Annotated in this window: 55 protein-coding genes and 1 tRNA gene (2 of these 56 running past the window's edge); 37 read left to right on the top strand and 19 right to left on the bottom strand. The window is 58.1% G+C overall.

What is annotated here, in order from left to right:
• Window positions 1-247, top strand: the end of a protein-coding gene (locus PH558_RS03775) for an EVE domain-containing protein (protein WP_285202255.1). It extends 326 nt beyond the left edge of the window; 247 of the gene's 573 nt are visible here — the last part of the coding sequence; its start codon lies off the left edge, out of view; it ends in the stop codon at window positions 245-247.
• Between the two features lie 118 nt (window positions 248-365).
• On the opposite strand, the gene carA is transcribed toward PH558_RS03775, so the two are convergent.
• Window positions 366-1,574 (bottom strand): glutamine-hydrolyzing carbamoyl-phosphate synthase small subunit, encoded by a 1,209-nt coding sequence (gene carA, locus PH558_RS03780; protein WP_285202729.1) that lies wholly within the window; start codon window positions 1,572-1,574, stop codon window positions 366-368.
• Between the two features lie 299 nt (window positions 1,575-1,873).
• Between carA and PH558_RS03785 the strand changes: the two genes are divergently transcribed.
• Entirely contained in the window at window positions 1,874-2,326 is a 453-nt protein-coding gene (locus tag PH558_RS03785) for a GatB/YqeY domain-containing protein (RefSeq protein ID WP_095435367.1), read from the top strand.
• Here PH558_RS03785 and PH558_RS03790 read toward each other — a convergent pair.
• Window positions 2,307-3,227: a hypothetical protein gene (locus tag PH558_RS03790; RefSeq protein WP_285202260.1), complete on the bottom strand. Its 921-nt coding sequence runs from the start codon at window positions 3,225-3,227 to the stop codon at window positions 2,307-2,309. The genes PH558_RS03785 and PH558_RS03790 overlap by 20 nt on opposite strands.
• Before the next feature lie 330 nt (window positions 3,228-3,557).
• Window positions 3,558-3,791: a hypothetical protein gene (locus PH558_RS03795; RefSeq protein WP_285202261.1), complete on the bottom strand. Its 234-nt coding sequence runs from the start codon at window positions 3,789-3,791 to the stop codon at window positions 3,558-3,560.
• Between the two features lie 569 nt (window positions 3,792-4,360).
• Between PH558_RS03795 and dnaG the strand changes: the two genes are divergently transcribed.
• Together dnaG and recQ are read left to right on the top strand one after the other, a co-directional pair.
• Window positions 4,361-6,346, top strand: coding sequence for a DNA primase (dnaG, locus tag PH558_RS03800; protein WP_285202262.1), 1,986 nt, complete (start codon window positions 4,361-4,363; stop codon window positions 6,344-6,346).
• 7 nt (window positions 6,347-6,353) lie between these two features.
• Window positions 6,354-8,234 carry a DNA helicase RecQ gene (recQ, locus tag PH558_RS03805; protein ID WP_285202263.1) on the top strand — a complete coding sequence of 627 codons (1,881 nt, stop codon included), beginning with the start codon at window positions 6,354-6,356 and terminating at the stop codon, window positions 8,232-8,234.
• A 38-nt stretch (window positions 8,235-8,272) separates the two neighbouring features.
• On the opposite strand, the gene PH558_RS03810 is transcribed toward recQ, so the two are convergent.
• A complete protein-coding gene (locus tag PH558_RS03810) occupies window positions 8,273-9,043 on the bottom strand; it encodes an SDR family oxidoreductase (RefSeq protein ID WP_285202267.1) in 771 nt (256 codons plus the stop codon).
• Window positions 9,044-9,305: 262 nt separating this feature from the next.
• Here PH558_RS03810 and PH558_RS03815 point away from each other — a divergent pair, with 262 nt between their 5' ends.
• From PH558_RS03815 to PH558_RS03860, 10 genes are all read left to right on the top strand, one after another.
• Window positions 9,306-10,493 (top strand): glycine C-acetyltransferase, encoded by a 1,188-nt coding sequence (locus tag PH558_RS03815; RefSeq protein WP_285202268.1) that lies wholly within the window; start codon window positions 9,306-9,308, stop codon window positions 10,491-10,493.
• Window positions 10,494-10,687: 194 nt separating this feature from the next.
• Window positions 10,688-11,725 (top strand): L-threonine 3-dehydrogenase, encoded by a 1,038-nt coding sequence (gene tdh, locus PH558_RS03820; protein WP_285202269.1) that lies wholly within the window; start codon window positions 10,688-10,690, stop codon window positions 11,723-11,725.
• A gap of 450 nt (window positions 11,726-12,175) precedes the next feature.
• Entirely contained in the window at window positions 12,176-14,236 is a 2,061-nt protein-coding gene (gene rpoD / locus PH558_RS03825; protein ID WP_095435359.1) for an RNA polymerase sigma factor RpoD, read from the top strand.
• A gap of 121 nt (window positions 14,237-14,357) precedes the next feature.
• The gene (locus PH558_RS03830) at window positions 14,358-15,137 is read left to right on the top strand and encodes an APH(3')-II family aminoglycoside O-phosphotransferase (RefSeq protein WP_285202270.1); all 780 of its coding nucleotides are present in this window, start codon (window positions 14,358-14,360) and stop codon (window positions 15,135-15,137) included.
• Between the two features lie 235 nt (window positions 15,138-15,372).
• On the top strand, window positions 15,373-16,758 hold the full coding sequence (locus PH558_RS03835; RefSeq protein WP_285202272.1) for a DUF930 domain-containing protein: 1,386 nt from the start codon (window positions 15,373-15,375) through the stop codon (window positions 16,756-16,758).
• Between the two features lie 135 nt (window positions 16,759-16,893).
• Window positions 16,894-17,871, top strand: a complete 978-nt coding sequence (locus PH558_RS03840) for a DMT family transporter (RefSeq protein WP_113408096.1) — start codon at window positions 16,894-16,896, stop codon at window positions 17,869-17,871.
• A gap of 92 nt (window positions 17,872-17,963) precedes the next feature.
• Window positions 17,964-18,770, top strand: coding sequence for an AraC family transcriptional regulator (locus PH558_RS03845; RefSeq protein ID WP_285202274.1), 807 nt, complete (start codon window positions 17,964-17,966; stop codon window positions 18,768-18,770).
• Window positions 18,771-18,851: 81 nt separating this feature from the next.
• On the top strand, window positions 18,852-19,583 hold the full coding sequence (locus tag PH558_RS03850) for a B3/B4 domain-containing protein (RefSeq protein WP_285202275.1): 732 nt from the start codon (window positions 18,852-18,854) through the stop codon (window positions 19,581-19,583).
• Window positions 19,584-19,677: 94 nt separating this feature from the next.
• Entirely contained in the window at window positions 19,678-20,907 is a 1,230-nt protein-coding gene (locus PH558_RS03855) for an MFS transporter (protein ID WP_285202276.1), read from the top strand.
• 288 nt (window positions 20,908-21,195) lie between these two features.
• Entirely contained in the window at window positions 21,196-22,122 is a 927-nt protein-coding gene (locus tag PH558_RS03860) for a LysR substrate-binding domain-containing protein (protein ID WP_285202277.1), read from the top strand.
• Between the two features lie 14 nt (window positions 22,123-22,136).
• Here PH558_RS03860 and PH558_RS03865 read toward each other — a convergent pair whose 3' ends face one another.
• On the bottom strand, window positions 22,137-22,529 hold the full coding sequence (locus tag PH558_RS03865) for a GNAT family N-acetyltransferase (RefSeq protein ID WP_285202278.1): 393 nt from the start codon (window positions 22,527-22,529) through the stop codon (window positions 22,137-22,139).
• A gap of 143 nt (window positions 22,530-22,672) precedes the next feature.
• Here PH558_RS03865 and PH558_RS03870 point away from each other — a divergent pair, with 143 nt between their 5' ends.
• From PH558_RS03870 to PH558_RS03885, 4 genes are all read left to right on the top strand, one after another.
• On the top strand, window positions 22,673-23,026 hold the full coding sequence (locus PH558_RS03870) for a DUF1428 domain-containing protein (protein WP_095435350.1): 354 nt from the start codon (window positions 22,673-22,675) through the stop codon (window positions 23,024-23,026).
• An 82-nt stretch (window positions 23,027-23,108) separates the two neighbouring features.
• A complete protein-coding gene (locus PH558_RS03875) occupies window positions 23,109-23,534 on the top strand; it encodes a secondary thiamine-phosphate synthase enzyme YjbQ (RefSeq protein ID WP_113408093.1) in 426 nt (141 codons plus the stop codon).
• Between the two features lie 178 nt (window positions 23,535-23,712).
• Window positions 23,713-24,018: a hypothetical protein gene (locus PH558_RS03880; RefSeq protein ID WP_285202283.1), complete on the top strand. Its 306-nt coding sequence runs from the start codon at window positions 23,713-23,715 to the stop codon at window positions 24,016-24,018.
• 249 nt (window positions 24,019-24,267) lie between these two features.
• Window positions 24,268-24,606 carry a hypothetical protein gene (locus PH558_RS03885; protein WP_285202285.1) on the top strand — a complete coding sequence of 113 codons (339 nt, stop codon included), beginning with the start codon at window positions 24,268-24,270 and terminating at the stop codon, window positions 24,604-24,606.
• Window positions 24,607-24,732: 126 nt separating this feature from the next.
• Here PH558_RS03885 and PH558_RS03890 read toward each other — a convergent pair whose 3' ends face one another.
• Window positions 24,733-25,476, bottom strand: coding sequence for an SIMPL domain-containing protein (locus PH558_RS03890; RefSeq protein WP_285202286.1), 744 nt, complete (start codon window positions 25,474-25,476; stop codon window positions 24,733-24,735).
• A 164-nt stretch (window positions 25,477-25,640) separates the two neighbouring features.
• Between PH558_RS03890 and PH558_RS03895 the strand changes: the two genes are divergently transcribed.
• Window positions 25,641-25,716: transfer RNA gene (locus PH558_RS03895), tRNA-Ile, on the top strand.
• 198 nt (window positions 25,717-25,914) lie between these two features.
• Here PH558_RS03895 and PH558_RS03900 read toward each other — a convergent pair.
• On the bottom strand, window positions 25,915-26,427 hold the full coding sequence (locus PH558_RS03900) for a GNAT family N-acetyltransferase (RefSeq protein ID WP_285202287.1): 513 nt from the start codon (window positions 26,425-26,427) through the stop codon (window positions 25,915-25,917).
• Window positions 26,428-27,870 (bottom strand): hypothetical protein, encoded by a 1,443-nt coding sequence (locus PH558_RS03905; protein WP_285202288.1) that lies wholly within the window; start codon window positions 27,868-27,870, stop codon window positions 26,428-26,430.
• 701 nt (window positions 27,871-28,571) lie between these two features.
• Here PH558_RS03905 and PH558_RS03910 point away from each other — a divergent pair.
• The 5 genes from PH558_RS03910 to PH558_RS03930 all read left to right on the top strand — a co-directional run bounded on the left by PH558_RS03910 (window position 28,572) and on the right by PH558_RS03930 (window position 33,966).
• Window positions 28,572-28,805, top strand: a complete 234-nt coding sequence (locus PH558_RS03910; protein ID WP_285202289.1) for a hypothetical protein — start codon at window positions 28,572-28,574, stop codon at window positions 28,803-28,805.
• 97 nt (window positions 28,806-28,902) lie between these two features.
• Window positions 28,903-30,663 carry an ABC transporter permease gene (locus PH558_RS03915; RefSeq protein ID WP_285202290.1) on the top strand — a complete coding sequence of 587 codons (1,761 nt, stop codon included), beginning with the start codon at window positions 28,903-28,905 and terminating at the stop codon, window positions 30,661-30,663.
• A gap of 21 nt (window positions 30,664-30,684) precedes the next feature.
• Window positions 30,685-32,016, top strand: a complete 1,332-nt coding sequence (locus PH558_RS03920; protein ID WP_285202291.1) for an ABC transporter ATP-binding protein — start codon at window positions 30,685-30,687, stop codon at window positions 32,014-32,016.
• A gap of 231 nt (window positions 32,017-32,247) precedes the next feature.
• On the top strand, window positions 32,248-33,312 hold the full coding sequence (locus tag PH558_RS03925; RefSeq protein ID WP_285202293.1) for a sensor histidine kinase: 1,065 nt from the start codon (window positions 32,248-32,250) through the stop codon (window positions 33,310-33,312).
• Window positions 33,313-33,315: 3 nt separating this feature from the next.
• Window positions 33,316-33,966, top strand: coding sequence for a response regulator transcription factor (locus PH558_RS03930; RefSeq protein ID WP_095435338.1), 651 nt, complete (start codon window positions 33,316-33,318; stop codon window positions 33,964-33,966).
• A 68-nt stretch (window positions 33,967-34,034) separates the two neighbouring features.
• On the opposite strand, the gene PH558_RS03935 is transcribed toward PH558_RS03930, so the two are convergent.
• The 3 genes from PH558_RS03935 to PH558_RS03945 form a co-directional block, all read right to left on the bottom strand.
• Complete coding sequence (locus PH558_RS03935; RefSeq protein ID WP_285202294.1) at window positions 34,035-34,448, bottom strand: nuclear transport factor 2 family protein; 414 nt, start codon at window positions 34,446-34,448, stop codon at window positions 34,035-34,037.
• A 29-nt stretch (window positions 34,449-34,477) separates the two neighbouring features.
• Window positions 34,478-34,966: a hypothetical protein gene (locus tag PH558_RS03940; protein ID WP_285202295.1), complete on the bottom strand. Its 489-nt coding sequence runs from the start codon at window positions 34,964-34,966 to the stop codon at window positions 34,478-34,480.
• A gap of 224 nt (window positions 34,967-35,190) precedes the next feature.
• Window positions 35,191-35,979, bottom strand: a complete 789-nt coding sequence (locus tag PH558_RS03945; RefSeq protein ID WP_113408092.1) for a LexA family transcriptional regulator — start codon at window positions 35,977-35,979, stop codon at window positions 35,191-35,193.
• A 158-nt stretch (window positions 35,980-36,137) separates the two neighbouring features.
• On the opposite strand from PH558_RS03945, the gene PH558_RS03950 reads away from it, so the two are divergent.
• From PH558_RS03950 to PH558_RS03970, 5 genes are read left to right on the top strand one after another with little or no spacing between them, the layout of a single operon-like run.
• Window positions 36,138-36,344: a hypothetical protein gene (locus PH558_RS03950; protein WP_285202296.1), complete on the top strand. Its 207-nt coding sequence runs from the start codon at window positions 36,138-36,140 to the stop codon at window positions 36,342-36,344.
• Window positions 36,341-36,643, top strand: coding sequence for a hypothetical protein (locus PH558_RS03955; RefSeq protein ID WP_095435333.1), 303 nt, complete (start codon window positions 36,341-36,343; stop codon window positions 36,641-36,643). Before PH558_RS03950 ends, PH558_RS03955 begins: the two co-directional genes overlap by 4 nt.
• Entirely contained in the window at window positions 36,640-36,924 is a 285-nt protein-coding gene (locus tag PH558_RS03960; RefSeq protein ID WP_095435332.1) for a hypothetical protein, read from the top strand. The genes PH558_RS03955 and PH558_RS03960 overlap by 4 nt, the downstream gene beginning before the upstream one ends.
• A gap of 54 nt (window positions 36,925-36,978) precedes the next feature.
• Window positions 36,979-37,395 (top strand): hypothetical protein, encoded by a 417-nt coding sequence (locus PH558_RS03965; RefSeq protein WP_095435331.1) that lies wholly within the window; start codon window positions 36,979-36,981, stop codon window positions 37,393-37,395.
• Window positions 37,367-38,035, top strand: a complete 669-nt coding sequence (locus PH558_RS03970; protein WP_285202300.1) for a DUF6362 family protein — start codon at window positions 37,367-37,369, stop codon at window positions 38,033-38,035. Before PH558_RS03965 ends, PH558_RS03970 begins: the two co-directional genes overlap by 29 nt.
• Before the next feature lie 31 nt (window positions 38,036-38,066).
• On the opposite strand, the gene PH558_RS03975 is transcribed toward PH558_RS03970, so the two are convergent.
• On the bottom strand, window positions 38,067-38,744 hold the full coding sequence (locus tag PH558_RS03975; protein ID WP_095435330.1) for a class I SAM-dependent methyltransferase: 678 nt from the start codon (window positions 38,742-38,744) through the stop codon (window positions 38,067-38,069).
• Between the two features lie 330 nt (window positions 38,745-39,074).
• On the opposite strand from PH558_RS03975, the gene PH558_RS03980 reads away from it, so the two are divergent.
• The 3 genes from PH558_RS03980 to PH558_RS03990 are packed head-to-tail and all read left to right on the top strand — an operon-like array spanning window position 39,075 to window position 42,011.
• Entirely contained in the window at window positions 39,075-39,422 is a 348-nt protein-coding gene (locus tag PH558_RS03980; RefSeq protein WP_095435328.1) for a hypothetical protein, read from the top strand.
• Window positions 39,379-40,863, top strand: coding sequence for a phage terminase large subunit (terL, locus tag PH558_RS03985; RefSeq protein ID WP_285202303.1), 1,485 nt, complete (start codon window positions 39,379-39,381; stop codon window positions 40,861-40,863). Before PH558_RS03980 ends, terL begins: the two co-directional genes overlap by 44 nt.
• 47 nt (window positions 40,864-40,910) lie before the next feature.
• The gene (locus tag PH558_RS03990; protein ID WP_483314117.1) at window positions 40,911-42,011 is read left to right on the top strand and encodes a DUF1073 domain-containing protein; all 1,101 of its coding nucleotides are present in this window, start codon (window positions 40,911-40,913) and stop codon (window positions 42,009-42,011) included.
• A 316-nt stretch (window positions 42,012-42,327) separates the two neighbouring features.
• Here the strand turns inward: PH558_RS03990 and PH558_RS03995 are convergent, their stop codons facing one another.
• The 3 genes from PH558_RS03995 to PH558_RS04005 all read right to left on the bottom strand — a co-directional run bounded on the left by PH558_RS03995 (window position 42,328) and on the right by PH558_RS04005 (window position 44,240).
• Window positions 42,328-42,534 carry a hypothetical protein gene (locus PH558_RS03995; RefSeq protein ID WP_095435327.1) on the bottom strand — a complete coding sequence of 69 codons (207 nt, stop codon included), beginning with the start codon at window positions 42,532-42,534 and terminating at the stop codon, window positions 42,328-42,330.
• Between the two features lie 309 nt (window positions 42,535-42,843).
• Entirely contained in the window at window positions 42,844-43,140 is a 297-nt protein-coding gene (locus PH558_RS04000) for a hypothetical protein (RefSeq protein ID WP_069612587.1), read from the bottom strand.
• 131 nt (window positions 43,141-43,271) lie between these two features.
• Window positions 43,272-44,240 carry a polysaccharide lyase family 20 protein gene (locus tag PH558_RS04005; protein ID WP_483314118.1) on the bottom strand — a complete coding sequence of 323 codons (969 nt, stop codon included), beginning with the start codon at window positions 44,238-44,240 and terminating at the stop codon, window positions 43,272-43,274.
• 333 nt (window positions 44,241-44,573) lie between these two features.
• Here PH558_RS04005 and PH558_RS04010 point away from each other — a divergent pair, with 333 nt between their 5' ends.
• Window positions 44,574-45,731, top strand: coding sequence for a GumK N-terminal domain-containing glycosyltransferase (locus tag PH558_RS04010; protein WP_285202307.1), 1,158 nt, complete (start codon window positions 44,574-44,576; stop codon window positions 45,729-45,731).
• A 7-nt stretch (window positions 45,732-45,738) separates the two neighbouring features.
• Here PH558_RS04010 and PH558_RS04015 read toward each other — a convergent pair whose 3' ends face one another.
• The gene (locus PH558_RS04015; RefSeq protein ID WP_285202310.1) at window positions 45,739-47,247 is read right to left on the bottom strand and encodes an oligosaccharide flippase family protein; all 1,509 of its coding nucleotides are present in this window, start codon (window positions 47,245-47,247) and stop codon (window positions 45,739-45,741) included.
• Between the two features lie 72 nt (window positions 47,248-47,319).
• On the opposite strand from PH558_RS04015, the gene PH558_RS04020 reads away from it, so the two are divergent.
• Window positions 47,320-48,279, top strand: coding sequence for an ATP-grasp fold amidoligase family protein (locus PH558_RS04020; RefSeq protein WP_244575207.1), 960 nt, complete (start codon window positions 47,320-47,322; stop codon window positions 48,277-48,279).
• A gap of 59 nt (window positions 48,280-48,338) precedes the next feature.
• Window positions 48,339-48,827: a heme-degrading domain-containing protein gene (locus PH558_RS04025; RefSeq protein WP_095435323.1), complete on the top strand. Its 489-nt coding sequence runs from the start codon at window positions 48,339-48,341 to the stop codon at window positions 48,825-48,827.
• Between the two features lie 42 nt (window positions 48,828-48,869).
• Here PH558_RS04025 and PH558_RS04030 read toward each other — a convergent pair whose 3' ends face one another.
• A complete protein-coding gene (locus tag PH558_RS04030; protein ID WP_285202311.1) occupies window positions 48,870-50,126 on the bottom strand; it encodes an AGE family epimerase/isomerase in 1,257 nt (418 codons plus the stop codon).
• 267 nt (window positions 50,127-50,393) lie between these two features.
• On the opposite strand from PH558_RS04030, the gene metH reads away from it, so the two are divergent.
• Window positions 50,394-54,170 carry a methionine synthase gene (gene metH / locus PH558_RS04035; RefSeq protein ID WP_285202312.1) on the top strand — a complete coding sequence of 1,259 codons (3,777 nt, stop codon included), beginning with the start codon at window positions 50,394-50,396 and terminating at the stop codon, window positions 54,168-54,170.
• A 130-nt stretch (window positions 54,171-54,300) separates the two neighbouring features.
• On the opposite strand, the gene PH558_RS04040 is transcribed toward metH, so the two are convergent.
• Window positions 54,301-55,065, bottom strand: a complete 765-nt coding sequence (locus PH558_RS04040) for a GntR family transcriptional regulator (protein WP_069612582.1) — start codon at window positions 55,063-55,065, stop codon at window positions 54,301-54,303.
• Window positions 55,062-55,946 (bottom strand): glucosamine kinase nucleotide-binding domain-containing protein, encoded by an 885-nt coding sequence (locus PH558_RS04045; protein WP_285202316.1) that lies wholly within the window; start codon window positions 55,944-55,946, stop codon window positions 55,062-55,064. The genes PH558_RS04040 and PH558_RS04045 overlap by 4 nt, the downstream gene beginning before the upstream one ends.
• Window positions 55,947-56,491: 545 nt before the next feature.
• On the opposite strand from PH558_RS04045, the gene PH558_RS04050 reads away from it, so the two are divergent.
• Window positions 56,492-56,727: the start of an ABC transporter substrate-binding protein gene (locus tag PH558_RS04050; RefSeq protein WP_095435321.1), read on the top strand. 1,024 nt of this gene lie beyond the right edge of the window; the window shows 236 of its 1,260 coding nt (coding positions 1-236); its start codon is at window positions 56,492-56,494; the stop codon falls past the right edge of the window.

Consider the following 56,727-nt stretch of genomic DNA (forward strand, 5'->3'; position numbering starts at 1 on the left):
TGAGGGCGAACCCTATCTTGCCGAGATGGGCTGCGGAAAAGCCTATCGCAAAGATGTAGACTGGCTTGATGCGCCCGAACAGCCGCTTCGGCCGCTCCTGGGCTGGCTCGATTTTACGCAGGACAAGAATTGGGGCTACAAGCTGAGATTCGGCCTCGTTGAGTTCGGGCAGTCGGATTTCGAGTTCCTCGAAGAAATCCTGATGAGCGAGCTCGAAGTGGTCAAGCAGCGCCGCCTGCAAGCCTGAGCTCCGGCAAGCATGAACATATATGACGAGAGACCTCCCAAGTTGACGCACAAAAAGAAAGCCTCGGATTGGCACCAATCCGAGGCTTTCTCATGCGATTGGATGGTCGTCGGCTTTATCAGGCGCGTTCGGCCAGGGCTTCCTCGCCCTTCTTCTCGCGCACTAGGTTGATGAAGCGGCGGAAAAGATAGTGGCTGTCCTGCGGGCCGGGCGACGCTTCCGGGTGATGCTGCACCGAGAAGACCGGTTTGCCCGATACGCGCAGGCCGCAATTGCTGCCGTCGAAGAGCGAAATATGAGTCTCCTCAACGCCGTCCGGCAGTGAGTTGGAGTCGACTGCGAAGCCGTGGTTCATCGAGACGATCTCGACCTTGCCCGTCGTGTGGTCCTTCACAGGATGGTTGGCGCCGTGATGGCCCTGGTGCATTTTTGCAGTTTTGGCGCCGAGCGCCAGACCGAGCATCTGATGGCCGAGGCAGATGCCGAAGAGCGGGATTTCGGTCTTCAGCAGGTCCTTGATGACCGGTACGGCATATTCGCCCGTCGCAGCCGGATCGCCGGGGCCGTTGGACAGGAAGATGCCATCCGGCTTCAGTCCAAGGACTTCGTCTGTCGATGCGGTTGCCGGCAGGACCGTGACCTTGCAATCGAGGCCGGCGAACAGGCGCAGGATGTTGCGCTTGACGCCGTAATCGAGGCAGACGACATGGTATTTGGCGTCATCGGCGCCGAGTTCGCCATAGCCTTCGTTCCAGACCCAGGGCGTCTGCGCCCATTGCGAGGACTGACCGGAGGAGGCGACCTTGGCGAGATCGAGACCTTCGAGACCGCTCCACGCCTTGGCGTCCGCCTTCAGCTGCTCGATGTCGAAGACGCCGTTCGGATCGTGAGCGATCACGCCATTCGGCATGCCGTTCTCGCGGATCCAGGCGGTCAGCGCACGGGTGTCGATGCCGCAGAGACCGATAATGCCGCGCGCTTTCAGCCACTGGTCGAGGTGCTTGGCGGCGCGGTAGTTCGAGGGATCGGTGATATCGGCCTTGAAGATGACGCCGACGGCACCGTGGCGGGCGGCCGGCGTCAGGTCTTCGATATCTTCATCGTTGGTGCCGACATTGCCGATATGCGGGAAGGTGAAGGTGACAATCTGGCCGAGATAAGAGGGGTCGGTGAGGATCTCTTCATAACCCGTCAGCGCTGTGTTGAAGCAGACTTCGGCCTGGACCTTGCCGGTCGCGCCGATACCCTTGCCTTCGATCACGGTGCCATCCGCGAGAACGAGGAGGGCGGTCGGCTTTTCAGTGGTCCATGGGGCTGTGGCGGTCATAGTCATCCCGTTTCCGGCGTCGGGCGCGGCCTTGAAGAGACCGGCGGTTCCGCCATGTTTGTAGCAAGGTGCAGCCGTCGACCGAGGTCGCGGCTTGAGATCTTCATATCGATCTAATGTGCAGGTGATGGACATAGCTAAACAAGGCGAGCCGGTCAATGCGCGCTTTCGCTTTCCTGATAGGGAATTCGGGCTCGCGGGCGCAATTGCGTTGATCGGCACTGTTGGTTTAAGAGACAGCAACATGACATAAGTGGCCGGGGCGATCGTCGCCGGCCTGCTTCAAGGAGTTTAGAGACATGATCCGCGAAACCCTTTCCAATGCCCAGAAGGACGCCATGAAGGCGAAGGATACGGCGAGGCTTTCGACCGTCCGTCTCATCCTTGCTGCGATCAAGGACAAGGACATCGCCAATCGCGGTCTCGGCAAGGAACAGGCGAGCGAGGATGAAATCCTGCAGCTGCTCGCCAAGATGATCAAGCAGCGCGAGGAATCGGTGAAGATCTACATCGACGGCGGCCGCCCGGAGCTCGCCGACAAGGAGCGCGAAGAGATTGCAGTCATCCAGGGCTTCATGCCCGAGCAGCTTTCCGAAGAAAAGGTGCGCGAGATCTGCGTTGCGATTGTCGCAGAGCTCGGCGCGCAGAGCCTGAAGGATATGGGCAAGTGTGTGGCCGCCCTGCGCGAGCGCTATGCCGGCCAGATGGATTTCGCAAAAGCTTCGGCCATCCTTAAGGAACTGCTGAAGTAAAACTCTGTTTCACCCTCGGCACGCGGACTGGCCGCGTGCCGAGGATAGTTTGCCAGGCGGCGTCTATGATGGCAAGCTTCCCCGCCTGATAGTTCCGATATTCCTCGATGAAAGCGGTGGAGAGCCAAAGCTGGCTCCGTCCCGGCGATCCCGTCCATCCGACGCTTTGCATCTTTATGGCCTTGTTCATGAGTCGCTTTGCGTTTGTTCTGGAGATGAGAAACCGGTTGCAGAGATCGGTAAAGGCTACCGGCCCAATAATCGCTTTCTTGGTCGCCGTGTTGATCGTCCCGATGCGGGAGATCAGATAATCCATGATGATGCCGCCCGAGTTCGCCCAGGTAAACAGGTCGAACGTTTCTCCCGGATTGCGCAGCTCGTCATTTTCTATGATGCCGACCGAGATCGGGGGCTGTAGCAGACCGATGAGCTCCGGTTTTTTGCTGAACAAGGCGTTGCGCTTGCCGCCATCCAATCGATCCAGCACGGAAAGATGCATGCTCAGCCATTGCGCAAGCTGCTTTGCGGCCTCCTCCGTGGGCTGCATCGGCCGAGCGCGCCGATCATTGGCTACGGGCAGGTAGCGCAGGAAACCGAGAGCAAGCATCTCCTGAATAAAGCTGAGTGCGGTGTTGTGGCTGGCGATTTCGTGTTCGACGATATAGTTGGCGAAGCGATTGGCGTGGATGCCCGGCGGTTCTCCGTCGATGCCGCCGCAATAGAGGGCGAAGCCGGCGAGTGCCATCAGCCAGCGTTGTTGTGAAGCAAAGACAGAGCATACGCGCTGATTCTCATCATAAGTGGATATAATCTCTCGTGTATAACCGAGGATTTCCGTGAAAAATTTGGGGTCTTGAACAAGTTCCTTCGCGGATAAAGACATGCAATCGTCTCCGATCAACTGAACAAAGTTTCAAATTGTCTGACGAGATAATTACTGAGATCGCATATACGTAGATAATAAAGGATATCGATCGATGTCGTTGCGTCAAGATACTCGCGGCGACGAACCAAAGATGGTCCGCAGCATGTGTGGATGCTCGTGTTGTCGCGAATTGGGGATGGCGCAAAATTAGAGAAGGCAGGAGCTGGGGGAGCTCCTGCCTTCTTGCGCTTTGCTGACGTTTGATGACGCAGGGTGGGGCCCAAAAATCAAACGTCTTTTGCAAAGGCACTCAGGTGGGGCGGCGCCGGGGGTAGGGATGGTGCCCCACCTGAGTATCTGCTGAACTTATCTGAAAATCCTGATCTGCTGGGGCAAAGCCAATGCCTGCGGCGGCAGTTCGGACATTTGAACCTTTACGCCTGCCGTAAGGGCAGGAACTTTCATATTCGCCGGCAACTGATATCCCGCACCGGCATAGAGCACATTCTTTTCGCCGGCGCCGCTGTCCATCGTGGCCGAGCTATAGGTAGCTGTGGCGAAGATGGCTGCTGCTGCCAAGGGTACGATCAGAACGCGCATTTCCCTCTCCTAAACAGAAAGCCCGTACCTGGTGGCTTCCGGTTCGTCAGGGCGTCTCGGCATGTCGCGTCGCAAAGAAGTTTCTTTGCCGGCTTGTCTCGCCCTGTGAGAAGAACGCTATTGCGACGCACACGAACAATCAAATTACAAAAAAATAATGTTTGGCTTACAAACCTTGCCGCAAATGCGCCGTCAGAGAGTGTCGCGCGAGCGCGGTTGCTTTGCAGCCATTGATTGTTCATGGCGGCGCTCTTGTTCGCGTTTGTCGACTATAGGCTGTGCAAGCCTTTGCTTTTTCGCGAATTTTCGCGGACGAAATAGTTACTCCTATGGACATGATCCTACCAGTTTCGGTCACGCCGACGCGATTTTTGAGCGTTTCAAGCCTGTCAAACGCAATCATGGATTTCGACGCGAATGCGGATAAATGTGTCGCCGCGTTCACGGAGTTGTGATCGACGGGCGAAAATGCAATCGCCGACAAAGGGCTGTGAATAGCGTGGGAGGCGGTCGGGTCGTCGTGGCAATGCCCGGCATTCCTGTTTATATGGGATGAGCCAGAGGTAGCCATGCGATTTTCCAGTACGTTTCTCGATGAGATTCGCGACCGCGTCTTGATTTCGGACGTGATCGGTCGTCGTGTGACTTGGGATCGGCGCAAGACAAATGTGCCGCGCGGCGATTACTGGGCCTGCTGCCCCTTCCACGGCGAGAAGTCGCCGAGCTTCCACTGCGAGGATCGCAAGGGGCGTTATCACTGCTTCGGCTGCGGCGTGACGGGCGACCATTTCCGCTTTCTGACCGAATTGGAAGGCTTGAGCTTTCCAGAGGCCGTGCAGCAGATCGCCGACATGGCCGGAGTTCCGATGCCCGTTGCCGATCCGATGGAGGCGAAGAAGGAGAAGGAACGTACGTCGCTGCTCGATGTCATGGAGATGGCGACTCAGTTTTTCCAAGATCAGCTGCAGACGGCGAATGGTGCGCGGGCGAGGGCTTATCTGCGTGATCGCGGGCTCAGCGGCCGCACCATCGAAACGTTCCGCCTGGGATATTCGCCCGATAGCCGCAACGCTTTAAAAGAGCATCTTGCCGGCAAGGGCGTGCTGAAGGAGCAGATGGAGGCTTGCGGCCTTGTGGTGCACGAGAATGTGCCGGTCTCCTACGATCGTTTCCGCGACCGCATCATGTTTCCCATCCTGTCGTCACGCGAGAAGGTGATCGCCTTCGGTGGTCGCGCCATGTCGCCGGATGCACCGGCGAAATATCTGAATTCCAACGAGACGGAGCTTTTTCACAAGGGCAACGTGCTCTACAATTTCACTCGCGCCCGCCGCGCTGCTCAAGGTGCCGACGGCGCCGGCACCATTATAGCAGTCGAAGGCTATATGGATGTCATCGCGCTGCATCAGGCCGGCGTGGAGAATGTGGTTGCGCCGCTCGGCACGGCGCTGACGGAGAGCCAGCTCGATCTCCTCTGGAAGATGACGCCGGAACCGGTGCTTTGCTTCGATGGCGATGGCGCCGGCATCCGCGCCGCCAATCGCGCCGCCGATCTGGCACTGCCGCATATCAAGCCGAACCGGACTGTGCGTTTTGCGCTGCTGCCCGATGGCAAGGATCCCGACGATCTCGTGCGGCAGGATGGGCGCGCGCCGTTTGACAAGGTACTGGCGCAGGCAAAGCCGCTGGCCGATCTGATATGGGCGAGGGAGGCCGGGAGTGGCACCTTCGAAACGCCTGAGGCGCGGGCGGAACTGGAAGCGCGGTTGCGGCGCATTGTTTCGGTCATCGGCGATGAAGATGTCCGCCGCCATTATCAGCAAAATATGCGCGAGCGGCTGAACGGGCTGTTTCAGCCGCAGTTCCAGCGGGGCGGCCAACGGGGGCGTGGTTTTTCCCGTGACGGCAATGGCCGTAACTTTGCAGGTCGCGGCGGGCAGGCACGTGCTGGAGCCGCGATGGCAACGACGGCATCCGACCGCCTGCAACGCTCGGCCATGATCAAGGGACATCAGGATATTCCGAGCCTTCGTGAAAGCGTGCTGGCTTTGACCATCGTCAACCATCCGGCGCTGCTGCAGGACGAATATGACGAGATTGCCGCGATCGATTATGACAGCCGTGAACTCCAACGGCTCTGGTCCGCAGTTCTCGGAGCGGCCGCAACTCTGGTCGGACCTCAGCTCGTCCGCGAGCGACTGGTCGAGCAATTGGAAGAACAGGATTTCGGCGCCTTGCTGAAGGGGCTGGAGCAGCAGATTCGCAATGCCCGCCTGTGGACGGCGACCGAGGAGGCCGCCATGGAGGATGCGCGCGAGGGGTATCGCCAGGCGCTCGCGCTCCACAAGCGTTCGAAAGCATTGCGCTGGCATAAGATCGAGCTGGAGGGCGCTATTGCAGAGGCAACTGAAGAAGGCGACGGTGAAGCGATCGAGCCGTTGATTCGCGCCTTGCAGGAAGTGCAACTCGAGGCGCTGCGTCTGGAAAATCAGGAAGCGATCATTGATGGCTTCGGCGTGCTCTCCGGCCGCGTCAAAGGTGCCGCTGGAAAATAGGGAATAGATGCCTCAGCCTGAAAGACAAGAGCCGCGATTTTCCGTAGACGACGCTTTGTTCGGTGAGCATACCGGTGCGCCGGCGCCGCTTGATGTCCTGAAGCGTGTTTATGGCTATTCCGCCTTTCGCGGCAAGCAACAGCAGGTGGTCGAGCATGTCGTTTCCGGCGGCGATGCGGTCGTGCTGTTTCCGACTGGTGCCGGCAAGTCGCTATGCTTCCAGATCCCCGCGCTTTGCCGCGATGGTATCGGCATCGTCGTCTCGCCGCTGATCGCCTTGATGCGCGATCAGGTGGAGGCGATGAAGCAGCTCGGCATCCGGGCCGCAGCCTTGAACTCCTCCCTGTCGCGCGAGGAGGCCAGTGATGTCTATCGCGCCATTTCCGCCGGCAAGCTCGATCTGCTCTATGTGACGCCGGAACGCATTGCGACGGAAGGCTTCTGCCAGATGCTCGGCAGAGCGAAGATCGCGCTTTTTGCGATTGACGAGGCGCATTGCGTCTCCCAATGGGGCCATGATTTCAGGCCGGAATATCGCGATCTCGGCAGACTTGCCGAGCTTTTTCCCGGCGTGCCGCGCATCGCGCTGACGGCAACGGCCGATCCGCATACCCGCGACGACATCATAGAGCGGCTGGCGCTCGGCGATGCCAAGGTCTTCACCACCAGTTTCGATCGCCCGAACATCACCTACGAGATTGTCGAGCGCGATCAGCCGCGCCAGCAATTGCTCCGCTTTCTCGACGGCCATCGCGGTGACAGCGGTATCGTCTATTGTCTCTCGCGTGCCAAGGTCGAGGACACGGCGGAGTGGCTGAACGGGCAGGGCATCCGCGCGCTTCCTTATCATGCCGGCATGGACCGGGCGCTTCGCGATGCCAATCAGGATGCTTTCCTGAAGGAAGAGGACCTTTGCCTGGTGGCGACGGTCGCCTTCGGCATGGGTATCGACAAGCCGAATGTGCGCTACGTCGCGCATCTCGATCTGCCGGGTTCGGTGGAGGCCTATTATCAGGAGACGGGCCGCGCAGGGCGCGATGGGTTACCCTCCAATGCCTGGATGGCCTATGGCATGGCCGATGTCATCCAGCGCGGGCGGATGATCGACGAGGGCGCCGCATCCGAGGAAATCAAGCGGGTGGAACGTGCGAAGCTCAATGCTTTGCTTGCGATCTGCGAGACGGCGGGCTGCCGGCGGCAGTCGATCCTCGCGCATTTCGGTGAGGCGCATGGCGGCGGTTGCGGCAATTGCGATACCTGCCTCAAGCCTGTCGAGACCTGGGACGGGACGGAAGCGGCCATCAAGGCGCTTGCGGCCGTCTATCGGACCGGCGAGCGTTTCGGCACCGGCCATGTCATCGATGTGCTGATGGGAACGGTCAACGAGAAGACCGAGCGCTTCGGCCACGTCGACATGCCTGTTTTCGGCGCAGGCAAGGATATTCCCTCCCGCACATGGCAATCGATCTTCCGGCAATTGCTGGCGAACGGCTTTATCAGCATCGACCACACGGCCTTCGGTGCCATGAAGCTCCAGGAACAGGCGAGGGCCGTCTTCAAGCGCGAGCGGCAGGTCTTTTTCCGCAAGGACCGGCCCGAAACGGGCCGTCGCGGCAAGAAGGCGGGACGACCGGAGAAGCAGGCACACGGGCTTGCCGGCGAGACACAGGCGCTGTTCGATGCGCTGCGGGCCGAGCGCACCCGGATCGCCAAGGAGTTGGGCGTGCCGCCTTACGTCGTTTTTCCGGATACGACGCTGATCGCCTTTGCGACAGAGCGGCCCAGGAATCACCGAGATCTTCTGGGGATATCGGGGGTCGGGCAATCGAAGCTGGACCGCTATGGAGACGCGTTCCTTGCCGTGATTTCGGAATTCGCTAACTGGTGACGTGTTGATGCCGTTATCGAAGCCCGGCTGCCGACACGCTACATGCGCACCGTCATTCCGCCATCGACGGTCAGGACGTGGCCGTTAACGAAAGAAGCTGCGTCGCTGGCGAGGAACAGCGCGGCACCCGCAATCTCGTCGGGACGTCCCCAGCGCTGAACGGGGATGCGCTGGCGCACGATGGGGATCAGGTCTTCGTTCGCGACCATGGCCGCGTTCGTTTCCGTCGCGAACCAACCTGGCGCGATGGCGTTGCTTGTGATGCCGTGAGGGCCAAATTCCACAGCCATGCTGCGCATAAGCCCTGTCAGCCCCTGCTTTGCGGCGGGATAGACACAGTCACCTGGCATGACGACCTGCCCGCTGATCGAAGTGACCGAGATCAGCCGCCCATGATTGTTTCGTTTCATCAGGCGTGCGGCATCGCGGGAGAGCATGATCGAGGCGGCGAGATCCGTGTTAAGCAAGGCGAGGATCGCCTCGTCGTCGAAGTCGGCCAGCGGGCGTCTGTCGCGGGCACCGACGTTGTTGATCAATATGTCGAGCCGGCCGTGATTTTTTTCGATGTCGTTTATTGCTGCATGCTGAGCGTCGCGATCGGAAATGTCGAAGGCGGCGGCTTCGGCGGAGCCACCTCTCGCCTGGATGATCCCGACGGACGTATTCAATGTCGCCGCAGTCCGCCCGTTGATGATGACGTGAGCGTCGGCATCGGCGAGAGCCTTTGCCATTTCGAATCCGAGCCCGCGTCCGCCTCCGGTGATGAGGGCAACCCGTCCTGCGAGGGAGAATCTATGGAATATGCTCATGGCTCTCCCTTATTTTCAGAGTAACGCCAATCTGCCGTGGAATATTGGACTGAGTCAAGTAATTTTTGCGATAGTCACCAATGAGGTCTGGCTGGAAAGTTGCGTGATTTCCCTCTGCTTCGACAGATCCTGTCGAAACTGTTGCCTGTCGCGCGGACGTCACCGCGTTGCGCATTTTTGCCGCTGCCGAATGCAGCAACAGGCCGGATCCTATGTTATTCCTTGATGAATTAGGCCCTTTGACCAGCATCGGAATGCGACCATGACTTCAGCGTTCATATCCCATTTGCGCAACGAGCTTCTCGGTCTGAAAGAAGCCGGCCTCTATAAGGCCGAGCGCGTTATCACCTCCAAACAGGCTGGCGAAATCGCCGTGCTGGGTGGCGCACGCGTCCTCAATTTCTGCGCCAACAACTATCTGGGACTTGCCGATAACGAGGAGCTCGCGGAAGCCGCGAAGAAGGCGCTCGATCGCTATGGCTACGGCATGGCCTCGGTACGTTTCATCTGCGGAACGCAGGAGGAGCATAAGCAGCTCGAGGCACGGATCTCGGCCTTTCTCGGCATGGAGGCGACGATCCTCTATTCCTCCTGCTTCGATGCGAATGGCGGGCTGTTCGAAACACTGCTTTCGGAAGAAGATGCCATCATCTCGGATGCCCTTAATCACGCCTCGATCATCGACGGTGTAAGGCTCTCAAAGGCCAAGCGCTTCCGCTACGCCAACAACGATATGGCGGCCCTGGAAGAAGAGCTGAAGAAGGCCGAAGGCAGCCGCTTCAAGCTGATCGCGACCGACGGCGTCTTCTCCATGGACGGCATCATCGCCAATCTGGGCGGCGTCTGCGACCTGGCAGAGAAATATGGCGCGATGGTCATGGTCGACGACAGCCACGCAGTTGGCTTCGTCGGCGCACATGGCCGCGGGTCGGCCGAATATTGCGGTGTCGAAGGCCGGGTGGATATCATAACCGGCACGCTCGGCAAGGCGCTCGGCGGCGCGTCCGGGGGCTATACGTCGGCGAGAGGCGAGATTGTCGAATGGCTTCGGCAGCGCTCGCGTCCCTATCTCTTCTCGAACACCTTGGCGCCCGTCATCGCCGCTGCCTCGCTAAAGGTCTTCGATCTGATCGAGAACGGCTCCGACTTGCGTGCGCGCCTTCAAGGCAATGCCGAACTTTTCCGGCGTGAGATGACCAAGCTCGGCTTCACGCTCGCTGGCGCCGATCACCCGATCATCCCGGTCATGCTCGGCGACGCAAAGCTCGCGCAGGACATGGCGGCACTCATGCTGCAGAAGGGCGTCTACGTCATCGGTTTTTCCTTCCCCGTGGTGCCCAAGGGGCAGGCGCGCATCCGCACGCAGATGTCAGCCGCCCATTCGAAGGCCGATGTTGAAAAGGCGATGGCAGCCTTTGCCGAAGCGGGCAGGGAGCTTGGGATTATTTGACGTAGTTGCCCCCTTCTCCCCTTGGGGAGAAGATGTCCGAAGGACAGATGAGGGGGAGGAGCGAAGCGACGCTCTGAATAGCATGAAGAGCAATTGATGGTGGGCCGCGTAGCCCCCTCATCCGCCCTTTCGGGCACCTTCTCCCCGCCGGGGAGAAGGGGAATTGGGCCGGCGAAAGCCAAAGGAAGATGCGAATGTCGAACATGATGAAAGCGTTGGTCAAATCCAAGCCGGAAGTCGGGCTATGGATGGAGCATGTGCCGGTTCCGGACGTCGGGCCGAACGATGTCCTGATCCGGGTCAAAAAGTCAGCGATCTGCGGCACGGATGTCCATATTTGGAACTGGGATCAATGGGCGCAAAAAACCATTCCCGTTCCGATGGTGGTCGGCCACGAATTCTGTGGCGAGATTGCCGAAATCGGTTCGGCGGTCACGAAGTATCACGTCGGCGAGCGCGTCTCGGGCGAAGGCCACATCGTCTGCGGCAAGTGTCGCAATTGCCGGGCGGGCAGGGGCCATCTCTGCCGCAACACGCTCGGCGTCGGTGTCAACCGTCCCGGCTCCTTCGGTGAGTTCGTCTGCATTCCGGAATCCAACGTCGTGCCGATCCCCGACGATATTCCGGATGAAATCGCCGCGATCTTCGATCCCTTCGGCAATGCCGTCCATACGGCGCTTTCTTTTGATCTGGTGGGCGAAGATGTGCTGGTGACCGGCGCGGGGCCGATCGGCATCATGGGGGCCATGGTCGCCAAGCGCTCCGGTGCGCGCAAGGTCGTCATCACCGATATCAATCCCACCCGGCTGGCGCTTGCCCGCAAGGTCGGCATCGATCATGTCGTCGACGCTTCCAAGGAAAACCTTGCCGATGTGATGAAGTCCATTGGCATGACCGAGGGTTTCGATGTCGGGCTGGAAATGTCGGGTGCGGCGCCCGCCTTTCGCGACATGATCGACAAGATGAACAATGGCGGCAAGATCGCCATTCTCGGCATCGCGCCGGCCGGCTTCGAGATCGACTGGAACAAGGTCATCTTCAAGATGCTGAACCTGAAGGGCATCTATGGCCGCGAGATGTTCGAGACCTGGTACAAGATTATCGCCTTCGTGCAAGGCGGTCTCGATGTATCGCCCCTCATCACTCATCGTATCGGCATCGATGATTTTCGCGATGGCTTCGAAGCGATGCGCTCAGGCAATTCCGGCAAGGTCGTGATGGACTGGAATTGATGCCATTCGGACACACTTCCGGCCTCGGTAATACCTGCCGATGCTGGAAATGTGAAGCTTTGCTCAGGATGCTCTTGTCATCGCGTGGGGACTTCCTAAATACGGGAAACATTAAATCGCTGCGTGCGGAGCCTGTGGATAAGGCTTTTTCGCGCATTTAACGGGCTTTTTTGCTGGAAAAGCTTGACGAGAACTAAAATTCTAGGAATCACCGTTTGACTTCGGAAAGAACGGTAAAACTGGATCAAGCGGATCACCTGATATCATGGCCGGAAATCCAAACGCAATCCAGCTTTGCACTCCGGTGGTGGTGATCGTGGTTAATCGGGCATTAAAGGTCATTCCGTTAGGTGTTCGTCGGTGAGTCGCGGCTGGTGCAGGGCGCGCCAGTCAGTGTGATTGTTTCACCGCGTGTAAGTTTGCAGCGTCAGGGAAAGCGACGATATAAAGATGGCAACAAAGGTCAAAGAGAACGAAGAAGCTGAAGTCGAGCGCGACGGCACCTCCGACGGCCCCCTTCTCGATCTTTCCGACGATGCGGTCAAGAAGATGATCAAGGCCGCGAAGAAGCGCGGCTACGTGACGATGGACGAGCTCAACGCCGTTCTTCCGTCCGAAGAAGTGACGTCCGAACAGATCGAAGATACGATGGCCATGCTTTCGGACATGGGCATCAACGTCATCGAGGACGAAGACGTCGAAGAGGCCGGCGCTGCGGCCAGCGATGACGACGATGCCGGCGGCGATGACGACAGCGAGGGCGGCGAACTCGCTCCCTCCACGGGTTCTGCGCTCGCCACCGCCAAGAAGAAAGAGCCGACCGACCGCACGGACGACCCGGTGCGCATGTATCTGCGCGAAATGGGTTCCGTCGAGCTTCTGTCGCGCGAAGGCGAAATCGCGATTGCCAAGCGCATCGAGGCCGGCCGCGAAACCATGATCGGTGGCCTCTGTGAGAGCCCGTTGACGTTCCAGGCGCTGATTATCTGGCGCGACGAACTCAACGAAGGCACGACGCTGCTGCGCGAGATCATCGACCTCGAAACCACCTATTCCGGTCCCGAGGCCAAGGCTGCACCGCAGTTCCAGAGCCCCGAGAAGATCGAGGCTGACCGCAAGGCCGCCGAAGAGAAGGAAAAGGCGCGCCGCGGCCGCTCTCCCTCCGGCGACGACGACATCACCAATGTCGGCGGCGAAGGCCTCCCCATCGAGGAGGAGGAAGAGGACGAGGACGAATCCAACCTCTCTCTCGCCGCGATGGAAGCCGAGCTTCGTCCGCAGGTGATGACGACGCTCGACATCATCGCGGAAACCTACAAGAAGCTGCGCAAGCTGCAGGACCAGCAGGTCGAACAGCGCCTGTCGGCTTCAGGTACACTCTCTTCGGCGCAGGAGCGCCGCTACAAGGAGCTCAAGGATGAGCTGGTCAAGTCGGTCAAGTCTCTGTCGCTGAACCAGAACCGCATCGACGCCCTCGTCGAGCAGCTCTACGACATCAACAAGCGCCTCGTGCAGAACGAAGGCCGCTTGTTGCGCCTTGCCGAATCCTATGGCGTCAAGCGCGACAGCTTCCTGGAACAGTATCAGGGCGCCGAACTCGATCCGAACTGGATGAAGTCGATCGGAAATCTGGCCGCACGTGGCTGGAAGGAATTCGCCAAGAGCGAAAACACCACGATCCGCGACATTCGCCAGGAAATTCAGAACCTTGCGACCGAAACCGGTATTTCGATCTCGGAATTCCGCCGCATCGTTCACATGGTGCAGAAGGGCGAGCGCGAAGCGCGTATCGCCAAGAAGGAAATGGTCGAAGCCAACCTGCGCCTCGTCATCTCCATCGCCAAGAAGTACACCAACCGCGGCCTGCAGTTCCTCGACCTTATTCAGGAAGGCAATATCGGCCTGATGAAAGCGGTCGATAAGTTCGAATATCGTCGCGGCTACAAGTTCTCGACCTACGCCACCTGGTGGATTCGTCAGGCGATCACCCGTTCGATCGCCGACCAGGCCCGCACCATCCGTATTCCGGTGCACATGATCGAAACGATCAACAAGATCGTCCGCACGTCGCGCCAGATGCTGCACGAAATCGGCCGCGAGCCGACGCCGGAAGAACTGGCCGAAAAGCTCGCCATGCCGCTTGAAAAGGTGCGCAAGGTGCTGAAGATCGCCAAGGAGCCGATCTCGCTCGAAACCCCGGTGGGTGACGAAGAAGATTCGCATCTCGGCGATTTCATCGAGGACAAGAACGCGCTTCTGCCGATCGACGCCGCCATCCAGGCGAACCTGCGTGAGACGACGACCCGCGTTCTGGCATCGCTCACGCCGCGCGAAGAGCGTGTGCTGCGCATGCGCTTCGGCATCGGCATGAACACCGACCATACGCTGGAAGAAGTCGGCCAGCAGTTCTCGGTGACGCGCGAGCGTATCCGTCAGATCGAAGCCAAGGCGCTGCGCAAGCTTAAGCATCCGAGCCGCAGCCGCAAGCTCAGAAGCTTCCTCGACAGTTGAGGTCTGGCGCAAGCCGACATCGGCAGTTTACAAAATATGGCCCGGTTCGCGAAAGCGAGCCGGGCTTTTCGTTGGCGATATCAAGATCAAAGGGGTGATCATGGCGAGCAAGCCGCAATTCATGGAAACATCTATCCCAATCCGGCTCCGCGATGCGTTGGCCGGATACGAATGGCGGCAGGATGGGCTTGGCCGCTCCTCGGCCCATGTCTTCCGGCTTGAGGCCGATGGACGCGCGCCGGTCTATCTCAAGACCGAGCTGGCCGATGCTTTGGGTGAATTGGCAGGCGAGGTTGCCAGGCTGCGATGGCTGGCCTCGCACGGCCTTGCCTGCCCGGAAGTCATTGCCTACGAGACCGACGGCGAACGCGAATGGCTTTTGATGAGCGCTCTTCCCGGCAGCGATCTCGTCAGCGCCGAGAGGGTGCAGCCGCTCGAGCGGGTACAGCTTTTGGCGGATGCTTTGCGGCGTTTGCACGCTGTCGATATCGCTGCTTGCCCCTTCGATCATCGGCTGGAGAGCAGGATCGGCACGGCAAAGGCACACTTGCTTGCCGGCCGCGTCGATGAGGACGACTTCGATGAGACCCGGTTGGGAAGGACGGCGGAGGATCTTTTCCGCGAGCTCGCGGAGACGAGGCCGCCCACAGAGGATCTGGTCGTCACCCACGGAGATGCCTGCCTTCCGAATTTCATGGCCGATGGTCCAAAATTCAGCGGCTATATCGATTGCGGTCGTCTCGGCGTAGCTGATCGCCATCAGGATATTGCGCTTGCCTGCGGCAGCATCGCGCACAATTTCGGAGAGGAATTGCTTGCGGAGTTTTTGAAAGCCTACGGCGATTTTGAGCCGCAAGAAGAAAAGATGGCATATTATCAGCTACTGGATGAGTTCTTCTGACGTGGATACGACCGCCTGGGCGAAGCGCGATCACGCAGGTTTGTTTTTGCGCCATTGCGGATCGCGCGGAGGCCTGACAAGTTCGATTTCGATAGATGCCTCTTTCGCGATGCGTGGTCGGGTACCATATGTCAGCGACCGGAAAGTCTTCTGATCTGTTTGCCGATAAGGATCGAATGAATCGATGCGTTGTTTTCGCCTGATTGCTTTCGCTTCGCGAGCTTTCCGCTGAACGATGGAAAAGGTTGCGGAAAAACGGGATAGGGAGATAAGGCCGGGCTTTGTCCTGTCGATCCTTCTGCACGTCCTGTTTGTCGCGATTTTTCTGCTGCCGCTATTTCCCGCGCCGCCGGAGGCAAAGCCCGAGCAGAGCGTCAATGTCGAGCTCGTGCCGCAACAGGAGGAAAAACAGGAGCTTGCGACGAAGGAGAATGAAAAGCCCGACCAGCCTCCCAAGCCGACGCCAAGACCTGACGAGAAGCCAGCCCAGGAGATGGCTCAAGCCCAGGACACGCCGCAGCAGCCGGAGGGAAAGAAGGCGGACGAACAGCCGCCAAAGCAATCCGATCCCAACGGCAAGAAGCAGGCGGAGAAGCCCGCATCCAAGCCGGATGAGGCCAAGGCCGATAAGCCGGTAGAGCAGGCGAAGTCGGAACCCAAACCGGATGATCCCGGCGCTGACAAGCCTGTCGAGAAGGTGGAACAGCTGCCCTCTGTCGTAGATGTACCTGTTCCAGACATGAACGGCGATCAGAAGAATCCGACCACAACACAACAGGCCGACACCTCGGCGCAGCGAAACAATACACCTCCGATGCAACCAAACAATGCTGCGGCCGAGCAACAGGCAGCCACTGAGGCGGCTGCTCAAGCGCAGGCAGCGCAACAGGCGCAAGATACCCAGCAGCGGACTGATGCCAAAGACCAGGTGACAAATGCGGCTGAGCCGCCGGCAAGCGACTCGACCACCAAGGCCCTATCATCGGCGCCCGACGTTCTTACGACCAAAGAGCCTTCGGATTTTCAAGTACAGCCGCCGCAGGCGGCGTCATCCGACCTGAAGCAGCAGGCTCCTGCAGAGCAGGTCAAGAATGAAACAAAAGATCCGCCACAGATTGTCGTTCCGACGGTAAAGCCCTCTCCCTCTCAGCAAAATTCTCAAGACCAATCCGCTTCGGGCATCCAAGGTAATCCGACTGGCGGCACTGCATTGGTCACTGAAGCGCAGCCTAAATCAGACACGACGAAGATGACTGTCCGCGCGAAAAAGCTTTACTCAGACGTCGAGATGGCTCGCCTGTCCAAGAGCAATTATGATGCCTGGAAGAAGATGCCACGTAGAGAACGTGTTTCGTATCTTTGCCGCAGTGAAGCTCTAGCTCAATTTGGGCATGAATTTAACGCGCCAAATTATGTCAATTCGGCATTCTCGCCCACTATGCTGAGTGATATTGGTGTCTCGGCCGACGGGGTAGCGGTTCCGACCTCAAAAGGTTGGTATCGAGTTGCCTTCAAGTGCCAAGTTGACGATGCAGCTTTGAAGGTTACGGCCTTCTCATATACGAACGATGGACGTGTTCCTAAAAATCAGCTTGAGAGGCTCGGTTTGCCTGCATTTTGATGATACGCACAGTTATGGCTGTAGGTTGAAACAATAGTTTATCCCCAACCCGATCGAAATTCGGTCCATTTCATCATACAACTGCCTGTATCTCCCCGATTCAGTGTCCTCCCATCGCACTTTCTGAAGATTCCGATGTCCTCGATTACAGCCGATTCCAGTTCCGCAGCCGCGGGCCGCTCCGCCCTGCGTGGTGTCCTCGTGGCATTCGCGTCCTATGCCGTCTTCGCCTTCAGCGATGCCTCGATCAAGATCCTGCATGGGGTGATCCCCTCCTATCAAGTCGCTTTCATCGGCGCGCTATTCGGCTTTGCCGCCGTGCCTTTCCTGAAGAAGCGGGAGGACGAGTGGCTTGACATGGTGAGGACGTCGAACCGTCCCTTGTGGCTGTTACGTTTCGTCTGCGGCGCGACGGGCGCCATCTCCTCCGTCATTGCCTTTACCAAGCTGCCGATGGCGGAAGCCTTTGCGTTGCTGTTCCTGCTGCCATCCTTTGTCACCATTCTTTCGGTGATCTTTCTCAAGGAGGATGTTCGCTGGCAGCGCTGGACGGCGGTCATCCTCGGTTTTGTCGGCGTATTGATCGTCCTGCGTCCGGGTTTTCGCGAGCTCTCGGTCGGTCATCTCTGCGCGGCGATCGGCGGTCTTGCGGCGGCGATCTCCATCGTCGTCAACCGCGCGCTCGGCTCGAAGGAGAAGCGTATTTCGCTCTATGGGGCAGGTCTTTTCGGAACGCTTATCGTCAGCGGTCTCCTCATGCTGTCCGAAGTCACCATGCCGACGCCGACGCAGTGGATATTCCTCGCAAGCTATGGCCTGCTTGGCGCGTGCGGCAGCGTCCTGCTCTTGACGGCCGCGCAGATGGCGCCTGCCAATCTGGTTGCGCCGCCGCAATATAGTCAGATGCTCTGGGCAATCGCCTTCGGCTATCTGCTGTTCAACGACAGCATCGATATGCCGATGGCCGTCGGCATCGTCCTCATCATCTTTTCCGGTCTGCTGACATTGGCGCGGGAGCGCAAGCGCGGCACGCCGCTGCCGACCGCCGTTGCCGGCAATACGCAGGCAGCATTGGTGACGGCCGAGGATGAAAAGGCAGCGGAAGGCGCTTGAGCCTTGTATCCCGACTGCTGGTGCGCAACATTGTCGCTCGTATGGGACGCCATAGCTGATATAGCGAACAGGCGGAATGAGAGGCACCAGCGATGAAGTCCGGTGAATTCAGGATATATCGTTCTCGCCTTGCCGGCATCAAGGCAGTTCGGGCCGAAACCGGCCATAGCTTCCCCAAGCACACGCATGACCAGTTCGGCATCGGTGTCATCGAGGCCGGCGCGCAGAGATCGCTTAGCGGGCGAGGGATGGTGCAGGCAGAGGCCGGCGACGTCATCAGCGTTAACCCGAACGAGGTACATGACGGCATGCCCATCGGCGAAAGCCGTGCGTGGTCCATGCTCTATTTCGATCCCCGGCTGATCGGCGATCTGTTGCGCGATGTCGGCGAAGGCAAGTTCGGTGCGGTGGAGTTCCCGTTGCCTGTCATCCGCGACGGGGGGATGGCCGGGCATTTCAGAACCCTGTTTTCGCTTCTGATCGAAGACGCGGCTGAGAAACTTCTCCTGCGGGAGGGGCTGCTGCTGTCGCTTCTTGCCGGGGTGATGCGCGAAGGGGCGGCCGGCTTGTGTGAGGATGCCGTTCCCGCTGATATCAACAGGGCGCGCGAGCTGATCGATGACGATCCCGCTGCGCCCCTGACCCTTGCCCAACTGGCAGAATTGTGTGGCTTGAGTCACTTTCGTTTCCTGCGTGCCTTCGCCAAGGCGACGGGACTGACGCCTCATGCCTACCTCATGCAGCGCCGCATTCACGAAGCGCGCCGGCTGATTGTGGCGGGCACGTCCCTTGCGGAAGCGGCCTTTGCCAGCGGTTTTTCAGATCAGAGCCATATGACGCGCCTCTTCGTCCGCAATTTCGGTGTCTCACCGGGCGCCTATGCGGCAGCCATAGGCTGAAGCTTCTGCAATTTTATTCAAGACCGGAGGATAATGACGGGGTTTTGTGCTGCGCCGCGCAGATGCCTATTAGGAGGTGCCATGTTTTTCTGCCATTCGAACGAGATGTGGAGCGAGTTTCCTGAGCTGGTTCCCGGCGTGTTGCTCGCCGAAGGGAATACCTCGACTGTCGATGTCAGCGATCGGATCGCCGGATATCATGCGACCGCCGCAGACCGGCTGATGCAGCATCCTGAAAGCGAGATGGCTGAAATACAGGCGTGGCGGCGGGCTTTCTCCAAAATGGGATTGAAGCCGACGCAATATCGCTGCGCCTCCGAAGCTTTGCTTCGCCGCTTTCGCCAGGAAGGATCGCTGCCACGGCTGCATCCACTCGTCGATCTCTGCAATGCCATCTCGATAGCTTTCGCGATTCCCGTCGCCGTTTTCGATCTTTCGAAAATCTCCGGCAATCTCGAAGTGCGGCATGCAAGCGGCAGCGAATCCTATTTGACCTTTTCCGGCGAGGTGGAGCATCCGGAGGCGAGGGAAGTGATCTTTGCCGATGCGGCTGGGCAGGCGCATGCCCGCCGCTGGACCAATCGGCAGAGCGGCCTGTCCGCAGTGCGTGACGACACACACTCGGTGCTTATCGTCGCGGAAGCGCTGCATGGTTCTGCGGCCAGCGATGTTCCCAAGCTGATCGATGCGATCGCTGTGGAGCTGGCGGCGATATGGTCGATCGAGGTCAGGCAGGGTGTTCTCAGCCCGTCTTCACCGCGATTTGATCTATCGTCCGCGATGAATTTGCAGCTGCAGCAAAAACAAGATTGACAGCAGGGCCATCGAGGCAGAGCAGGGAGGTGTAGAAAATTCGATTGTTGAGAAGCAAGTCTGCGAGCGCCCCTGCCGGCAGACGAAAAGGCCCATGGATACACTGCAGACTCTAGACCGGCCAAGCGTGCTCGGTCACTCCGGCTATCGTTCATTCGCTGCGTCGCGCGTCTTTTCTTCAGTAGGCTTTCAGTCTGTCACGGTTGCCATGGGCTGGATGATCTACGATCAGACCCATAGCGCCTTTTTTCTCGGCCTCGTCGGCTTCTGCCAGTTTCTGCCGATGGTCATTCTGACCTTTGTCGTCGGGCATGTCGCCGATCGGTTCGACCGCCGCCGTATCGGCCTTGCCTGCCAGCTGATCGAGGCGCTGACTGCGCTGGTTCTTGCCGTGGCCGTCTGGCAGCACTGGATAGGTCCCGCCGGCATTCTGGCCGCCGTTGCCGTCATGGGCGCAGCGACGGCCTTCGAGCGTCCGACCATGGCAGCGCTTTTGCCCAATATCGTGCCGTCTTCGCTGTTGCAGGTCGCCATCGCGACCTCTACCTCGATGATGCAGACGGCCTTCATCATCGGGCCGTCGCTTGGCGGTCTGCTTTACGGCGTCAGCCCCGTTGCACCATTTGCCGTTTCAGCCGTGCTTTATGTCATTGCAAGCATCAACGTCATTTCGATCCGCGTTGAACGGCTGCAGCCGTCGTCGCGCGAGCCGGTGACGCTGAATTCCGTCTTCGCCGGCGTTTCCTTCATCAAGAGCCGCCCGGTCATGCTGGGGACGATTTCGCTCGATCTCTTCGCGGTGCTGCTCGGCGGAGCGACGGCGCTGCTGCCGATGTTCGCGCGCGATATTCTGCATGCCGGACCATGGGGGCTTGGTTTGTTGCGCGCCGCGCCGGCAATCGGCGCGCTCGCCATGTCGATCTGGCTGGCACGCCGGCCGCTGCAGAGCGATGTCGGCAAGAAGATGCTGTTTGCGGTCCTCGTTTTCGGGATCGCCACCATCGTCTTTTCGCTCTCGAGCAATATCATCCTTTCGGTCGCAGCGCTCTTCGTCGTCGGCGCTTCGGATACGGTCAGCGTCGTCGTGCGCAGCTCGCTCGTGCAGCTCCTGACGCCGGATGCTATGCGCGGTCGGGTCAATGCCGTGAATTCGCTGTTCATCGGCACCTCCAATCAGCTCGGCGAATTCGAATCCGGCATGCTTGCCAGTGCACTCGGACCTGTTCTGACGGGCATCGTCGGCGGCGTCGGAACCATCGTCGTGGTGCTGCTCTGGATGCGCCTCTTTCCGGATCTGACCAGGGTGAAGACGCTCAGCGGTTAGCGATGTCCATCTTTGGATGGCTCTTTCGCGAGATCGCTCCGCCCGACATCCCGCAGCAAATGGTGGTTCGTCAGAGGCAGCATGTCTCGCTTTCGGCCACCTTCATCATGCGAGCGTCGTTCCAAAGCATCTTGCCGGATCAGGAACCGGGCGAACCATGTTCTCCAGCTTTCAACATGAAGAATATTCATCTATCCATGACCTCAAAATGGTTGACCAGTAGATAGATGCGCCTGGAATAGAGTGGTGTATAATGAATCCTTGCGCTTTAAAGCATGAGGGATTTTCATGGGAAAGAGGCCGTTGCCACCGCTCTCGACGCTTCAGACATTCTGCGCCATTGCCGAGACCGGCGGTTTCGGTCGTGCTGCCGAGCGGATCGGGCAGACACAGACGGCAGTCAGCCATCAGCTTGCGCAATTGGAAGGATGGATCGGCGGGCGCTTGTTCGACAGAGGCCGAAGTGGCGCGCGGCTGACACCGTTGGGCGCCCGTCTGCATCCTGCAATCTCAGGCACGATCGCCGAGCTGGAAACGGCGTTGTACCAGGCGCGCGCGAGTATTTCGGTTCGCAGCGTCGCGGTCTCCGTCTCGCCGGAGTTCTCCAGCCAATGGCTGGCGGCGCGGCTGCCGGATTTCTGCCAACGCTATCCGGAAATTGAGGTGAAGCTGGCCGTCGGCTACCAGCGCCCGGATTTTCAACCTGATGGCACCGATCTCTCCGTCTGGCTCGGCCGCGCCGATGCAGGTTTTACGCATGAAGAATTGTTGACGGACGAGGAGTTCGTCGTCAGTTCGCCGGAACTGGCTGAACGATTGCCACCGCGCTGGGCCATAAGAGCTGCGCCGCTTCTGCGCTATTCCGGCATGCGGCATACGATTCTCGATTGGCAGCGTTGGCATGAGCAAATTACCAGCGGGTTGGATGATGGGGCAGAACCGCATTTCGACATCGCTCGGGCGGTCGAGGAGGCTCTCTTATTCGATTCTTTCGCCGAAATGCTGGAGGCCTGCCGGCGGGGCCGCGGCTTCGCCCTAGTGCGAAGCTCGCTGGTGGCACGCGACCTCGCCGAAAAAAAGCTGGTCAGATGCTTCGTCGAGGTGCAGCCGGCTGCTGTCAGCTATAGCCTGGTCTATCCGCCGAATGCCTTGGTGAATCCGGCTGCGGCCCTGTTTCGCAACTGGCTGCTCTCGCAAGTTCATTCGCCGGGCTAGCGGGCGATGATCTGTCAATCGCGCAGCTGAATGAGGCCGGCCTCAGTGGGAACAAAACCGAGCCCTCGATAAAAGCCGGCGAGGTGTGGTTCGAAATCGACATGCAGCCATTCCGCGCCGCGTTCGCCGGCCAGGGTTCTCGCCCGCTCGACCAGAGCGCTTGCAATACCTCTTCGCCGAAATTCTGGATCGACGCAGGTGTCGAGAATAAAGGCATGAATGCCGCCATCCCACGCGACATTGACGAAGCCGACCAGTCTTGCGCCCGCGAATGCGCCCACATGCGCGAGGTTTCGGGAGAGAATGGGCTGGAAATCCCGCGGGGAGGAGCTGCCCCATGCGGTTGCCCATAGGGCATTGAGCGCCTCATTTTCGAGCTTGGGATCATTCTGGTATTCTATCGTCATTGGCGTCCCTCCGTGGGTCGTTCAGCGAATTCGCGGTCGTTTCCGACCAACCGGCAGGCGTCCGAAAAATATCTGTCGCCAATGTCGGATCTGATTGCCGTCACCCGTCTTTCAAAGGTGAACATAGAACAGAGGAGGCAGAAATGTCCTATGTCGATGGTTTCATCCTTGCCGTGCCGAAAGACAAGATTGAAGCATACAAGGCGCAGGCGCGCAGGGCCGGGGATGTCTGGCGGGAGCATGGCGCGCTCAGCTATGTCGAGGCCATAGGCGACGACGTGCCGTATGGCGAACTTACTTCTTTCCCGCGTGCCGTGCAGGCGAAGGAAGACGAGGTCGTTGTGTTCTCATGGATCACCTACGAATCGCGAGAGAGCCGCGACACAATATTGGCGAAGGTCATGGCCGACCCGCGTTTGAAGGATGACATGCAAAACATGCCCTTTGACGGCAAACGCCTGATCTATGGTGGTTTCAACATCATCATCTCGCTATAGGCTCAACGCGGTGGCCGGACTTGACATTCCGGCCACTCGCCCGACCTGATGCGGATCGCTATCGCCACGCCCGGAGGATGCCATGCCGCAAACAGTGATCACGCTTTCGACTCATGGCCAGGGGTTCTATGAATTTACCGATCAGGTGGCGGAATTCGTCCGCACCGCGGCCGCCGGCGGTGACGGGCTTCTGACCGTCTTCGTTCGCCACACCTCCTGTTCCCTCCTGATCCAGGAAAATGCCGATCCCGATGTGAAGACCGACCTCAAGGCCTTCTTCAGCCGGCTCGTGCCTCCATCGTCGGACCCTTCGATGCGCTGGATCGTGCACACGATGGAGGGGCCGGACGATATGCCGGCCCATATCAAGGCCGCACTGATGCAGGTCTCGATCGGCATTCCGGTGATGCACGGTCGGCTGGCACTCGGCACCTGGCAGGGCATCTACCTTTTCGAGCATCGCGACCGGCCGCATCGGCGCGAAATCGTACTGCATTTTTCTGCCTGAGCCGCGCGCCTTCTTGCGTCAATAGATTGTTAACCGTCGTGAATACAATCTGAACGGCCAGTTCGTGTTCGGTTCAGCTTGGCTGACCTAACGTGGCCCCAATCCCGAGGCATTGCCGATGGCGAGGCCAATAATGGGATTGCAACGATCCGCAGCAAGGATTTGAAGGAGAAACACCATGACCAATCTTTTCGCCAAGGCAGGTATTGCAGCTCTCATCGCGCTGGGCGCGATGTCCGCCACCACCGTCACTGCATCGGCCAACGATTTCCATCCTGGCATCCAGCAGGCTCGCTATGACCACGCGCGCGGTCGCATGTGCTCGCCGCGTCTCGCCGTCGAGAAAGCACGCGACATGGGTCTGCGCCGCGCCCGTATCGACAATGTCACGCCGCGCCGTGTCGTTGTCGAAGGTTTCGGCCGCCGTGGTCCGGATCGAGTTGTCTTCGCCAACGCACCGGGTTGCCCACTGATCCGCCGCTGATTGCAGCGCTTCCCCAAGTTTTCCACATCTATTCAATGGATTCAAAGTCGCCTCCGAAAGGGAGGCGGCTTTATTTATTATGATGTGCTATTATCGGCCATCTGGTTTCCCTTTAGCGTTCAATGTAGCTGAATAATGGATGAATGGCTGATTCTTAGCTCATTCAGCATAGCGCCGTTACCTCTTGGGCACTCGCTCAGCAAATATAGCAGGCGTGAGAAAGAAGCCCTCTGCTTCATGGAGAACATAATGAAACAAATGCTGGCAAAGTTGGGAGTCGCCGCCTGCGTCGCAGTGACCGCCCTGTCGGGCACGGCGGATTTTGCCTCCGCACAGGGTGTGGATATCTATGTCAATCCGGGCCGTCATCGCCCGCCGCCGGACTATGACCGTCCGCCGCCGCCGCGTTTTGACCGCCGTGGCTGCGATCCTCGTCAGGCCGTGGACGTTGCCCGCAGCTATGGCCTGCGTCGTGCCCGTGTCGTGGATGTGACGCCGCGTCGCGTCGTCGTCGACGGTTTCGGCCGCCGTGGCCCGGATACGATGATGTTTGCCAATGTTCGCGGTTGCCCGCTCCTGGGTCGCTGACAAGCAAAGCGGGCGCACGAGGCGCCCGTTTTCATTCTCTGACCTTTTCGTCTTTTTCGGCGGGGGCCGCGGAACCGCCCTTTGCTCGATCCGATTGGATCTGAGCGAAGGGCGGTTTTGTTTTGATTACTGCTGGATCGCGTAGGTGATGCTCACCGATGCGTTGTATTCGTTTTCTCCGGTGGCGACGGGAACTGCCTTGTCCATCGGAGCCGCCGCGGCCATGCTGCGCATATAAGGCTGCGGCGGGGCTGCAATGCCGCCTTCGTGGATCGCGATAACGCGGCCGAGCTTGACGCCGGCGGCATCCGTCAAGGTCTTTGCCTTGGCGGCAGCGTCGGCGACTGCCTTCTTGCGGGCCTCTTCGATCGTGGCATCGGGCTTGTCGTTGGTGAACTGGATATCGCCGCCCTGATTGACGCCGAGCTTGACCGCTTGGTCGAGCAGCCCGCCGAGCTTGGAGAGATCACGTACGCGAACGGTCAGGCCGTTCGTCACTTGATAGCCGTTCAGAACCGGCGGCTGATTGTGGCCGTCCTTGTCGTTCGGATAGGTATATTGCGGCTGAATGGAAAAGCCGGAGGTCTGCAGATCGCGCTCTGCAATGCCGCTTTCCTTCAGCGTTGCCAGCACGGCGCCCATGGCCTTGTTGTTCTGATCGAGTGCATCCTGGGCCGCCTTGGCCTGCTGAACGACTGCGAGCGTTACGACAGCCATATCCGGCGCGACGGAAGCATGTCCCTCGCCGGTGACAGTGATGACGGCTTCGCGCGGCTTGGCATCTTCGGCAAAGGCTGCGGTCGCAGGCACGAAGAAAGTGGCGCTGACAAGAGTGGCAAGAGCAAAATCTCTGGTTTTCGTCAGAAGCATGATTCGTTCCTTGGTTGATGATCCCTCGAGATCCGCTTTTGCGGATTGATTGTGAAGGTATTACGGCAGTCCCTTGTCGGAAAACAGAAATTGGGTTAGAGCCAAGTCGTCTTCGGGGAACCATTGCTCCGGAGTCGCAAGCGCGGAGTCTTTATCTTTGCGCCGGGCCTGTAGCTCAATGGTTAGAGCCGGCGGCTCATAACCGCTTGGTTGGGGGTTCGAGTCCCTCCGGGCCCACCATTTGTTTCTAGCTTCCAAAACTACGATGATCTCTGCGATGCGACTATCCAAGCGATGCAAGATCGCTTCAACAACCTGATCAACACTATTTCCTGCTAGTTCTCGTTCGCGTTAGGTCTTCCCCGCTTCCGGTGCCTGCTGCGGTTGTTAATAGACTGCCGCCTTCGGAGCCGCACCTCTTCTGAAGGCTCGGTTCTCCTACGCTGCGTCGAAGCCCGCGTGGAACACAACCGCCCCTTTTGGGGCTGGTCCCTTGAACACGATCCGCTGAAAATACTCGGCCGGTACATCAGCGTAATGAAGGGTTCCGTCGCTCGTGAAGCCGAAACGGGTGTAGTAGCGGGGATCGCCCAGAACCACGCAGCCGTTGGCGCCGCGCTCTCTCAGTTGCGCCAGTCCGTTTTCAATCAGAGCCTTTCCGATGCCTTTGCCCTGTTGGTCGGGGCGGACGGATACCGGGCCAAGGCCAAACCATTTTTCGGCTCCGGATTCGATTGTCACGGGCGAGAAGGCCACGTGACCGACGATCTCATCGCTCTCCACGGCCACGAGGGAAAGGGTCAGCGCACCGGCCATTCGCAGCGCATCGATGATTGCCGCCTCGGTGCCGGAACTATAGTTCTTTCCTTCGAAAGCGGCAGAGGTGATTGCATGAATGGCGTCGATATCTTTGGCTTCTTCTGCGCGAATGTGGGTCAACGATATCGCCATTCAAACCTCCCTCTTTTTCAGACCTTCGCGATATGGATCCGTGTGCCATTGCTCTTTGCTCGGAATGAGTGACTGCCATCTATCCGCATCGAAATCGGGATTGGCCCCGCGCACACGGCGTACGAGCGTGCGCGCCTCGTTCTGATGCCCCAGCATCGCCAAGCTTGCCGCCGCGAGCCTCCTGTCTGCAAGGCTGGGATCGATCATCCGGCCGATATAGTCGAGCGCGCCGACAAGATATTGATGGTCGGGGACGGGGTTGTCCTCGAAATAGGCACGCGCCATCTCATGCCGCTCGACTTCCGCGGCGGCGGCGAGCACGATCTGCCGCGAGATTTCGCGCTTATTGCATGCAAGATCCAGCGTGCCGAAATTGAAGCGCTCCGCCCACAGGATCTCGCTGCCCGGCAGGGAAATGAGCTGTGTGACGAGCGAAAGGTCGTCATCAGGCCCGCTCAATCGGGTTTCCAGGACATAGTTGATGTCATATCGCTCTAAAAGTGCGGCTTGATCCTCAGCTTGGCGGTCGATCTGGACAGTGGAGTAGGGGGCAATCACTCGCAGGCTGTACAGGGCGCAAAAGCCGAGAGTGATATCTTCTATGAGCGAGGAGACGATCATGGTCGCGGTACCATCGGGGCCGTCGTTGCCTGGCGGCAGCAAGGCGAGGCGAGGTATGCGCAAGACAGGTTGCGTGGCAGTATCCTGCTCGGATATGGCGGGCGAATGCGCGGGAGCAACTGGTGTCGGAGAGCGGGACGATGCGGCCAGGGTTGCTGGCCACGGCGAAACAAGATCCTTGCGCCGCGCGAATATGCGCTTGAGCTGGTCGATGCCGCCTTCGGCGTCAAAAGCCTTCAGCAATATACGGCGTGCGGTCTCGTCTTGCGGTTCGGCTTCAAAAAGAAGGAGGGCGGCCTCCTTGATAAGCGCGATATCGTCGGACGCGACTGGAATCGTCACCGCGGCATCCAGCGCTTCCTTTAACATGGCGAGGTGTCGCCTTCTTTCGCTCTCTCGCCAATCGATGAACGCTCGGGTTTGGCAGTTGGCTCTTTCCAGGAATTTTAACTGCGAGCGCTCCATCAAGGTGCGGAGATGCTCGGCTGGATTCCCGATCGTGCTTACCCGCGTCGGGACAATATCGCTCGTGAGCGAGTCATTTGCGATGTGAATGTCGGTATCATCAAAGGTCAGAAGCTCGACGTTCAAGTCCCATTGCCGGCTCTTGATACGAGAAACGAGCTTGCGAAGGTTTGTCAGCGAATTTGCCAAGTCACCTTCACCCCAAAGAAATCGCGCCATGTTTGTTCTGCTGACGGACTTGCTGTCACTCACGAGCAAATAGGCAATAATCAGAAGCGCCTTCTTCGGAAACGCTATTTGGTGTTCGTCGCTATTCAGAAGAGCGATTTCACCAAAAGTTCTGAGTAAAAATTTCATCGCGCCTTCTATATTTCTTTGGGTATATAATGGCCATCGTCCTTCGGTGTTCCGCCCGAATAAACGCCGAAATGACAGGGGAGTCGCTTATATATTTCTGATGCAAGGCATGAATATTTGCAAATTAACTATTCTCTTGCCTCCATTTTGAAAGTTATTGTTGCATAAAAGCTTGGTTTTTGGCTCCATTTCCGTGGAGCGTTATCAGGTTGTTTCACATCGGGTTTGCGGGGAAACGCTTCAGCTTGGTTGAGCAGTATCTTCCTCGATGAAGCTGGGTGATCGGAGAATGGATCGCTGCTGCAAGGCTCGGGGATTTGCGGATTTCCACATGCTCGCTGGCGGCCGTTGAATATAGGTTAGGTTCCCATTGTTTGCCGCCGAGCCGCCTGCTCATCGAGGCCGCACGTCATATACTTTGGTATAATGGCGGTGCACCATCGCCTGATTGACCGCTCTCCGCGGCTGTGACACTACGACCATGTCCTCGCAACATCATGCGAAGGCTTAGGAAACCAACAGATCAAGAAACCAATGGACAGCTACCCTAGTCGCTGTCCGGTTGTGGCGTCATGCCGCACCCGGACGGTCATCGCAACAACCTGGACCGCTGCCGGCATTCGCCGGGCGAGCGTCGGTCGGGCCTAGCCTGTCCGGCTCGCCTTCGGATCTGCCGTCAGGTAGGGCCGAAGAGGTGAGCCATGAACAACATCGTTCTTTTCCGCGGACGCAGGTTCGCAACCAAGTTTTCCGCCCCGAACGCTTTTGCCGTTTCGACCGGCAGCAGCCGTCCGGCTGAGCGTTCCGTATCGCCGCAGCGTCCGCGCCTGATTGCCACCTGGCACATCAATTCCCTTACGGGAAAGCTCGAGTGCTTCTGGACGACAGAAGGCGAGCCGGTCCTCGACGAGGATGGCAGCCGTCGCGCGGCCTGAGTGTCCTTTCTTAAACAAGCGCACCGGTGGCGTCGCGAATGCGGCACCATACCGACCGCGCCCTGGCCGACGACATCCTGTTTCAAAGGGTTATGACATGGTTTTTCTTGCTAACGATCGACGCGAGCGTAGCGCCGTTGCGGCGTTGGCCGGCTCGCGTATCCTGCCGAATGGCTATGATCTCGCCGCATTCGCCTTCATTGCGGCTGCCGCCTATCTCATGCTTCATGGTGTAGCTGAGATGCGCGCGCCGCTGGCCGGCCTGTCCACGGCACCTCTGTCGCTCGACCCGACCTATCTGCCCGAATATGCCCTGCGGACGACTTTGCGGATGATGGCGGCCATCGTGGCCTCCCTCATCTTCACCTTCGTCGTCGCAACGCTTGCGGCAAAGAGCCGGCGCGCCGAGAAGATCATCATTCCGGCACTCGATATTCTGCAATCCGTCCCGGTGCTCGGCTTTCTGACCTTCACAGTCACCTTCTTCATGGGGCTTTTCCCAGGAAGCCAGCTTGGCGCCGAATGCGCCTCAATCTTTGCGATCTTTACCAGCCAGGCATGGAACATGGCCTTCTCCTTTTATCAGTCGCTGCGGACGGTTCCGCGCGATCTCGATGAGGTCAGCCGCGGTTTCGGCTTGTCGAGCTGGCAGCGCTTCTGGCGGCTGGAGGCTCCCTTTGCGGCGCCCGGTCTCGTCTGGAATACGATGATGTCGATGTCCGGCGGCTGGTTCTTCGTGGTTGCTTCCGAAGCAATCACGGTGGGTAACACCACTGTGCAGCTTCCAGGTCTGGGTTCGTGGCTGGCGGTTGCCATCGACAAGCAGGATTTCGCCGCAGTGAGCTGGGCTGTGCTCGCCATGGCGGTCGTCATCTTTCTCTACGACCAGCTGCTTTTCCGCCCGATCGTCGCCTGGGCAGACAAGTTCCGCTTTGAGCAGACGGCCGGACAGCAGAGGCCGCGCTCCTGGGTTTATTCGCTGATCCGTCGCACGCGTCTCCTGAAATACGTGACCACACCTTTGGCCGCTGCATGGGGTCGGCTGATGCTCGTGCGGTTGCTGCCGATGTCGCGAGCCGTCGCAAGAGAGCGAGGCGGGCAGCGAGCCGTCAGCTGGGCTATCGATATCGCCTGGTATGCGCTGATCGCCGCCGTCGGCGCCTGGAGCGTCTGGGATGCGGTTTCCTATCTCAGCCAGACGCTCTCCTGGGCCGACGTCTGGATCGCCTTCGCCGGCGGGTTCGTGACGCTCATTCGCGTTGTCGTTCTTATTGCGGTCGCCAGTGTCATCTGGGTTCCGATCGGCGTCTGGATCGGCCTGCGTCCCGCTGTTGCCGAGCGCGTCCAGCCTCTGGCGCAGTTCCTGGCGGCCTTTCCGGCAAACGTGCTCTTTCCCGTTGCGGTGGTTGCCATCGTTGCGACGGGCGCCAGCCCGAACATCTGGCTGTCACCGCTGATGGTCCTCGGCACACAATGGTACATCCTGTTCAACGTGATTGCCGGTGCGAGTGCATTTCCTACCGATCTGCGGGAGGCATCCTCGGTCTACCGGCTGCGCTCATGGGCATGGTGGCGGCGCGTGATGCTGCCGGGAATATTCCCTTACTACATCACGGGTGCATTGACGGCGTCCGGCGGCTCATGGAACGCGAGCATCGTTGCTGAACTGGCGAGCTGGGGCAACACGAAACTGGAAGCCTTCGGGCTTGGATCATACATCGCGAAGGCGACGGAAGCAGGCGATTTTCCGCGGGTCATCCTCGGCATCGTTGTCATGTCGATCTTCGTGACGCTCTTCAACAGAACGCTCTGGCGGCCGCTCTACGTCTTCGCCGAACGCCGCATGCGTCTCGATTAATTTAAGATCGGAGAACCGAATATGGAAAACGCTGTCATCTCCAGGAAAATCGATATGGTAAAGAATGCGCCGCTGGTTCTCGCCAAGCAGGTGTGCCAGGCCTACGACAAGGGAGCGTCCGGCTCGCTCGTCGTACTCGAAAATGTCGATCTTCAGCTCTATCCCAATGAAATCGTCGGATTGCTCGGCCGTTCCGGCTCCGGTAAGTCCACGCTGCTGCGTGCGATTGCCGGCCTGATCCGCCCGAGCAATGGCGACATTACCTTCGAAGGCCGTCCGGTCGTCGGCCCCAACTCAGATGTCGCCGTTGTCTTCCAGAGCTTTGCGCTCTTTCCCTGGCTGACCGTATTGCAAAACGTCGAGCTAGGTCTGGAAGCGCAAGGTGTTGCGCCGTCCGAGCGGCGCAAGCGAGCGCTCGCTGCCATCGATCTCATCGGCCTCGACGGTTTCGAAAGCGCCTATCCGAAGGAGCTGTCAGGCGGCATGCGTCAGCGTGTCGGTCTTGCGCGGGCACTCGTCGTGCGGCCAAAGGTTCTGCTGATGGACGAACCCTTTTCGGCGCTCGACGTGCTGACGGCAGAAACGCTTCGCACGGATCTGCTCGATCTGTGGTGCGAGGGCCGGATGCCGATCGAGTCGGTTCTGATGGTGACCCACAATATCGAAGAAGCCGTGCTGATGTGCGACCGCATTCTGATCTTCGGATCGAATCCCGGCCGTGTGATTGCGGAGATCCATGTCGATCTGCCGCAGCCGCGCAACCGTCTCGATCCGGCCTTCCGCATGCTGGTCGAAGATATCTATACGCGGATGACGGTGAAGACCGGCGCACCGACGCGCGAGGGCCTTTTCCCCGGTACCGGCATTGCCATGGCGCTGCCGCGCGTGTCGACCAATTTGATGTCCGGTCTGATCGAAACGGTCGCCGCTGAGCCCTATCGCGGGCGGGCCGATCTGCCGCCGCTGGCCACCCATCTGCATCTCGGCATCGATGACCTCTTTCCGGTTGCGGAAACGCTTCAACTGCTGCGTTTTGCCGATCTGGAAGGGGGTGACATCAAGCTGACGGCACCGGGATTGCGTTTCTCCGACAGCGATGTCGATGAACGCAAGAAACTCTTCGAGCAGCATCTGGCGACCTATGTGCCGCTGGCTGCGCACATTCGCCGCGTGCTCGACGAGCGGCCGACCCACCGCGCGCTTGCACGGCGCTTCCGCGATGAGCTGGAGGATTACATGTCCGAGGATTATGCCGACACCACTCTCAAGGCTGTTACGAACTGGGCCCGCTACGCGGAATATTTCGCCTATGACGAAAACGCTGATCTGTTCACGCTGGAAAACCCGAGTTGAAACCTTGGGCTGGAATGAATGCGGAAGCCTCGCCGCCCATTGAGGCGGTGACCGGCGCCATGGGATTCCAAGGTCTGATGGTCGCCAAGGCAGGGCTTAGCGCATCAGATCCTACGGATCGCCAGCTTTGGCGGCACCGGAGAAAGCGGTTGTTGTCTTGCCGCTTCGGGTCAGGCAGTTTGCTGCTTCCGCACGCAATGCTGCGGAAGCGATGATGCAGGGATGCAAGGGATGAGGCGCGAATTTCTGAAGTATCTTTTCGAGATGCCCTTCCTTTGGCTCGGCATTACGATCCTCGCCGGCCTCATTTTCATCGGCGATACCATCACGGATCTGGAGATCGCCTTTGCCGTTCTCTATGTCTCGGTGATCTTGCTGGCGGTCTATTCCGGTCGAACCGGCGCTATCGCGGTGGTCGGGATTGCATGCGCCGCCCTGACGGTCATCAGCTATTTTTTGACGAGCCATGGCGCTTCGCAGGCCGGCCTGATCAACAGTACGCTTAGTCTGGTCGCGATCGGTGCGACCACTTACCTGGCAATCAGGATCGAAATGCTCGATGCCAGGGCGAGGCAGGCACAATCGGAGCTCGCGCGCATGTCGCGTCTCATGATCGTCGGTGAGTTGGGTACGTCGATAGCTCATGAGGTCAGCCAGCCGATCACTGCAATTGCCGCCAACGGCAGTGCCGCGCTTCGATGGCTTTCTGCAACACCGGCCGATCACGATGAAGCCCGCCGCGCCATCGAGCGAATTGTCGCGGATGCCGGGCGAGCAGGCGATGTCATTGGCCGTGTCCGCGGGCTTGTGGCGCGCTCGTCGCCATCCAGTGACACGATCGATCTGATCGAGGCGATCAATGATGTGCTGGAACTCGTACGTAGCGAGATCCGTCGGAATCAGATTCTATTCCGTACCGAATTGGCGGGCGATTTGCCGTTGGTGGCCGGAGACCGCGTCCAGCTTCAGCAGGTGATCCTCAATCTCGTCATGAATGCGATCGAAGCTCTGGCTGAGGTCGATGCGGAAACGCGCGAATTGCTCGTCAGCGCCGCCGCGGACGAACGGAAGGTGACCATCAGCGTGCGCGATACCGGTGGCGGCATGCAGGCCGAAATGCTCGACAGGATATTCGAAGCCTTTTACACGACGAAGCCGAAAGGCATGGGGATGGGACTTGCTATCAGCCGGTCCATTATCGATGCGCATGGCGGGACCATTTATGCGGCGCCGAATTTTCCGCACGGAGCCGTCTTCGGTTTTACCTTGCCGCTCGGCGCAAAGGTAAAGGGATAGGGAATGCAGGGCCAGCAGTCGACCGTTTACGTCATCGACGATGATCCATCCGTACGCGATGGACTGGACAGTCTATTGCGCTCCGTCGGCTATGATACGCATGGCTTTGCGTCGCCGCGGGATTTCTTGGCGTCCCCCCGGTCCGAAGGGCCAGCCTGCATCGTCCTGGACGTCAGGATGCCGGATGCGAGCGGGCTTGACTTTCAGGATGAACTTGCCCGGACGGGGTATGCAATCCCGATCATTTTTCTCACCGGACACGGCGATGTGCCGATGTCCGTCAGGGCGATGAAAGCGGGCGCGGTTGAGTTTCTTCTAAAGCCGTTTCGGGAGCAGGATCTGCTCGATGCCATCAGGCAAGCGCTCGAAATCGATCGCGCCCGCTTGCGCAAGCAGGCGGCGGAGGTCGATCTTCACGAGCGGTTTTCAACGCTTACGCCACGCGAACGTGAGGTGATGGCGCTCGTTGCGCGAGGCCTCCTGAACAAGCAGATCGCCGCCGAGATCGGCCTCAGCGAAATCACCGTCAAGGTCCATCGCGGTCAGGCCATGCGCAAGATGCGGGCCGACTCCGTTGCCGATCTCATTCGGATGGCGGATAACCTCGGCCTCACAGACGGTAAAGCCAACGATACGGCGCCTGGGCTCCGTTAAACTTAGCGCATTTACCCCAGTCGCAAGGATTTCATGGCTTGCAAATGCGGTGGCGCCAGGTTGTGGATTCAATCCTGCGAAACCGTGGGCGTTCCCTGATGAAAGATCATCTGCCAACGCCCATCGATGCGCTGCCAGATCGAGCTCCGTAAAGTATGCCGCTCCTGGTCATTCTCTCGAGCCTCTCGGATGCTTCGGTAAGTGACGAGAACGGCATCCGGTGAGATCGGTCGAAAGGCATAGTCGCGGGAAATAATGGGTGGAGCGCCTTCTTCCGATTTTTCCGCAGCCAGAAGGGAGATTAATTCATCTCTATCGTCATAGACCGTTCCGGAGCTGCCGAATTCAAGGAAGCCTTCCGCCAATAGTTCCGCCACGATCGCCGGCGATTGCCGGGTTTGAGGGAGATGCAGCTTCTGCTCCAGTAAGCGAATCTCTTCAAGCTCGTGTTGGGAAACATCCATGGTCTCGGCAACCTCCATTGGGTGTTGATGCTCGGCTGCAATGGGCCTCAATGTGTTGGTGCAAGCATCTCCAGGTTTCTTTCCTGTCTGATCTTGTGGCTTTGGTCATGGTCGGCTTGCCGGGATTGTTCCAATTCGATGGTAAAAACTTCGGCGGCGTGACGGCCCGCCTGTGTTCTGTCGTCTTCGATGACGGCAGCTATCCGCCGAAACAATTCAGACTCGAATCCCCCTGCATTGTTCGAGGCATTCGGCCGCGCAAGCCTTGCGCCGCCATCCAATCTGATTGCCGAAACGTAGAATTCATCCTCGTAGTCGGCACCTGCCGACGTCAATTCAGCGCGCCCATATAATAGCAATCCGGTTTCCCAACGATCGCATAGGCGGATACTGAGCTCATCAAACGAATATTCGCAGGAAAATTCCCGAACGTACACCGTCATTCTCCCGTCTTGGCGATCGGCGATCCCGGCAATACCGGTTTCTCTCAACGCATCGGTTGGTGCAAACATGAAAGCATTCGGCTTTCTCGGCATGAATGACACTCTCCTTCGATGGCCTTGCGGCCTTTTCAATCGTTGCGCCTGGTACGTCCGGTTTCGCTGACTTCGGGCGAGATCCTACGCCTGCCCGGGCTCATTCCAGTTAGGACCAATGGCTCTTATCGATGAAATTGCCATTCAACACGATATATGTCAACATAATTTGTGTTTATATGCGCAATTGGAACATCGAAGGTGTTTGCGCCTATATTTCCTTTTTATTTGCGGGCAATGTGGCCGCAGATTCTGCCGATAATGGTCAGTCGATCCAACTCGACGGTGAAGGTCTCCAGGGCTGGATTGTCGGAAATGATCTTGACCTGCCCCGGATGGGTGAAGGGAACTCGCTGCAGACGCTTGATTTGCGGTTCCGTATAACCGTCGCTGATCGCGTAGACGGTATCAGTGGTCATTTGGTTCTGTGAGAGATCGACGATGACGCGATCGCCAGGCATGTAGGTGGGCTGCATGGAATCGCCGACGACTTCCATGATGATCGTGTGGTTCGGCGAAGCCTTTGCTTCGTTTCGTAGATAGCCGGTGGGGATAAGCCATTCCGCGACGATCTTATGCCCGGCGACATTGCCTGAGCCGACGGGGAGGTTGATGACTTCGCCGACGATGCCGCTACCGGCGCCGAGCTTGACGTCCACCTCGGGCGTTGCACCTTCTATATGCGGCTTCCAGTGCTCGCGGCTGTAGCTGAGTTCGTCGTCACTCTCGGCAAATCCGTCCTGATCCTGCTCGTCCGGATCGAATGACATGACGATGTTCGGCGACGGACGTGCGGCTTTGCGCAGGCCTTCGCCAGTCAGCAGATAGGCCGCCGTCGTGCCGAATTTCTTCGCATAGCGATTGGCGACTTCGGCGCTGAATTCGTTTTGACCGTTTTCATGCGCGCGATAGGTGGACAGGCTCACACCTAACGCTTCTGCCGCCTTCGTGGCTGATGGATAATTTGCGGCTTCGCGGGCCGCTCTCAGTCGTTCGCCCATGGATTTCTGCATAGCTAGACCCTTGCAAAATTTTTGACACAAATCATGTTGACATCGTCATTATTATCAACATAATTTGTGTCTATCAAGTCGGCAGCGGCATAATCCGCTGCTTGGCTGTCAAACGGGTTAACGCTGCATATGGCAGGCAATGTTTGAGGAAAGTAGGCATGGTCACAGGCAGCAGGAGGAAAGCGGCGGCTTTTCGCGCGGGATATTTCGATCGCTTCTGGGGATGCCCCGGCTGCCTCCGAATTCTTTCGATCGCGGAGATTATCGAACAGCATTGCGAGGATTGTGATGCAGCTGTCGAGCCGATGGAGATAGTGAAGGCGAAGTCCGCAGTGCAAGCAGCCGAGCAGGAGGTGCTGCCATGATCGAAATGCTACAGGGCCTTCTCGCTTGCATCGGCGCGACGTTGTTTTTCGCCGCTATGGTGATCGCGATAAAGTCGGTCATTTGGAAGTCGCCAACGCCATCGCTTGAAGATGACGATTCCGGTGCTCCGGAGGGAGACCAATTTCACTTCCGCATCGTTGAAGATCCATATTCGAGCTCGGGCAGCCGGCACGCTCGGCGAGGCTTCGCGGACGGCAAGCGGGCGCTGAAACGTAAAAATCCAATCGGAAACTCTACAGATAAACCTGGCCAAGCAAGCCGGGGGAGGTTGCTATGAACGAATTTCAAATCGGAACAGAAGCCGTTGCCGGCGGTCATCTCGGCTGGATTCGCAAGGTTCACCGGGCGACAAATGATATTCTCCGCGATAGTCGAGGCGAACCGATCGTTTTTGCGACGCAGGATGCTGCGAAGGCTGCGGCGGGTGAGGCGATGGTCGCCTATCTCAACACGCCCATGCTGCGTGACGGAGCGCGGGTCGAAGCCCTTTCCAAGGCGGAGGCCTTCTTCAAGCCTAAATCGGCCAAAATCGCCGGTGCGGCCGAAGGCGTCATGTGATCTCACAGGAATGGAAGAGGCATCAAATTCACCAACGAAAGGAGTTAAGCTGTCATGACCAAAGGCAGGCTAGACCTTCTTCTCGATGGGCTCGGCATCAAGCTGGTTCCCGTCCATCGGCGCCGCGCACCTGCGGAGAGCCACGCGCGCGGCACGATGCAGGAAATCCGAGGCCGCTACGGCGATGGCCACCTAGTCTTCGTTCTGCGATGCATCCGGCAGACCGGGAGCAATCGCGACGAGCTCTGGTCGGATACGATCGGTGCCGTGTCCGATGTTCTGGCGCAGCGCCAGGATTGGGCGCTGCAGCGTCCAGGCGATCTCTTGGGCGCCTTCGACGATATCGCGCTTGCCACATTGCGCACGGATGCGGTGGCGCGGCGGCCCTGGCCCGTTCGGGCGACGTTGCGAACGCTGATTTATCAGGAATTGGAGAAACGACTTGATACACCGGTCCGCCTTGCAGTTTGACGACCTGTCCCGTCGCGCGGCCGAGATCGCCGACTTGAGCCTGATTATCCGGGCGCGTTTCGTCGAGGCAGCCGATACGATGGTTCATCTCGATGTACGCGGCGTCCGGCCCGACAGGATGCGGACGCTCTGGCCGGAGGTTTTGCCTGAATCGAAGGATCATGCCGATATCCGCATTCGCTATCGCCCGAGCGCTGCGGCAATCAGCCGGGCAGAGGAGGTCTTGCAGGAATGGCTGCGCGTTCATGTCGGGGACGAGGAGCGGCGCATCCTGCTTTCGCAATGGTCCATTTGCCTTGCCGCACCTTATATTGCCGGTTCGTTTCGAGATTTCTGCGCTCGAACCGGACGCGTCCGGCGCACCGCCGAGCGGCGCATTCAGAGCGAATTCCAGACGCTTGCGGCTGTGCTTCTCGCTGCCTCACCGATGCTCCAGGAGCCGGATTGGTCGCGCATAGCGCCGATGATGCCGAATGCGCTGGGCGGGCTCGACCGGGTAAAGCCCAAGGCGCCCAAACATGAAAACCACTGGCTGTCGGATGATGCGCGGCCTGTCTTCGATGCGGCAAGTCCGGAACTTGCCGAACTGGCCAAGCGGCTGGAGCGCGGGAACCGCAGGCGTGCCAGGATGAAAGCCTAAGTCTTCGCAACGATGCGGTCCGAACCCGCAATCATTGTGATGCGCGGATATCTTCGATTGATGACTTGATTAACCCAAGCGCAAAGACGCCGGCTGAGCGAGTCTTTGTGGTGACCTCGCCGAAGTCCGGGACCGTGTATTCTGCCAGGAGCCGGAGACGCGACGTGGGCAGATGAGCCCGCCAAGGATCGCCGATCAGAATCATGATTTCCCGAGCCAGGCAGCGATCCAGAAATGCGATGACACTTTCCGCAAGCGCTGCCTCATAGAAAAGATCTCCGACGCATATGACGTCGACATCAGGCAATTCGCTTATCGTCAAGTCGGCGAATACCGTATCGATCATCACATCATTGAGTGCGGCATTGAGCTCGATAGCGACGATTGCATAGGGATCAACGTCGGCGGCATATACCTTCGCCGCGCCTGCCTTTGCAGCGGCAATCCCGACAATTCCCGAGCCGGCGCCGAGATCTAATACGCGGCGACCCGCCACGCTTTCGGACTCGTCGAGAAGATAACGAGCCAGAACCAGACCTCCTCCCCAGTAATGCGCCCAGTAAGGTGAGCCGAATTGCGGATCTTGTTCTGCGAGGCGCCGCAACCCGCTTTGCGGGCCTGCTTTGTGCAGGTGCATATCGGGGATACCGGGAACGGGCAGGACCGGGAGATTGGCGGCGATGAACCGCCGAACCCAATCTCGGCTCACGGGACCATCGCGATCGTCATCTGGTGTTGATCTGCTCAAGAGTTTCCCTGACTGAATTTAATCGCCAACGGTAAGGGTTGAAAGGGTATGTCGTTCAATTTGTCGGACTGCAGAGTTCTATATTTTCATGAAATTTCAGTAGGTTATTGGTAGTTCCCGTCAAAGTCCTCATTCCTTGCGCGCTGGTCGGCCTTCAAGGGTGTCGCCAACCGCACCGAAATGGGGTATCTATTTTGGCATGATGAGAACAGTTGCAGCGACGCACTGTCGACCGCAAGCGTTGTTTTGAACCGCTTGTTTTCTTTCAAAATCCCATTGGAAATCTGAAGCATGACCAATGCCGACAAGCCGGTCGCGCCGCGCAAACCGCGTGCGCGCCGTCGCAAGGCCGTTTCCGCCGACGACACGCCGCTTGATTACATGTTGAAAGTAATGCGTGACGATGAGGCGGATCAGAAGCGGCGCGATGAAATGGCAAAGATAGCGGCCTCCTATGTTCATCAGAAACCTAGCGAGCGCTCCGGCGCCGGGACCAAAGGAGGTCGCGGCGTCACCATCGACCTAACCAATGCCACGGATGAGCAGCTTGCGATACTCGAATCCCTCTTCGGTCCGCTTGCCGGATCCGGCGACGATGATGGTGGCGATACGGGAGGAGAAGGCGAGGCGAAGAGCTGAGAGCGAGCAAGCCGCGCATGCCAGGCAGCTTGCGATGGACGCGGAGCAAATTCGCGCCAACTGCCAGTCGTTGAGCGGGTTCGTGCGAGAGGCCTGGCACGTCGTCGAGCCTTCCGTTGATTATGTTCATGGCTGGCATATCGATGCCATCTGCCAACATCTTGAAGCAGTAACTTCGGGCGAGATTACCCGGCTGCTGATCAACGTGCCGCCGGGCACGATGAAGTCGCTTCTCTGCGGCGTGTTCTGGCCGGCCTGGGAATGGGGGCCGAAAGGCAAGCCGCAGCTGCGCTATCTCAGCGCCTCCTATTCGGAACATTACGCCAAGCGCGACAACAGGCGCATGCGTGACCTCGTTGCCTCCGAATGGTATCAGGCGCTTTGGGGTGACGTCGTCAAGCTGACGAGAACGGGCGAGATGGCTTTCGCCAATACTCGCACGGGCTCGCGGCAGGGTGTGCCGTTCTCCAGGTTGACGGGCGGCCGCGGCGATCGTGTCATTATCGACGATCCGCATTCCGTCGATGGGGCGGAATCGGAGGCCGAGCGCCTGTCTACGGTCCGCACCTTTCGGGAATCCGTCCCGACGCGGCTCAACGATCCTCAACGCTCGGCGATCGTCGTCGTGATGCAGCGGCTGCATGAGGCGGATGTCTCCGGTATGATCCTCGCGCTTGGGCTCGGTTACGAGCACCTGATGCTGCCGATGGAATTCGAGCCGGAGCGCCGTTGTCGGACCTCGATCGGATTTGTCGATCCGAGAACGGGGGAAGGCGAGCTGCTTTTTCCGCAGCGTTTTCCTCGGGCGGTGGTCGAGCGGGATAAGATCCCACTCGGCTCCTATGCGGTGGCCGGCCAATTTCAGCAGCGGCCTGCGCCTCGCGTGGGCGGTTTATTTCAGCGCGGTGATTTTGAGATCGTCGAGGCGCTGCCTTCAAGTGCAAAGCGTTGTCGTGCCTGGGATTTTGCGGCTTCGAAAGCGCGTCCCGGTCGCAAGCCAGACTGGACCGTTGGCCTGCGCATGGCTTTGGTCGATGGTGTTTTCTATGTCGAAACCGTCGCCCGAGGGCGCTGGTCGCCCGCCGAGGTGGAGCGCAATCTCAAGAACACCGCATCGCAGGACGGACCGACGGTGACGATCCGCATGCCGCAGGATCCTGGTGCGGCCGGCAAGGCTGATGCGGAAACCAAGATCAAGCTGCTCGCGGGCTTTCCTGTAAAAGCCATATCACCAACCGGCGACAAGGCGACGCGCGCCAAACCCGCCTCTGCGCAGGCTGAAGCGGGAAACGTCAAGCTTTTGCGTGGGGACTGGAACGAAGCCTTTCTCGATGAGATATGCGCCTTCCCGAATGGGCAGTTCGACGATCAGGTCGATGCCTTCGCCGATGCTCTGAACGAACTCGCGCTGAGTTCGTCTTTCAGCTTCAGCAACTTCTAGGCTCGCCCCGTGCGGGTCTTTCATCAAACGACATCAAAGGACAATCCATGGGGCAGGTATTCTCGATGGTTCGCGACGGATTGGTGAGCCTTGCATCCCGCATGGGCACCGATCGCGACAAGGCGGCATCGGTTTTCTACACGCAGCCTATCTTGACGGACGAACAGATCATCGCCGCCTATCGCGGCTCCTGGCTGCCGCGCAAGATCATCGACATTCCGGCTCTCGATAGCTGCCGGAAATGGCGAAACTGGCAAGCATCGAGCGATCAGATCGGATTGATCGAAGCGGAGGAACGCCGTCTCAATCTGCGCGGCAAAGTGCTGGAAGCAGCGACGAAAGCGCGTCTCTTCGGTGGCGCCGCTCTCTTTATCGGGTCCGAGGATGGCGATCCGGCACGGCCGGTGGGGATAGAGCGGATCGGAAAGGATGGCCTCAAACATTTGACGGTACTGACGCGCCGCCAATTGACGGCCGGCGATATTGATAGTGATCCAACCTCGGAATGGTATGGCAAGCCTAAATTCTACAGGTTGACCGGTGCCAATGGCATGCAGGTGACCATCCATCCCTCTCGGCTCGTCATCTTCAAAGGTGCGATGACACCGAATGAAGAGTTTGGGGGAATGGGTAATCAGGCTTGGGGCGAAAGCGTGCTCGCCGCGACTTTCGATGCGATCAAGAATGCCGACAGCACCGCGGCCAATATCGCCAGCCTGGTCTTCGAGGCCAAGATCGACATCATCAAGGTTCCGCAGTTCTCTGCCAATATTGGCAATCAGGCCTACGAAGATGCCGTGCTGCGCCGTTACTCGCTCGCCAACACCATCAAGGGGGTCAACGGCACGCTGATCCTCGATGCCGAAGAGGAGTACGAGAGCAAGAGTGCGCAGCTCTCCGGCCTTACGGATATTCTGATGGCCTTCCTGCAGATCGTCGCCGGTGCGGCCGACATTCCGGTCACGCGATTGCTTGGTCAGTCTCCCGCCGGAATGAACGCGACCGGTACGGCCGATATGAAAAAAATTGGTTCAACCTGCTACCGGGACCGACGGAGGTCAATCGGATTCTCGATGCTTTGCACGACAAAGTCGGCCTCAACGGTGATTTCGGCAACTGGGAGCGGGATGGTAAATACGAAGATCTAGCAAAGATCATGGGCCGGGCCGAACTCTGTCATGCAAAGGGGCGTTATTCAGCCACTGGCCTTGATACAGAGGATTATGTCCGCTGCATTAAGCTTTCCAACGTGGCTGGCTATCAAGGTCCTTTCACGCTGATCTACGACTCTACATATTATCAGGATGAATGGTCCGGAATTCTCGAAGAGCGAGACTGTATCGCTAATGTCTTCAAAGAGAATGCTGCATAAAATAGCGGTCACTACCGCCGCGTTTTTCGATATGATTCCTGGAGAAATTGTGCTCAGGGTTTAGGTGCAAAACTGAATGTCCGGGCAAGGCATCAATGAAAATCGTAGTCATGCAATGCGCCAAGCAACCGATCTTGTGTTTGATAGCCGGCATTGTAGAGGTCTATGGCTACATTGGCTGCAGACAGACCTTCCTGACTTTGTAATTTAATACTGCGTTCGGCACACCACGCAAAAAGTGCGCCTGCGAGAACATCGATATCATCGGGGTAAAGCGGCGCATTGACCATCATAGACATTCGCTACACCATTCATTGTTGGAGCTTGGCATCGGGTGGGTGAAGCGAACACTGCTTGGGGTTTGGAAATTTGCAACCGAGTTCATCCCGCGACGTTAACGGCAGCCTGATATGGGACAGACTGCGTGTGCCTTAACGTGACACAGGTCTATTCTTGGGCACATTATTGCCGATTTTGAGGCCCGCTGGGCGGCGCGGCGGGAGGGACGATCTTCACCGCTGTATCGTGTGGTGCAACAAACAAGAGGACGCCGAGCGTAATTGCCAGCGCCACCAAGAGGGACAAAACCAGCCTTGGCCGAGAAGGCATCATTGATGGATTGGATGCGACGCCTTAACCGCGGCCTCAATCAATTCCTCGGCGTATAAAAGTGCCGATGCCGTATCGTCGCCGTCAAGTTTCAAGTCCTTGCATTTGCGATGCATGGCTCTGCGGATCTGGGCCAGCAATGCCGCATCGATATCGACTTCACCTTCGTCGAAGACATGTGTTAGCGCAGACTGAGCGACAATTTCGAGGACCGCAACTCGCCCTTCAATTTCACCTAGGGAGGGTATTGCATTCCTCTTCACATGCTGTTTGCAATCGCGATGGGTAGTAAGCATTTCGATCGCCTCCTTCACGAAAGAAGATAACTATCGAGAAAGGAAAAAGTTCGGCCATTTCTCAAAAAAAGCACACTGTCGGAATGTGGATCGCCATATTGATCTAGAGGCACACATCCTCGGCAGCCTTGTCACTTCATAGGGCAAAGGCTGGGGTCCGATAATACATCGGCGCAGTGGGGTGAACGGCGAAAATCATCATAGTAAAGCGTCCATACTGTTGTATCGGCGGCGCGATAAGGACCAAATTTGAAGTATTGATTCTTTCCTAGTCCGTGATCTGCATGTCCTATATGGCCTGTAACTGTAACAATCCATTTGTTGTTGGCGAATATCTCAATATGTCCCGAGCCGTCGGGGCCGGGTTTGCTGTAAATGGCAAAATCGATCCAGCCTGAGGTCGGTGTTGGCAGCTTGTTTCCACGATTTATTACTTTTATGGCGTCTGTACAGCCTGTAAACTCTTGCCCGTCGGATACGCCCCAGTTGTCGTCGGTGGCCACCAATGCACGCATTTGATTAGTATCGGGACGGAACCAGACCGGCGCTTCGTCATCGCTGCAGGCTTTGCCGTTGCTTTCGGGCTTGTGTTTCTTGATGGGAGCAACGTAGTTGGTTTCAACGGTTGCGAAGAGTTTGCCATTATTGAGCCGTAGTGCGAGGAAGGGGCTGAAATCCCCTTTGGCGTTCGGCCCGATTTCTCGCTTCCATTGCGCGATAAGGTAGCGATGGTCGCCTGAGGGTACGGGATCGGCGAATTTTACGGCAAAACCGTACCAAACCCCCTGGTCGTATGGAACGCGATACTTTGTGCGCTCCCATATTTCGGCTCTCTCGCTGCAGTTTGCTTTACCCGGCGGGCAGAATGGTCTGACGCTCAATTTCAATGCGCCGGTTCCAGAATGCTGGACTTCCGATTGAAATTCGATCGTTCCGGCTTTTTGTTCGAAGTTGTCGCGATAATAAAGATGGCCAGAGGGGGCGAAATCTGTACCGTCGAAACCATCACGCAGCACCATTTGTGAGGGACTATCGGCCAGAACCGGTGTTGCGGCGCAGGTGCAGACCAATATGGCGGGCAGTGCGTACTTTGCATTCATGCTGGACTATTCCTGTGGCGAGACATTCGTAAAGCTTTATCAATGACCTGTTCGCTTCGCCCAGGCAAGCGAGAGCCGCGCCACTTTCAAGACCGGATTGATGACCTTTGGTCAATTCCGATCAATTTCCAGGCGAGATGCAGCCTGTGAATGTGATGATTGATGATACAACTTTAACCGCATGTTAGACGCTTGCGGTTCATATCCCGCGGAATTGGGCTTTGGTTGCGGCTATCAATGCCCCGGACATGACTGTTCGTTGCTGCGACCTCATCGATGTTTGAATGTCGGTCATGACATAAACCGGCTGAGGGTCGCTGTTGGGGACCGCCTTTGGCAAATGGTGAACTAGAGCTGGGCAGCCGAGAGGCGCAGCTACGACAAAAAATTGTGATCTTGACGTCGCATGTGTTTTTGCGCGGCTATCGCAAGGCGTCAATTCACTTCATTGCATCCCGCTGGGCCGAGCAGGGGCATGAAGTCCATTTTCTTACTATCGGCCACAGCTGGCTCACTTTGTTTAAGGATCGCCGGCGCTTTCATGCTTTGTCTCAAGATCAGGCAAACCGGTTTCAGACCATCGCTGCTAATTTGAAAGCCGGCGCATATCTCCCCCCACTACATGCTTTCAGTTCCGGTAACCGCTTTCTCAATGCAGCTAGCCCGGCGCTATTTTGGCTCTATGGCAGCTTTTTTCCGTCCTTTGCGCGCCGTCCCATCGCCGACGCAGATCTGGTGCTCGTTGAGAGCGGCTCCGCTCTGGCTTTTTTGTCCAAGGTCAAGAAACTAAATCCAAGGGCGCGGATTTTGTATTTTTGTCGCGATCTACTGAGGACCATCGGGGCTGCGTCGGCGCTACAGGATATCGAAGTTCGGCATATCGCCCACTTTGATGCGATTTGCGTTCCTTCACAGCGGCTTGGTGCCATGCTCCCCCCTGGCGGGCGTGTACGTACTATCCCGCAAGGCGTTGATGCGGCTCTGTTCGATCGCGAACTGCCATCTCCCTATACCCCCGGTAGCCGCAATGCGATTTCCATCGGCAATATGCTTTTTGATCAAACTTCCGTCGCCGCGATGGCCGCTGCCGCGCCGGATGTGAATTTTCATGTTTTTGGTGCCACATGGAATGGTTGGGCCCGGCCGAATGTCACGATCTACGGCGAAAGGGACTTTGAGAGCATCATCCCTTACGTGCAACATGCTGATTTCGGTATTGCTCCCTATCGCTTGACCGCGGATGAGGTCTATCTCGCGGAATCGAGCCTGAAACTCGCCCAATACAGCTATTGTGGTCTGCCGATCCTGTTACCTGACCTCGTTCCCTTTACCCGCACCAACGGCATCGCCTATCGATTGGATGGCGAGGTCGCTTGGCGAGAAAAGATCGACGCAGCGCTGGCGATGCAGCGTTCGGCGGCTTTCCGCGATGGAATAATGACCTGGGACGAGGTTGCGTGGCAAACTCTGGCTGCCGCGCACGAAGCCTAATAATCGCTCAGCCGGATGCAAGGAAGCTTAGCAATCTGCCAGCGAAAAGAAGTGATACGCTCGGCAATTTTCCACCGACCGTCGTCATCAGAATTTGTACGTCTTCGGGCGTAATCAAGCGTAAGAAACGAATAGCCAGTAGATAGGTGATTGCTCCGGCGGGAATGGCGCTTAAAAGTGCCGGTAGCCCATCGAGACTGTAAATGCCGAGGCTTGCTGCACCCGCACAGAGGGCTGCCGCAAGAAGCGTTTTCGCCAACGCAGTTAAAGGGACTGTGACGCCGACATATTTCCAGGCCATCCAGCCAAGCAACACAAACGTCAATGTCACGGTCATCGCGCGGGCTAGAGCCGCGCCTTCCAGGCCGAGGGATGGCACGAAAGCGATTAGCAAGAGTATCGTTGCTACAGCGCTTGTAATCTGCACGCGTAGCAAAATGGCGCTTCGTCCAGATGCACTGATGATACCCCAAGGGATCACGGACATGCCGGCAAGCCATACGAAGGCTAGCAGCGTGGTTGCAGCCGGCACGGCGGGCTCGAAAGCATCGCCGAAGATCATCGGCAAAAGCTCAGGCATGATGGCTGCGCCACCTATGCTGATCGGCAGCATGACTAGGGAGACTATGCGGATGACGCGCCTGTAAGCTGCATTAAGAGACTGCGGATCGCTTCTTGCATGGGCTTCGGTGAAGTTGACGACTAATGCCGGCGATATCTGGAGCATAATCTGTTCGATGAGGCCGGCCAAACCGAGCCCGGCAGCGAAGTAGCCGATACTGGTGGGAGAAAGAAAGATGCCGAGAAAAAGGAATTCAATGCGGGAGAGGATGAGGATTTCGATGAGATCGCTGAACCAGATGTATCGGCCATAGCGCAACATTTCCGGCGATAGGTTTTTCCGCGAGTGTCTTGTCATGGGGTGGACATAGTCGCGCAATTTCAAGGCTTGCGGAAGGTAGCGGGCGATATAGCCGATTAAAGCTCCCGTCGGGCCTAGCAACCAGGCTCCGATGAATACAAGTGGGACCTGCATAGCACCGCCGAGCAGGGTAGTGCGGGCGGTCTGCCCGAACCGGTTTCTTCCGCGTGCCACGGCTGTGGAAAATACGTAGAACGCATAACTGAGAAAGAGGAGTCCGGTGACCAGCCAGAAGCACGCATGCCATGCATCGCGATAAGCATAGGTGATCGCGGCAAAGAGAAGAATGCCCGCACTGACCATGCTGACCGATATAAGGAAACTGCGGAGCGCAGTGCCGACCAGCGCCTTCCATGCATCACCATCGCCCGCGTGACCGCCCGCATTGCGCAGCAGGGTCTGAGGCAGGCCCATGTCGGCCAATGCTGCAGCTGACGTTGCAATCCATAATGCGTAGGCGACGTTGCCAGACCCCGCAGGACCGAGCAGGCGGGCTGCGATGATGCTGCTCGCAAAGCCCGCGGCAAGCGAGATGGACGTCGCCGCCAAGCTAATTAACGAGCTTTTCAGGAGATTGGGTACGAACGCGCTCATGGCTATCTATCTTGAAGGCTTACGCATAACCTTGTGTTAAAGGGCGGCTGATAGTTTTTACTTGCTTTCTAGTTGAAATTCGAGACCGTCACCATGATAGATCGAGCCGCCGATCAAGATGGATTTCTCATCCCGGGATATCTGCAGAAAGGATTGCGCGAGCGCGCGCATAACCTTCTCTGGCGGCTCATGTCGCCTTTGCCCGATAAGCCCTATTGCGCACTTAAATATCGCGCCATTCGCGGCAAATTCCCTAATTTGTCATCCCCTCAAACCTTTACCGAGAAGATACAGGCGCGCAAATTATACGATCGCAACCCTCTCTTTCCGCGTCTCGTAGACAAGGCCGATGCAAAAGGGTTGATTGGAGAAAGGGTTGGCAGTCAATATGTTATCCCGACGCTTTGGGTTGGCAACGATCTAGCCTCCGTGGATTGGTCAGGGATTTCATTGCCGGCCGTTGTGAAGCCAACCCATGCGAGCGGTGTGGGGCGATTTCTCTACGGTGAAGCCGACGTCGATCGTCTCCTCAAGAACGATCCGTCCGGTGAGTGGCTGGCAATCAATCATGCCCGTTACAATAGAGAGTGGGCTTATAGCCAATTGAAGCCTTGTATTCTTATTGAAAGCATGCTGCTCGTTGATGGGCGAGTTCCGTGGGACTATCGGCTCTTCACGTTTGGCGGGAAGGTCTCCCATATCGAGATCGACATACGCGAAAATGGTCGAGGCTATTCGTGCAACTACACTCCCGATTGGCAGAAGCTGCCGTTCTATGACCGGGATTATCTCGGTCTCTATCCAGGCGAAGTAGCCCGCCCGTCGCGGCTGGAGGAGATGATTCACGTCGCTGAAACGGTCGCTCGCGATATCGACTTCGTTCGTGTCGATCTCTATGCGTCGGCAGAGTGGGTCCGTGTCGGGGAGCTGACCTTTTATCCAGGCGGAGGTTTCGAGGCATTCGAGCCGGATGAATATGACTTCTCAATCGGTCAGAAGTGGCAGCTTGGCTTCGAAATACCGAAGAGATAGGTGGACAAATCATTCCCTGCGCGTTTGATAGGCCGATCTATTTTTAAAGAAGGTTTTCCATGACGATCGACCAGGACCTTGCTCGTATCGAGCTGCAGGAGGAAACGCTGCGTTTCGATGCTTTTGACCTTTCGACCGCTTGGGTGCTCGGCAAGCTGTTGCGCGATCTTGCCGGCGAGCGCAACATGGGTGTTGCTATCGATATCACGCTTCATTCCATGCCGGTTTTCTACATAGCCTTGCCCGGTTCGACGCCCGACAATTCCAACTGGATCCGTCGGAAGCGCAACATGGTGCTGCGTTATTTTCGAAGCAGCTATGCCAGCACGTTGCGGCTGCAGCAGCAGGGTAAGACGATCGAGGACAACGGGCTTTCAAGCACCGAATATGCCGCGTCTGGTGGCAGCTTTCCGATCTTCGTCAATGGCACGGGCTGCATCGGCGCCGTCACCGTTTCTGGGCTGCCGCAGCGCGAAGACCACAATCTCGTTGTCGAAGCCTTGGCTCTCACCCTCGGCCACGAGCTTCACAATCTCAGCCTCACATAGAGCAACGAGGCGGCGCACTTCGATTGGGCGCCGCCGCCGCTTTCAGATCTTGCCACCAGCCTCGGCGATGACTTTGGTCAAGCTTCCGGTTGCCGGGAAGAGGGGGATGAGGCATGCCTGCAGGGCGTGATAGATATCGCCCTTGCCCGGGAACAGCGTGTGAGTGGGAACGAGATCTTCCGTCAGTTCCTCATGCCAGCCGCCATTGGCACGATCGATAAAGGCCTGGCTGATTACGCTCCAGATCTTGCGGTAGCTTTCTTCGTGGAAATCGCTCGGGACGTGTTCATTCAGATAGTGAGCCGCACCGGCACCCTCGCACGCAGGCCACCAAAGCTTGTTGCGCTTTGCAGGTACATCTTCCCAGTCGAGCGTATAGAAGAATCCATTCTTCTTGTTGTCCCAGCCGAGTGACATGGACTGAGAGAAGAGCCCCTTGGCTGCTTCCGGCATCCAGTCATGACGCTTTTCCCCCAGCGCCCAGAGTTGCAGGATGAGACGCGCCCATTCCAGCCAATGCCCTGGTGTCGTTCCCGATGGACGGAACATCTCGTTGCCGCGGTAATTCTTGTCAAGCACCCAATCGGCGTTGAAATGTTCGGCAACGCGCCAGCCGACGGATCCAGCCGAACGGCGGATGACGAGATCGGCGATGCTTTCGGCTTTTTCGAGATATGTCTTGTCGCCGGTCGCTTCGAATGCGGCCATCAGGGCTTCCGTCAGGTGCATGTTGGAGTTCTGGCCGCGATAGGTGCCTCCGTCAATCAACGACCAATCCCGATTGAATTCCTCGGCAATCGCCCCGTGCTTCGCTTCCCAGAACTTAGTATTCAGAATTTCCGTGACATCTGCCAACATGCCATCGGCCAGTGGATGGCCGATCGTCTTTGCGGATGAGGCAGCAAGCAGCACGAAAGCGTGGCCATAGCCCTGCTTGCTGGAATCGACGGGGCCGTCATTGTTCAGCGACCAAAAGTAGCCGCCATGCTCCGTGTCGCGATGGTGATTCCATAGATAGTTCATGCCGTGGTCGACAATTTCGTTTGCGCCGGGACGACCGAGCAACGACCCGATCGAGAAGCAGTGCACCATGCGGGCGGTCGAGTGAATGCCGCGCACGGGATTTGCCTTATCCAACGGCTTGCCGGCATCGTCCATGTCGTAGAAGCCGCCTTTGGGATTGACGGCGCGGTACTGGAAGAAATCGAAAAGCGCGTCCGCTTGACCAAGCAGCCAGTGCCGATGGTAGGCGCGCGTGCTCCAGTTTCCGAGCGCTGCGGGTTCAACCTGTATGTTCATGCCGTCCTCCATGGATTCTTTTCCTGACGCCGTATAGCGCCGCTCGAAAGCGCTGTCATGGCGTTATGGATGAAACTGTGTCGTCGGCACTGCGTTGTCCATGGTCGGATCGGCAATTAGCGCAGGTACGGTTATTTTCCTGAAACGGCCGAGAGGATGGAAGCATCGTCCTTGCTATCGAGCGGTTAAACGCATAGATATGTTGACATAAAGATATCTTTATGTGATCTGAGTGCGGAGTCGCAATCAGGCCAGAGGAGTTCGCTTATGTTTGACAATCTTTTTGGTTCGGGAACGGCGAAGCGCGACGGTAGCGAGGTGTTTGAGGCCTTGCGAAAGGCTGCAAGTGAGCGAATCCTCGTGCTTGATGGCGCCATGGGCACGCAGATTCAAGGCCTTGGCTTTAACGAAGATCAGTTTCGCGGTCATCGTTTCGTCGGCTGTGCCTGCCACCAGAAGGGCAACAACGACCTTCTCATTTTGACCCAGCCCGGTGCGATTGAAGAGATACATTATCGCTACGCCAAGGCGGGCGCCGATATTCTGGAGACCAACACCTTCTCGTCCACCAGCATCGCGCAGGCGGACTACCAGATGGAAGGTGCGGTCTACGACCTCAACAAGGAGGGCGCGGAAATCGTGCGCCGGGCGGCGATACGCGCCGAGCGTGAGGATGGCAAGCGGCGTTTCGTTGCGGGCGCTATCGGTCCAACCAATCGGACCGCCTCCATCTCTCCCGATGTCAACAATCCTGGCTATCGTGCCGTCACCTTTGACGATTTGCGTCTTGCCTATGGCGAGCAGATCGATGGCCTGATCGATGGTGGCGCCGATATCATTCTGATCGAGACGATTTTCGATACGCTGAACGCAAAGGCGGCGATCTTTGCCTGCGAAGAGCGTTTCGAGGCCAAGGGCATTCGTTTGCCCGTCATGATTTCGGGCACCATCACCGATCTTTCCGGGCGCACGCTGTCCGGTCAAACGCCGTCGGCCTTCTGGAATTCCGTGCGCCACGCCAGCCCCTTCACGATCGGCCTCAATTGTGCGCTTGGAGCCAACGCCATGCGGCCGCATCTGCAGGAGCTTTCCGCGACCGCGGACACCTTCATTTGCGCCTATCCTAATGCCGGATTGCCGAACGAATTCGGTCAATATGACGAGACGCCCGAGATGATGGCTGCTCAGGTCGAGGAGTTCGCCCGCGAAGGTCTGGTCAATATCGTTGGTGGGTGCTGTGGCTCCACGCCCGAGCATATTGCGGCGATCGCTCAGGCGGTTTCGAAATATCCGCCGCGCCAGCTTGCCGAACATCGACCGTTCATGTCGCTTTCCGGTCTCGAGCCATTCGAGCTGACCAAGGATATTCCGTTCGTCAATGTCGGGGAGCGTACTAATGTCACCGGTTCGGCGAAATTCCGTAAGCTGATCACCAATGCCGATTATACGGCGGCGCTTGGCGTTGCTCGTGACCAGGTCGAGAATGGTGCGCAGGTCATCGACATCAACATGGACGAGGGCCTGATCGATTCCGAAAAGGCGATGGTAGAGTTTCTCAACCTCATCGCCGCCGAACCGGATATTGCCCGTGTTCCGGTCATGATCGACAGTTCGAAGTTCTCGATTATCGAGGCTGGCCTGAAGTGCGTTCAGGGCAAGCCGATCGTCAATTCGATCTCGCTGAAGGAAGGCGAGGAGAATTTCCTCAAGCAAGCCCGGTTGATGCGCATGTACGGCGCGGCGGTCGTCGTCATGGCCTTCGATGAGACGGGTCAGGCGGATAGCTACGAGCGCAAGGTCGAGATCTGCTCGCGTGCCTACAAGCTGCTGACGGAAGTGGCGGGCTTGCCGCCGGAAGATATCATCTTCGATCCGAATATCTTCGCCGTTGCGACGGGTATCGAAGAACATAACAATTACGGTGTCGATTTCATAGAGGCGACGAGGACGATCCGCCAGACGATGCCGCTCGTTCATATTTCTGGCGGTGTCTCAAACCTGTCCTTCTCGTTCCGCGGCAACGAACCCGTCCGAGAGGCCATGCATGCCGTATTCCTCTACCACGCCATACAGGCGGGCATGGACATGGGCATCGTCAATGCCGGGCAGCTCGCCGTCTACGACAATATCGACCCAGAATTGCGGGAAGCCTGCGAGGACGTCGTGCTCAACCGCCGTCCGGACAGCACAGAGCGCCTGCTTGAGATTGCCGAACGCTTCCGCGGTTCCGGCAGCAAGGAGGCCAAGGCACAGGATCTTTCCTGGCGCGAATGGCCGGTGGAGAAGCGGCTCGAACATGCGTTGGTCAACGGCATTACCGAATATATCGAGGCCGACACCGAGGAAGCGCGCCAGGCTGCTGAACGCCCGTTGCATGTCATCGAAGGCCCGCTAATGGCCGGTATGAATGTCGTCGGCGATCTCTTCGGTTCGGGCAAGATGTTCCTGCCGCAGGTGGTGAAATCCGCCCGCGTGATGAAGCAGGCCGTTGCCGTGCTGCTTCCCTACATGGAGGCCGAGAAGCTTGCCAATGGTGGCGATGGAGAGCGGAAGTCGGCCGGCAAGGTGCTGATGGCGACCGTCAAGGGCGACGTCCACGACATCGGCAAGAATATCGTCGGGGTCGTGCTCGCCTGCAACAATTATGAGATTATCGATCTTGGCGTCATGGTGCCGGCGACGAAGATCCTCGAAACTGCGATCGCAGAGAAGGTCGATATTATCGGTCTGTCAGGGCTGATCACGCCGTCTCTGGACGAAATGGTGCATGTCGCTTCCGAGATGGAGCGGCAGGGCTTCGATATACCATTGCTGATCGGTGGCGCTACGACCAGCCGGGTCCATACCGCGGTGAAAATCCATCCGAGCTATCACCGGGGGCAAACCGTCTATGTTACGGATGCGAGCCGCGCCGTTGGCGTAGTATCTGCGCTGCTATCGCCGGATGCGCGGCAGGGCTATATCGATACCGTTCGGGCTGAGTATTCCAAGGCCGCAGCCGCCCACGCGCGCAGCGAGGCCGAGAAGGTGCGCCTGCCGATCGCAAGGGCGCGCGAGAATGCCGAGAAGGTGGATTGGTCGAGCTATAAGCCCGTCAGGCCGCAGTTCTTCGGAACCAAGGTGTTCGAAAGCTACGATCTTGCCGAACTGGCGAAATATATCGACTGGACCCCGTTCTTCCAGACTTGGGAGCTCAAGGGGCGTTTTCCGGCAATTCTCGAAGACGAGAAGCAAGGGGAGGCCGCACGACAGCTTTACAGCGATGCGCAGGCGATGCTGGAAAAGATCATCGCGGAAAACTGGTTCCGCCCACGCGCCGTCATCGGTTTCTGGCCGGCGGGCGCAGTCGGCGACGATATCAGGCTGTTCACCGACGAAAGCCGTAAAGAGGAGCTTGCAACCTTCTATACGCTGCGGCAGCAGCTGTCGAAGCGGGACGGTCGTCCGAATGTCGCGTTGTCGGATTTCGTCGCGCCGGTTTCCAGCGGTGTCGGTGATTATGTCGGCGGCTTCGTTGTTACGGCCGGTATTGAGGAAGTGGCCATCGCCGAGCGCTTCGAGCGCGCCAACGACGATTACTCGTCGATCCTCGTCAAGGCACTGGCCGACCGCTTTGCCGAAGCCTTCGCCGAGCGGATGCATGAGCGGGTGCGTCGAGAGTTCTGGGGCTATGCCGCGGATGAGAATTTCACGAGCGAGGAGCTCGTTCTCGAAGCCTATGCGGGTATCCGTCCAGCACCGGGCTATCCGGCGCAGCCTGACCATACCGAGAAGGATACGCTTTTCCGCCTTCTGGATGCCGAAGCGGCAACGGGCGTAAAGCTCACAGAAAGCTATGCGATGTGGCCGGGTTCTTCCGTCTCGGGCATTTATATCGCTCACCCGTCTTCCTACTATTTCGGTGTCGCCAAGATCGAGCGCGATCAGGTCGAGGACTACGCTGCCCGCAAGGCCATGCCCGTGGGTGAGGTGGAGCGCTGGTTGGGTCCGGTTCTCAATTATGTGCCGGAGAAGCGGGAGGCCGCGGTCGACGACGCAGCCTGATCGCGAGTCATGTCAAAGACTTGCAGTGTTTAGCTTAGAATTTGATTCTATATAAAAGCGCCACCTCAGCCATTCGGTTGGGGTGGCGCTTTTTTTGATTCTGGGATTTTTACGGTCTTGCAGACGTAAGCTAATTCGCGCCAATCGTCAGTTCCGCGACGAAATCATAGGCGTCGCCGCGATAGAGCGACCGGGTGAATTCGACTGCCCGACCGGAGCCGAGATAGGAGATGCGCTCGATCGAAAGGCCGGCCGCGCCGACGGGAACGCCGAGCAAGCCCGCATCGGCCTCTTTCATGTTGGTCGCGGATATGCGCTGCACCGCACGAACAGGGCGCACCTGACGCTTTTCCAGTTCTGCGTAGAGCGATGTGGTCACAACAGACGGATCCGGCAGGAATTCGCCGGAGACACTGGCATGCTCGATCGCCAGTGGCTGATCGTCGGCAATGCGGAGACGGCTCAGCCGCGATACCTTGGTGTCGGCGGCAAGACCGAGGATCATCATCTCATCCGGGGAGGGCGTGTGGATACCCTTATGCAGCCATTCGGAGCGAGCTGTCATGCCGCGCCGCGCCATGTCCTCGGTAAAGGATGTCAGCTGCGACAGCCGCTGCTCCACCTTTGAAACGGGTTTTGCGACGAATGTACCCGAGCCGTGGCGGCGGACGAGTATGCCTTCGGCGACGAGGTCGTCGATTGCCTTGCGGACAGTGACGCGGCTGACCGCAGCAAATTCGGCAATGTCACGTTCTGGCGGCAGTGCATCCCCATGCTTCAGCCTCCCGACCTTCACTGCCTCCTCGAGCGTGCGGCGCAGCTTGACGTAGAGCGGGCCTGTGCCGCCCACGGAAAGGCGCTCCGGCGAGAAGATTGCACTCAAATCTTCGGTCATGCCCTGTTTTCCTCTCCGCCCCGCAGCAATTTTGCTGCCAGTTCCACGGCGCCGCGCAAGACATCGCCCTTGGGTTCGGTGAGAATCGCCTTGTGACGTTCGTCGAGCCAGGGACGATAGGCCTGAGCGACGCCGCCGAGAAGGCAGATCGAAGGGCATTCCGGCCAAAGCAGCGCGTCCAGGCTTTCGGTTATCGATTTCGCCGCAGTTCTCACGATGTTGATGGCGACCGCATCCTCCATTCCGGCATATTCGAAGATAACAGGCGCATAGCGGGCAAAATCCTTGGGCTTGGAGGCGTGCGCAAATTCGACGATCCGTTCGGGATCATTGCCGTATTCGGCCATGATCGATGCCGTCAGCGCTGAGCCGGGTGTCACCCCGTCATGAGCCAGAAGCGCTTTTTCGAGCAGATCGCGGCCGAGGCGTGCGCCGCTTGCCTGATCGCCGACGACAAATCCCCAGCCGCCGATGCCCCAGCTTTTGCCGCCGCGGCGGGCATTATAGACAGAGCCGGTACCGAAGGCGCCGATAACGCCATCGGCGTCGCCAAGCGCGCCTTGAAGGGCGATGGTTGCATCGGTGACGACACGCGTGCTGGCAAAGGGCAAGGCGCCTTCGACCTGTTTACCATAATTGCCGACATTGGCCCCGGCGGTTCCGATAACGGCTGGCAATTCCCGCAGCAGTTCGGGGGCGAGGTTCGCATCGATCAAGGCCTGCTTTGCCGAGGCGACGATATGAATCAGCGAGTTTTCCAGATCTGAGAGGATGTTCGCCGCGCCAGCCTTGCCGGTGCCAAGCACCTGTCCCGTAGCGTCTATGACAGCCGCTCTGCAACTCGTGCCACCGCCATCGATACCAATTGCAAACTGCCCCATCATGCCTCCGGATGCCGCCTGTTCCTCGTTTTTCCATACAATACCAAAAAAATACCATTTACCAATAGGTAAGGCGGGCATTTTTGATTGTTTTTATCTTATTGAATTATTTATATAAATTAACGAGTTTCAATCTTTTTGTATCCGAAAGTTAAATTCGGCTGGACAATTGGTATTTTTTTGGACTTAATTCGGCCCAAGGGAACAGTGCGGACGGACATCGGTAAAGCCGGCAGAAAAACAATAGCCGGTAAGTGAGGCGGAAGGGTGCACATCTCGTCGTTGCGCCAGGCCGCTGGGGATCAGGAGGATCCCGTTTCGACGTTCGTCATAATTTTCCCGCGTGGTTCTTGCTGTGTCTCTGTCTGGTGGCGGCGACGGCAATTGATTGGGCCGATTGGGCGCAAAGCCTCTGAAGCCTTTTGCATGGAGGGGTCGGCAATATTGGCGGTCCCTATGGAGCGCTGCCCGTTTCCTCGGATCGGCCAGCGGATTTTCAGATCGAGAACAGCGCCTTGCTATGGTGCGGAAAACAGGAGAGGGAAATGAAAACCAATGTTCTGAAAGGCTTGCTTCTTGCATCGAGCCTGCTGACGTCTGTCAGCCTGGCGCATGCGGCCGATGTGACGCTGACGGTTGAAAGCTGGCGTAACGACGACCTGCAGATCTGGCAGGAAAAGATCATCCCGGCTTTCGAAGCGAAGAACCCGGGGATCAAGATCGTCTTCTCGCCGACGGCTCCAACCGAATACAACGCATCGCTGAACGCCAAGCTCGATGC

Source organism: Rhizobium pantanalense, from assembly GCF_030182525.1.
Classification (GTDB): Bacteria; Pseudomonadota; Alphaproteobacteria; order Rhizobiales; family Rhizobiaceae; genus Rhizobium.

Bases quoted from the DNA above. Each gene is read 5' to 3' on its own strand.
- recQ (WP_285202263.1), top strand. From the start codon at position 6,354: ATGCCTCAGCCTGAAAGACAAGAGCCGCGATTTTCCGTAGACGACGCT.
- PH558_RS03815 (WP_285202268.1), top strand. From the start codon at position 9,306: ATGACTTCAGCGTTCATATCCCATTTGCGCAACGAGCTTCTCGGTCTG.
- PH558_RS03935 (WP_285202294.1), bottom strand. From the start codon at position 34,448: ATGGAGGTTGCCGAGACCATGGATGTTTCCCAACACGAGCTTGAAGAG.
- dnaG (WP_285202262.1), top strand. From the start codon at position 4,361: ATGCGATTTTCCAGTACGTTTCTCGATGAGATTCGCGACCGCGTCTTG.
- PH558_RS03960 (WP_095435332.1), top strand. From the start codon at position 36,640: ATGAACGAATTTCAAATCGGAACAGAAGCCGTTGCCGGCGGTCATCTC.
- PH558_RS04005 (WP_483314118.1), bottom strand. From the start codon at position 44,240: ATGAATGCAAAGTACGCACTGCCCGCCATATTGGTCTGCACCTGCGCC.
- PH558_RS04000 (WP_069612587.1), bottom strand. From the start codon at position 43,140: ATGCTTACTACCCATCGCGATTGCAAACAGCATGTGAAGAGGAATGCA.
- PH558_RS03995 (WP_095435327.1), bottom strand. From the start codon at position 42,534: ATGTCTATGATGGTCAATGCGCCGCTTTACCCCGATGATATCGATGTT.
- PH558_RS04040 (WP_069612582.1), bottom strand. From the start codon at position 55,065: ATGACCGAAGATTTGAGTGCAATCTTCTCGCCGGAGCGCCTTTCCGTG.
- PH558_RS03885 (WP_285202285.1), top strand. From the start codon at position 24,268: ATGAAACAAATGCTGGCAAAGTTGGGAGTCGCCGCCTGCGTCGCAGTG.
- PH558_RS03875 (WP_113408093.1), top strand. From the start codon at position 23,109: ATGCCGCAAACAGTGATCACGCTTTCGACTCATGGCCAGGGGTTCTAT.
- PH558_RS03955 (WP_095435333.1), top strand. From the start codon at position 36,341: ATGATCGAAATGCTACAGGGCCTTCTCGCTTGCATCGGCGCGACGTTG.
- PH558_RS04025 (WP_095435323.1), top strand. From the start codon at position 48,339: ATGACGATCGACCAGGACCTTGCTCGTATCGAGCTGCAGGAGGAAACG.
- PH558_RS03860 (WP_285202277.1), top strand. From the start codon at position 21,196: ATGGGAAAGAGGCCGTTGCCACCGCTCTCGACGCTTCAGACATTCTGC.
- PH558_RS03845 (WP_285202274.1), top strand. From the start codon at position 17,964: ATGAAGTCCGGTGAATTCAGGATATATCGTTCTCGCCTTGCCGGCATC.
- PH558_RS03890 (WP_285202286.1), bottom strand. From the start codon at position 25,476: ATGCTTCTGACGAAAACCAGAGATTTTGCTCTTGCCACTCTTGTCAGC.
- PH558_RS03850 (WP_285202275.1), top strand. From the start codon at position 18,852: ATGTTTTTCTGCCATTCGAACGAGATGTGGAGCGAGTTTCCTGAGCTG.
- PH558_RS03920 (WP_285202291.1), top strand. From the start codon at position 30,685: ATGGAAAACGCTGTCATCTCCAGGAAAATCGATATGGTAAAGAATGCG.
- PH558_RS03880 (WP_285202283.1), top strand. From the start codon at position 23,713: ATGACCAATCTTTTCGCCAAGGCAGGTATTGCAGCTCTCATCGCGCTG.
- tdh (WP_285202269.1), top strand. From the start codon at position 10,688: ATGTCGAACATGATGAAAGCGTTGGTCAAATCCAAGCCGGAAGTCGGG.
- PH558_RS03910 (WP_285202289.1), top strand. From the start codon at position 28,572: ATGAACAACATCGTTCTTTTCCGCGGACGCAGGTTCGCAACCAAGTTT.
- PH558_RS03785 (WP_095435367.1), top strand. From the start codon at position 1,874: ATGATCCGCGAAACCCTTTCCAATGCCCAGAAGGACGCCATGAAGGCG.
- PH558_RS03840 (WP_113408096.1), top strand. From the start codon at position 16,894: ATGTCCTCGATTACAGCCGATTCCAGTTCCGCAGCCGCGGGCCGCTCC.
- PH558_RS03945 (WP_113408092.1), bottom strand. From the start codon at position 35,979: ATGCAGAAATCCATGGGCGAACGACTGAGAGCGGCCCGCGAAGCCGCA.
- PH558_RS03950 (WP_285202296.1), top strand. From the start codon at position 36,138: ATGGTCACAGGCAGCAGGAGGAAAGCGGCGGCTTTTCGCGCGGGATAT.
- PH558_RS03925 (WP_285202293.1), top strand. From the start codon at position 32,248: ATGAGGCGCGAATTTCTGAAGTATCTTTTCGAGATGCCCTTCCTTTGG.
- PH558_RS03965 (WP_095435331.1), top strand. From the start codon at position 36,979: ATGACCAAAGGCAGGCTAGACCTTCTTCTCGATGGGCTCGGCATCAAG.
- PH558_RS03915 (WP_285202290.1), top strand. From the start codon at position 28,903: ATGGTTTTTCTTGCTAACGATCGACGCGAGCGTAGCGCCGTTGCGGCG.
- PH558_RS03930 (WP_095435338.1), top strand. From the start codon at position 33,316: ATGCAGGGCCAGCAGTCGACCGTTTACGTCATCGACGATGATCCATCC.
- PH558_RS03990 (WP_483314117.1), top strand. From the start codon at position 40,911: ATGGGGCAGGTATTCTCGATGGTTCGCGACGGATTGGTGAGCCTTGCA.
- PH558_RS03830 (WP_285202270.1), top strand. From the start codon at position 14,358: ATGGAAACATCTATCCCAATCCGGCTCCGCGATGCGTTGGCCGGATAC.
- PH558_RS03855 (WP_285202276.1), top strand. From the start codon at position 19,678: ATGGATACACTGCAGACTCTAGACCGGCCAAGCGTGCTCGGTCACTCC.
- PH558_RS03900 (WP_285202287.1), bottom strand. From the start codon at position 26,427: ATGGCGATATCGTTGACCCACATTCGCGCAGAAGAAGCCAAAGATATC.
- PH558_RS03795 (WP_285202261.1), bottom strand. From the start codon at position 3,791: ATGCGCGTTCTGATCGTACCCTTGGCAGCAGCAGCCATCTTCGCCACA.
- PH558_RS03980 (WP_095435328.1), top strand. From the start codon at position 39,075: ATGACCAATGCCGACAAGCCGGTCGCGCCGCGCAAACCGCGTGCGCGC.
- PH558_RS04045 (WP_285202316.1), bottom strand. From the start codon at position 55,946: ATGGGGCAGTTTGCAATTGGTATCGATGGCGGTGGCACGAGTTGCAGA.
- PH558_RS03905 (WP_285202288.1), bottom strand. From the start codon at position 27,870: ATGAAATTTTTACTCAGAACTTTTGGTGAAATCGCTCTTCTGAATAGC.
- PH558_RS03835 (WP_285202272.1), top strand. From the start codon at position 15,373: ATGGAAAAGGTTGCGGAAAAACGGGATAGGGAGATAAGGCCGGGCTTT.
- PH558_RS03865 (WP_285202278.1), bottom strand. From the start codon at position 22,529: ATGACGATAGAATACCAGAATGATCCCAAGCTCGAAAATGAGGCGCTC.
- rpoD (WP_095435359.1), top strand. From the start codon at position 12,176: ATGGCAACAAAGGTCAAAGAGAACGAAGAAGCTGAAGTCGAGCGCGAC.
- metH (WP_285202312.1), top strand. From the start codon at position 50,394: ATGTTTGACAATCTTTTTGGTTCGGGAACGGCGAAGCGCGACGGTAGC.
- PH558_RS03810 (WP_285202267.1), bottom strand. From the start codon at position 9,043: ATGAGCATATTCCATAGATTCTCCCTCGCAGGACGGGTTGCCCTCATC.
- PH558_RS04015 (WP_285202310.1), bottom strand. From the start codon at position 47,247: ATGAGCGCGTTCGTACCCAATCTCCTGAAAAGCTCGTTAATTAGCTTG.
- PH558_RS03940 (WP_285202295.1), bottom strand. From the start codon at position 34,966: ATGCCGAGAAAGCCGAATGCTTTCATGTTTGCACCAACCGATGCGTTG.
- terL (WP_285202303.1), top strand. From the start codon at position 39,379: ATGATGGTGGCGATACGGGAGGAGAAGGCGAGGCGAAGAGCTGAGAGC.
- PH558_RS03870 (WP_095435350.1), top strand. From the start codon at position 22,673: ATGTCCTATGTCGATGGTTTCATCCTTGCCGTGCCGAAAGACAAGATT.
- PH558_RS04030 (WP_285202311.1), bottom strand. From the start codon at position 50,126: ATGAACATACAGGTTGAACCCGCAGCGCTCGGAAACTGGAGCACGCGC.
- carA (WP_285202729.1), bottom strand. From the start codon at position 1,574: ATGACCGCCACAGCCCCATGGACCACTGAAAAGCCGACCGCCCTCCTC.